Annotated in this window: 50 protein-coding genes (2 of these 50 only partly in view); 21 read left to right on the forward strand and 29 right to left on the reverse strand. The window is 52.6% G+C overall.

Annotated elements, in window-relative coordinates:
- The 7 genes from maiA to QWY82_RS08520 all read right to left on the reverse strand — a co-directional run.
- On the reverse strand, positions 1–333 hold the 5' portion of the coding sequence (gene maiA / locus QWY82_RS08490; RefSeq protein WP_290261342.1) for a maleylacetoacetate isomerase. The gene continues 306 nt to the left of window position 1, outside the view; only the first 333 of its 639 coding nucleotides appear in the window; its start codon is at positions 331–333; its stop codon lies off the left edge, out of view.
- Positions 334–351: 18 nt separating this feature from the next.
- A complete protein-coding gene (locus QWY82_RS08495; RefSeq protein WP_290261343.1) occupies positions 352–1,362 on the reverse strand; it encodes a fumarylacetoacetate hydrolase family protein in 1,011 nt (336 codons plus the stop codon).
- A gap of 170 nt (positions 1,363–1,532) precedes the next feature.
- Positions 1,533–2,825: a homogentisate 1,2-dioxygenase gene (gene hmgA / locus QWY82_RS08500; protein ID WP_290261345.1), complete on the reverse strand. Its 1,293-nt coding sequence runs from the start codon at positions 2,823–2,825 to the stop codon at positions 1,533–1,535.
- Between the two features lie 173 nt (positions 2,826–2,998).
- Entirely contained in the window at positions 2,999–3,970 is a 972-nt protein-coding gene (locus QWY82_RS08505; RefSeq protein WP_290261346.1) for a DMT family transporter, read from the reverse strand.
- A 334-nt stretch (positions 3,971–4,304) separates the two neighbouring features.
- Complete coding sequence (locus QWY82_RS08510; RefSeq protein ID WP_290261348.1) at positions 4,305–5,855, reverse strand: parallel beta-helix domain-containing protein; 1,551 nt, start codon at positions 5,853–5,855, stop codon at positions 4,305–4,307.
- A 2-nt stretch (positions 5,856–5,857) separates the two neighbouring features.
- A complete protein-coding gene (locus QWY82_RS08515) occupies positions 5,858–7,105 on the reverse strand; it encodes a cytochrome-c peroxidase (RefSeq protein ID WP_290261349.1) in 1,248 nt (415 codons plus the stop codon).
- On the reverse strand, positions 7,102–7,725 hold the full coding sequence (locus tag QWY82_RS08520; RefSeq protein ID WP_290261350.1) for a c-type cytochrome: 624 nt from the start codon (positions 7,723–7,725) through the stop codon (positions 7,102–7,104). Before QWY82_RS08520 ends, QWY82_RS08515 begins: the two co-directional genes overlap by 4 nt.
- A 384-nt stretch (positions 7,726–8,109) precedes the next feature.
- Between QWY82_RS08520 and QWY82_RS08525 the strand changes: the two genes are divergently transcribed.
- Complete coding sequence (locus tag QWY82_RS08525) at positions 8,110–8,928, forward strand: substrate-binding periplasmic protein (RefSeq protein WP_290261352.1); 819 nt, start codon at positions 8,110–8,112, stop codon at positions 8,926–8,928.
- Positions 8,929–9,141: 213 nt separating this feature from the next.
- Here QWY82_RS08525 and QWY82_RS08530 read toward each other — a convergent pair whose 3' ends face one another.
- From QWY82_RS08530 to metG, 9 genes are all read right to left on the reverse strand, one after another.
- The gene (locus QWY82_RS08530) at positions 9,142–11,700 is read right to left on the reverse strand and encodes a TonB-dependent receptor (RefSeq protein ID WP_290261354.1); all 2,559 of its coding nucleotides are present in this window, start codon (positions 11,698–11,700) and stop codon (positions 9,142–9,144) included.
- Positions 11,701–12,150: 450 nt separating this feature from the next.
- On the reverse strand, positions 12,151–12,846 hold the full coding sequence (locus tag QWY82_RS08535; RefSeq protein ID WP_290261355.1) for a TetR/AcrR family transcriptional regulator: 696 nt from the start codon (positions 12,844–12,846) through the stop codon (positions 12,151–12,153).
- A gap of 155 nt (positions 12,847–13,001) precedes the next feature.
- Positions 13,002–13,775, reverse strand: a complete 774-nt coding sequence (locus QWY82_RS08540; protein ID WP_290261357.1) for an electron transport complex subunit E — start codon at positions 13,773–13,775, stop codon at positions 13,002–13,004.
- A complete protein-coding gene (gene rsxG, locus QWY82_RS08545) occupies positions 13,772–14,437 on the reverse strand; it encodes an electron transport complex subunit RsxG (RefSeq protein WP_290261359.1) in 666 nt (221 codons plus the stop codon). The genes QWY82_RS08540 and rsxG overlap by 4 nt, the downstream gene beginning before the upstream one ends.
- Entirely contained in the window at positions 14,434–15,498 is a 1,065-nt protein-coding gene (gene rsxD, locus QWY82_RS08550) for an electron transport complex subunit RsxD (protein WP_290261362.1), read from the reverse strand. The genes rsxG and rsxD overlap by 4 nt, the downstream gene beginning before the upstream one ends.
- 8 nt (positions 15,499–15,506) lie before the next feature.
- Positions 15,507–17,846, reverse strand: coding sequence for an electron transport complex subunit RsxC (gene rsxC / locus QWY82_RS08555; RefSeq protein WP_290261363.1), 2,340 nt, complete (start codon positions 17,844–17,846; stop codon positions 15,507–15,509).
- The gene (gene rsxB, locus QWY82_RS08560) at positions 17,843–18,451 is read right to left on the reverse strand and encodes an electron transport complex subunit RsxB (RefSeq protein WP_290261365.1); all 609 of its coding nucleotides are present in this window, start codon (positions 18,449–18,451) and stop codon (positions 17,843–17,845) included. The genes rsxC and rsxB overlap by 4 nt, the downstream gene beginning before the upstream one ends.
- A 12-nt stretch (positions 18,452–18,463) precedes the next feature.
- Positions 18,464–19,039: an electron transport complex subunit RsxA gene (gene rsxA, locus QWY82_RS08565; RefSeq protein ID WP_290261367.1), complete on the reverse strand. Its 576-nt coding sequence runs from the start codon at positions 19,037–19,039 to the stop codon at positions 18,464–18,466.
- A gap of 291 nt (positions 19,040–19,330) precedes the next feature.
- Positions 19,331–21,346, reverse strand: coding sequence for a methionine--tRNA ligase (metG, locus tag QWY82_RS08570; protein WP_290261369.1), 2,016 nt, complete (start codon positions 21,344–21,346; stop codon positions 19,331–19,333).
- Positions 21,347–21,551: 205 nt separating this feature from the next.
- Here metG and apbC point away from each other — a divergent pair, with 205 nt between their 5' ends.
- Positions 21,552–22,649, forward strand: coding sequence for an iron-sulfur cluster carrier protein ApbC (apbC, locus tag QWY82_RS08575; protein WP_290261371.1), 1,098 nt, complete (start codon positions 21,552–21,554; stop codon positions 22,647–22,649).
- A 49-nt stretch (positions 22,650–22,698) separates the two neighbouring features.
- Positions 22,699–23,385: a potassium channel family protein gene (locus QWY82_RS08580; protein WP_290261373.1), complete on the forward strand. Its 687-nt coding sequence runs from the start codon at positions 22,699–22,701 to the stop codon at positions 23,383–23,385.
- Between the two features lie 17 nt (positions 23,386–23,402).
- On the opposite strand, the gene QWY82_RS08585 is transcribed toward QWY82_RS08580, so the two are convergent.
- Positions 23,403–23,780, reverse strand: coding sequence for a GFA family protein (locus QWY82_RS08585; protein WP_290261375.1), 378 nt, complete (start codon positions 23,778–23,780; stop codon positions 23,403–23,405).
- A gap of 248 nt (positions 23,781–24,028) precedes the next feature.
- On the opposite strand from QWY82_RS08585, the gene QWY82_RS08590 reads away from it, so the two are divergent.
- On the forward strand, positions 24,029–24,799 hold the full coding sequence (locus tag QWY82_RS08590) for a hypothetical protein (protein ID WP_290261377.1): 771 nt from the start codon (positions 24,029–24,031) through the stop codon (positions 24,797–24,799).
- Between the two features lie 305 nt (positions 24,800–25,104).
- Here the strand turns inward: QWY82_RS08590 and holA are convergent, their stop codons facing one another.
- From holA to leuS, 3 genes are all read right to left on the reverse strand, one after another.
- Positions 25,105–26,154 carry a DNA polymerase III subunit delta gene (holA, locus tag QWY82_RS08595; protein WP_290261379.1) on the reverse strand — a complete coding sequence of 350 codons (1,050 nt, stop codon included), beginning with the start codon at positions 26,152–26,154 and terminating at the stop codon, positions 25,105–25,107.
- An 8-nt stretch (positions 26,155–26,162) separates the two neighbouring features.
- Positions 26,163–26,699 carry an LPS-assembly lipoprotein LptE gene (locus tag QWY82_RS08600; protein ID WP_290261381.1) on the reverse strand — a complete coding sequence of 179 codons (537 nt, stop codon included), beginning with the start codon at positions 26,697–26,699 and terminating at the stop codon, positions 26,163–26,165.
- 100 nt (positions 26,700–26,799) lie between these two features.
- The gene (gene leuS, locus QWY82_RS08605; RefSeq protein ID WP_290261383.1) at positions 26,800–29,265 is read right to left on the reverse strand and encodes a leucine--tRNA ligase; all 2,466 of its coding nucleotides are present in this window, start codon (positions 29,263–29,265) and stop codon (positions 26,800–26,802) included.
- A 163-nt stretch (positions 29,266–29,428) separates the two neighbouring features.
- Between leuS and QWY82_RS08610 the strand changes: the two genes are divergently transcribed.
- From QWY82_RS08610 to QWY82_RS08635, 6 genes are all read left to right on the forward strand, one after another.
- Positions 29,429–29,896 (forward strand): zinc ribbon-containing protein, encoded by a 468-nt coding sequence (locus QWY82_RS08610; RefSeq protein WP_290261385.1) that lies wholly within the window; start codon positions 29,429–29,431, stop codon positions 29,894–29,896.
- A 3-nt stretch (positions 29,897–29,899) separates the two neighbouring features.
- Positions 29,900–30,841 (forward strand): GGDEF domain-containing protein, encoded by a 942-nt coding sequence (locus tag QWY82_RS08615; RefSeq protein WP_290261387.1) that lies wholly within the window; start codon positions 29,900–29,902, stop codon positions 30,839–30,841.
- Positions 30,842–31,110: 269 nt separating this feature from the next.
- Positions 31,111–31,491 (forward strand): hypothetical protein, encoded by a 381-nt coding sequence (locus QWY82_RS08620; RefSeq protein ID WP_290261389.1) that lies wholly within the window; start codon positions 31,111–31,113, stop codon positions 31,489–31,491.
- Between the two features lie 89 nt (positions 31,492–31,580).
- Positions 31,581–32,000 carry a hypothetical protein gene (locus tag QWY82_RS08625; RefSeq protein WP_290261391.1) on the forward strand — a complete coding sequence of 140 codons (420 nt, stop codon included), beginning with the start codon at positions 31,581–31,583 and terminating at the stop codon, positions 31,998–32,000.
- A 51-nt stretch (positions 32,001–32,051) separates the two neighbouring features.
- Positions 32,052–32,288: a CDGSH iron-sulfur domain-containing protein gene (locus tag QWY82_RS08630; protein ID WP_290261393.1), complete on the forward strand. Its 237-nt coding sequence runs from the start codon at positions 32,052–32,054 to the stop codon at positions 32,286–32,288.
- Between the two features lie 30 nt (positions 32,289–32,318).
- Positions 32,319–32,993, forward strand: coding sequence for a nitroreductase (locus tag QWY82_RS08635; RefSeq protein ID WP_290261395.1), 675 nt, complete (start codon positions 32,319–32,321; stop codon positions 32,991–32,993).
- A gap of 5 nt (positions 32,994–32,998) precedes the next feature.
- On the opposite strand, the gene lnt is transcribed toward QWY82_RS08635, so the two are convergent.
- The 5 genes from lnt to miaB form a co-directional block, all read right to left on the reverse strand.
- Positions 32,999–34,534, reverse strand: a complete 1,536-nt coding sequence (lnt, locus tag QWY82_RS08640; protein WP_290261397.1) for an apolipoprotein N-acyltransferase — start codon at positions 34,532–34,534, stop codon at positions 32,999–33,001.
- 4 nt (positions 34,535–34,538) lie between these two features.
- Positions 34,539–35,390 (reverse strand): CorC family transporter, encoded by an 852-nt coding sequence (locus QWY82_RS08645; RefSeq protein WP_290261399.1) that lies wholly within the window; start codon positions 35,388–35,390, stop codon positions 34,539–34,541.
- Positions 35,391–35,475: 85 nt separating this feature from the next.
- Positions 35,476–35,949, reverse strand: a complete 474-nt coding sequence (gene ybeY / locus QWY82_RS08650; RefSeq protein WP_380736336.1) for an rRNA maturation RNase YbeY — start codon at positions 35,947–35,949, stop codon at positions 35,476–35,478.
- Between the two features lie 11 nt (positions 35,950–35,960).
- On the reverse strand, positions 35,961–36,983 hold the full coding sequence (locus QWY82_RS08655) for a PhoH family protein (protein ID WP_290261403.1): 1,023 nt from the start codon (positions 36,981–36,983) through the stop codon (positions 35,961–35,963).
- 112 nt (positions 36,984–37,095) lie between these two features.
- Entirely contained in the window at positions 37,096–38,457 is a 1,362-nt protein-coding gene (gene miaB / locus QWY82_RS08660; protein WP_290261404.1) for a tRNA (N6-isopentenyl adenosine(37)-C2)-methylthiotransferase MiaB, read from the reverse strand.
- A 190-nt stretch (positions 38,458–38,647) separates the two neighbouring features.
- Here miaB and QWY82_RS08665 point away from each other — a divergent pair, with 190 nt between their 5' ends.
- The 5 genes from QWY82_RS08665 to nhaA all read left to right on the forward strand — a co-directional run bounded on the left by QWY82_RS08665 (position 38,648) and on the right by nhaA (position 44,034).
- Positions 38,648–38,986: a DUF1820 family protein gene (locus QWY82_RS08665; protein WP_290261405.1), complete on the forward strand. Its 339-nt coding sequence runs from the start codon at positions 38,648–38,650 to the stop codon at positions 38,984–38,986.
- A gap of 301 nt (positions 38,987–39,287) precedes the next feature.
- Complete coding sequence (locus QWY82_RS08670; RefSeq protein WP_290261406.1) at positions 39,288–39,899, forward strand: LysE family translocator; 612 nt, start codon at positions 39,288–39,290, stop codon at positions 39,897–39,899.
- Between the two features lie 6 nt (positions 39,900–39,905).
- The gene (locus tag QWY82_RS08675) at positions 39,906–40,625 is read left to right on the forward strand and encodes a mechanosensitive ion channel family protein (RefSeq protein WP_290263499.1); all 720 of its coding nucleotides are present in this window, start codon (positions 39,906–39,908) and stop codon (positions 40,623–40,625) included.
- A 70-nt stretch (positions 40,626–40,695) separates the two neighbouring features.
- Entirely contained in the window at positions 40,696–42,615 is a 1,920-nt protein-coding gene (locus tag QWY82_RS08680; protein WP_290261408.1) for a cation:proton antiporter, read from the forward strand.
- A gap of 138 nt (positions 42,616–42,753) precedes the next feature.
- Positions 42,754–44,034 carry a Na+/H+ antiporter NhaA gene (gene nhaA, locus QWY82_RS08685; RefSeq protein WP_290261410.1) on the forward strand — a complete coding sequence of 427 codons (1,281 nt, stop codon included), beginning with the start codon at positions 42,754–42,756 and terminating at the stop codon, positions 44,032–44,034.
- Positions 44,035–44,084: 50 nt separating this feature from the next.
- Here nhaA and QWY82_RS08690 read toward each other — a convergent pair whose 3' ends face one another.
- Together QWY82_RS08690 and QWY82_RS08695 are read right to left on the reverse strand one after the other, a co-directional pair.
- Positions 44,085–45,356 (reverse strand): aspartate aminotransferase type Ic, encoded by a 1,272-nt coding sequence (locus QWY82_RS08690; RefSeq protein ID WP_290261412.1) that lies wholly within the window; start codon positions 45,354–45,356, stop codon positions 44,085–44,087.
- Positions 45,357–45,599: 243 nt separating this feature from the next.
- Positions 45,600–46,238, reverse strand: coding sequence for a TetR/AcrR family transcriptional regulator (locus tag QWY82_RS08695; RefSeq protein WP_290261415.1), 639 nt, complete (start codon positions 46,236–46,238; stop codon positions 45,600–45,602).
- A 258-nt stretch (positions 46,239–46,496) separates the two neighbouring features.
- Between QWY82_RS08695 and QWY82_RS08700 the strand changes: the two genes are divergently transcribed.
- From QWY82_RS08700 to QWY82_RS08710, 3 genes are read left to right on the forward strand one after another with little or no spacing between them, the layout of a single operon-like run.
- Positions 46,497–47,585, forward strand: coding sequence for an efflux RND transporter periplasmic adaptor subunit (locus QWY82_RS08700; protein ID WP_290261417.1), 1,089 nt, complete (start codon positions 46,497–46,499; stop codon positions 47,583–47,585).
- A complete protein-coding gene (locus QWY82_RS08705) occupies positions 47,585–50,680 on the forward strand; it encodes an efflux RND transporter permease subunit (protein ID WP_290261419.1) in 3,096 nt (1,031 codons plus the stop codon). The genes QWY82_RS08700 and QWY82_RS08705 overlap by 1 nt, the downstream gene beginning before the upstream one ends.
- A 56-nt stretch (positions 50,681–50,736) precedes the next feature.
- Positions 50,737–51,042, forward strand: coding sequence for an Mpo1-like protein (locus QWY82_RS08710; protein ID WP_290261421.1), 306 nt, complete (start codon positions 50,737–50,739; stop codon positions 51,040–51,042).
- A gap of 37 nt (positions 51,043–51,079) precedes the next feature.
- On the opposite strand, the gene QWY82_RS08715 is transcribed toward QWY82_RS08710, so the two are convergent.
- Complete coding sequence (locus tag QWY82_RS08715) at positions 51,080–51,835, reverse strand: substrate-binding periplasmic protein (protein WP_290261423.1); 756 nt, start codon at positions 51,833–51,835, stop codon at positions 51,080–51,082.
- Between the two features lie 213 nt (positions 51,836–52,048).
- Between QWY82_RS08715 and QWY82_RS08720 the strand changes: the two genes are divergently transcribed.
- The 3 genes from QWY82_RS08720 to QWY82_RS08730 all read left to right on the forward strand — a co-directional run bounded on the left by QWY82_RS08720 (position 52,049) and on the right by QWY82_RS08730 (position 55,120).
- Positions 52,049–52,576, forward strand: coding sequence for a GNAT family N-acetyltransferase (locus QWY82_RS08720; RefSeq protein WP_290261425.1), 528 nt, complete (start codon positions 52,049–52,051; stop codon positions 52,574–52,576).
- Positions 52,577–52,620: 44 nt separating this feature from the next.
- Positions 52,621–53,274: a glutathione S-transferase family protein gene (locus QWY82_RS08725; RefSeq protein ID WP_290261426.1), complete on the forward strand. Its 654-nt coding sequence runs from the start codon at positions 52,621–52,623 to the stop codon at positions 53,272–53,274.
- Between the two features lie 67 nt (positions 53,275–53,341).
- On the forward strand, positions 53,342–55,120 hold the full coding sequence (locus QWY82_RS08730; RefSeq protein WP_353958703.1) for a M2 family metallopeptidase: 1,779 nt from the start codon (positions 53,342–53,344) through the stop codon (positions 55,118–55,120).
- 209 nt (positions 55,121–55,329) lie between these two features.
- Here the strand turns inward: QWY82_RS08730 and QWY82_RS08735 are convergent, their stop codons facing one another.
- Positions 55,330–57,671, reverse strand: the 3' portion of a protein-coding gene (locus QWY82_RS08735) for a TonB-dependent receptor (RefSeq protein ID WP_290261430.1). 724 nt of this gene lie beyond the right edge of the window; 2,342 of the gene's 3,066 nt are visible here — the last part of the coding sequence; its start codon lies beyond the right edge, outside the window — the gene reads right to left on this strand; the stop codon is at positions 55,330–55,332.

The following is a 57,671-nucleotide window of genomic DNA, read 5'->3' on the forward strand; positions in this document are numbered from 1 at the left end:
GCGCAAGTTGTTAAGCGGGTGAATATCGCAGGCTATGGAGAAAGCGAAGGCGCGAATTTGCGCCTGTTGCCAACTGTCGCCCGGTAGTAAGCTCGGTTTTGGGTGTTCTACCTCTAGCCACTCCATAATCGCCATGGATTGGCTAAGTACGCCTTGCTCAGTCTCTAATGCCGGTATCAAACCCTGTGGGTTTTTGTTCGTGTAGTCAGCCGATTTTTGCTCGCCTTTTAGCAGTGACACAAAGGCGAGGTCTACCGGCACACCTTTTAAGTTGAACGCGATGCGTGTGCGGTAGGCGGCTGAAGAGCGAAAATAACCGTACAGGGTTGGCATAGTAAGTCCTTTTAATCATTAAGCGTTTTTGACTAGGGTTTGCTCGATAGTGCCGAAAATAGATTGGCCTGCTTTATCGCGCATTTCAATTTTAACCTTGTCGCCAAACTTCATAAACGACGTGCTGGGTTTGCCATCGCGAATGGTTTCGATCATACGAATTTCGGCAATGCAGGAGTAGCCTACGCCACCTTCATCAATGGCGGTGCCGTGGCCAGTGCCTTGTTTGTTCGACACTGTGCCAGAGCCGATGATTGCGCCAGCGCCTATGTTGCGCGATTTGGTCACGTGGGCAATTAATTGACCAAAGTGAAAGGTCATATCGGTGCCGGCTTCGGGTTTGCCGAAGGCTTTATCATTCAGATATGACAGCAGTGGTAGCGATAATTTACTACCGTCCCAAGCATCCCCTAATTCATCGGGCGTAACTGCCACGGGGGAAAAGGCCGAAGCGGGTTTAGATTGGAAAAAACCAAAGCCCTTGGCCAGCTCGCCAGGAATTAAACCGCGTAGAGACACGTCGTTCACTAGCATCACTAAGCGGATATGTTTTTTCGCATCTTCCGCATTGGTCGACATAGGTACATCGTCGGTCACAATGGCGATTTCGGCTTCGAAGTCGACGCCCCATTCATCGCTCGGCAGTGGGATGTCGTCGCGTGGGCCGATGAAATCGTCTGAGCCGCCTTGGTACATCAGCGGATCTGTCCAGAAGGTTTCCGGCATTTCGGCGTTGCGCGCTTTGCGCACTAGTTCCACGTGGTTGACATAGGCGCTGCCGTCGGCCCATTGGTAGGCGCGCGGTAGTGGCGAGGCGCACTCGGCTTCTTTAAACGCGAAACTACCGGTCGCCTTACCCGCATTTAAATCTTTATACAGGGCTTCGAGTTTGGGCGCGCAGGCGTCCCAGTTATCCAGTGCCGCTTGCAAGGTGGGTGCTATGTGATTGGCGGCAACGGCTTTGGTTAAATCCTTATTAACAACGATAAGCGCGCCGTCGCGGCCTTTTTTCTGTGATGCAAGTTTCATACATTTTCCTTTAATCAGCGACGCAGAATTAGATCCGCGATCTTAGAATTTAAGCTTGTAGCTTGTAGGGGCAGGCCATCCTGCTTGTAGCTTGTAGCTTGTAGCTTGTAGCTTGTAGCTTGTAGCTTGTAGCTTGTAGCTTGTAGCTTGTAGGCGGGGGGCCGCCCCCTTCAAGCGTTAAAGTTTTTCTTCAACTTATCCCAGCATTTAACATAGTCGAGTTGGCGCGCCTCTGTGGTCATGGCGAAGCGCGTTGGGGTAATGGCGTAGCGAGATTCAAACATAAACGCCAGGGTATTGTCATAGCGCTGTGGCTTTAAGTCGGCCTGACTGGCTTTTTCAAATACTTCCGCCTCTGGGCCATGGGGGCTCATGCAATTGTGTAAGCTGGCGCCGCCGGGTTCGAAACCTTTTTCTTTGGCGTCGTAAACACCGTGAATCAAGCCCATGAACTCACTCATGATGTTGCGGTGATACCAAGGTGGGCGAAAGGTGTTGTCGGCCACCATCCAGCGCGGCGGGAAAATAACGAAGTCGCAATTGGCCACACCGGGCGTATCAGAAGGCGAGCTGATAACGGTGAAAATGGATGGATCTGGGTGATCGAAACTAACGGTGTTGATCACATTAAAGCGCGCCAGCTCGTATTTATAGGGCGCGGAGTTGCCGGTCCAGGCCACTACATCGAGCGGCGAGTGGCCGATATCGGCGCTGAAGAAATGGCCGCCGTATTTACACACCAGTTCAAACTCGCCTTCGCGGTCTTCATAGGCCGCCACCGGGTATTGAAAATCGCGATCGTTGGCATAGCCGTTGGCACCCACGGGGCCGCGTTCTGGCAGGGTGAAGGCGGCGCCGTAATTTTCGCACACATAGCCGCGCGCACTGGCCTCTAACAACACCACGCGAAACTTCATGCCGCGTGGAATCACCGCAATATCGCCGGGGCCAATATCGAGTAAGCCGCACTCGGTGTGCAGGCGCAGCTTGCCCTGTTGTGGCACAAACAATAACTCGCCGTCGGCGTTGTAAAAAAACCGATCCTGCATGGATTGGTTGATCAAATACAGGTGGATACCAATGCCGACTTGTACGCCGGCGTCGCCATTGGCGGCCAGTGTTACCAAACCATCGATAAAGTCTTGGGCTTGGGTCGGGATGGGCAGTGGCGACCAGCGCAGCATGTTCGGCACCGGCGTTTGCTCGGTAATGGGGCCAGTGCGGGTTAGCGTCGCGCCGGCATAGGCGGCGTAATCACCTTGCTGGGCCGAGGGCCGAATACGGTACAGCCAGGTGCGGCGGTTGTGCGCGCGCGGGGCGGTGAATGCAGTGCTGCTGAATTGCTCGGCATAGAGGCCATAGGCGACTTTTTGCGGGCTGAAACGGCCCAGGGGCAGGGCACCGGGCAGGGCTTCGGTTTCATGCTCGTTGTCGAAACCGGTTAAATAGCGCAAGGGTTCCATGGGTTTGGCTCTTGGTTAGGGCGAGGCGTCAATTTAGTTACAAGTGTAACCAATGTCAAATTTTTGTCAGGGCAACAGCTTCGGCCAGCGATGGGCGAAGCTGTTGCGAGCCGCAAGCCGGATGGCCGGACCCCGGATGGCCGAACCCCGGATGGCCGGACCCCGCGACAGGGCTAGCGGCGGGCGAGTTGTTGCGCCTTTACTTTGATTGCTGGGCTTGGCTGCTTCCTTTGGAGCACCCAAATACCCAGCACCACAAGCGCCATGCCCGTGGCGTGGTATGCCGTAAAGTGTTCATCTAACAGCCAAATGGCGAGCAGGCTTGTCACGACCGGGCCGGCGTTACCCATCAGGCTCACCTGCTCCGGCCCGATGCGGCGCACCGCCTCACTGCCCATAAAGGCGGGTAATACGGTGCAGAACAAAGCCAGGCCGGCAATGATCCACCAAACCGCGGTCGGCCATTGTCGAATGGTTGCGATCTCAACAGACGGGTGCACGGCTTGATGCAGGGTCATCACTAGGGTCGACGACAGCATCACTACGCAGGTAAAGGGTATAGAACCCATACGCTGAATGGGCCCACGACTCATGACCATGTAGCTGGCGAAAATCAGCGCCGCTAACAACACCAGGCCTGCGCCTAAAGTGACGTCTGCACCGAGGATTTGCCTATCCATCATGAACATTAAGCTGAGGCCCGCATAGGTCAGCACTACGCACTGCCACATGGTTTTTTTCACCGGTCGCTTAAACCATAGCCAGCCTAATAACACGGTGAAAATGGGGTAGGAAAATAACAGCATGCGCTCTAATTGCGCGGGAATATATTCCAAGCCTTTCATGTCGAGCCAGCCCGAAACATAAGAGCCAAGCACGCCTAGGCCGCTGGCGAACAACAAATCTTTTAGCGTAACCCGGTAGTAGCGCATGGACCAGAGGCCAATCACTAGAAAAGCCGGTGCCGAAAGCAGTAGCCGAAAAAACATTAAGCTGGTGGCGTCTAAACCGTAGGCGTAGGCCCATTTAATAAAAATAGGTTTGGCTGAAAATAGAGTAATCGAGCCAATAGCTAAGGCCACGGCGACAGCATCGGCTGGCGATTCTACGGTGCTGAGTTGCGAGTTGGGTGGTTCGTCGTCCATTGTAAAGTCCTTCCTTTTGGGTAAAAGGCGACAAAGGCGACAGAGAAATAAACACAGTTAACACATCCGCCGCCGTTGCAGCCGGTGTGTTAATAGAAACTTTAGCTCAACACACCCGCCATCAACACCACGCGCCATTTGGCGGCAATGAGATGTGTGCAGACGAGATGTGGGGCGGCGAGCGGGTACATAAAAAATCCCTTGATTAAGTGCTCGACAGTAATCGGTGCTGAAATTAAAGGCAAGAAAAAAATGGGCTATTGGCAGTTGGCCAATGGGTTGATTGGTGATGAAATTAAAAAAGGGCGCTTATGCGCCCTGATGTATTTAAAAACTACTGATCTTGATTCAGCGCTGGGTCGTTGAATCGCCCGCTGTTGTCGACGCCGAGCATGTACTTGGCAACCGCTAAACGCATCTCTGGGTCAAGATAATCTTGCGCAGGCATCTCCGGGTAGTCTTCACGCTTTTTGGTTGGCTTGGCGATATATTCGGCCAAGCCTTCTGGGTTATCCATGTACAGCGCTTGGATGATTTGAACGGGTGGGCCAATCATGCGGATATTGTAAGCGTGGCAGCCGGTGCAGACGCCGAAGTAAGCCATCTTGCCTTTTTCATCTTCCGTGAACGGGTGTGGCTCGGCGGGTTCGGGTAATAAATAACTCACGGTGGCCGCGGTGGTGTCAAAACCACAGGTGCCATAATCTTTTAAGCCGACGTTAATGTATTTGGTGCGGTCTAAAATACAGCTGTCTTTACTTTCACCCACGTTCAAAATATCCACATTACCCTTGGTGAAGGTGGCAACTTTGAGCGCTGTAATTTCATCGATGGGCTCGTAGCCATTGTTGAACATGAGGTTGTCGAGAATAGCCACTTTGTCTGAATGGGGCTCTGAATCTGGGTCGATGGTGATGTTGGCGAAGCTGTAATGGTCGGTTATCACTATGCCAATATTTTTATTGTTGGTGATGATATTGCCTTCGATGGTCACCTCGTCGGCCGCCATCACGATAATACCGGTACCGGCCGGAACGCCGGCGACAATGGAGCCTGGCGCGCCGAAGTTTTTGTGGTTGTTATCGTTGATGAAGTTGTTGCGAATAATCACGTCATAGGTGGTTTTTATGGGTAGGCCTGGGGTAATAAAGGCCAGAATGCCACCGGTGTTGTTGTATACCTTGTTGTTTTCGACCACCGAGTGACGGCTATTTTCGATTTCAATACCGGCAACGTTTTCAAACACTTCGTTGTTGTTGACGTGAATGTTGTCGCACATACCCACGTAAATGGCCGCGTCTTCAATGCCGCTCAATACGTTGCGTTCGATCAAACCATTTTTACCCAGCTGCGGGAAAATACCGTACACACCTGTGTCGATAACATGGTTGTTGCGAATTAAAAAGTTGTTGCCCGCCTGGCCCATAATCGCGTTTCCCTTGTAGTGGGTAATGCGGAAGTTTTCTACGGTGATGTTGTTGCCAGAGTAGAGCACCGCATCGTTGAGCTTGTGTTCGCCTTCGAGCACGGGCCAGTTACCGTCTTTGATCACGCCTTTTAACCAGATATCGTCTTTGTCGATATACACGGTTTCTTTATAAGTGCCCGGATGAACGCGAATGACGTCGCCTGGTTGCGCGTCTTTAACCGCAGCCTGAATAGATTGGCCGTCGGTCACGTCAATAAATTTACCGCTGCTGCCAGTAGCGCCCACGGAGGCGTCGAGCTTGGCGCCGGCTTGTAGTTTGGTGCCATCATTTTTTGCGTAGCGATCGTTGTCACCGACAATTGTAGCGGCATTATTCGACGACAAGCTGCTGCCCAGCCATGCGCCGCCGGCCACGAGACCGACCGCGATAATGGCCGTAATAATTTTATTGCTCATTTTTATTCTCCTTGTAAAGCTTGGGTAATGTCTTGTCTCAGCGCCGGTGGAAGTTGCCCAACGGGGGCTAACCCCGATGGCACCGACGCAGGAATGTTAGGGGTAAAGGTTTCGTCGGTCAGTGTGTCCATAAAGGTCACGAGTAAATCCAATTCAGCGTCGGTTAATTTGGGTTCCCAAATATGCCAGTGCAGTACCATGTTTTTGTTTTGCTCTTCGGTGAGCGCATGGCCCCGGCCGAGGGTGTAGAACTCGGTGGCTTCGCGCAGGGTTTCGAAACTGCCCGAGTGCATGTAGGGCGCAGTTTTCGTTATGTTGCGCAAGCTCGGCACTTTAAAACCGCCAAGCCAGGTGGGGTTGTTAAAAATAGCTTCGGCTCCGCGGTCAAACTCTCGGCCCTCGGGTTCTGCAACACCAATAACCGCCACTTGCTGATGGGTAAATAGCGGCGGTGTATGGCATTCGGCACAGCGGGCGACGAAGGACCTAAAAACGTTTAAGCCGGCTTTTTCGTCTTCCGTTAAGGCCGCGTGATAACCGTGTGCATAGCGATCGTAGCGGCTATTCAGCGAGATTAACGAGGTTTCAAACGCGGCAATGGCGAGATAAATTTTATCCAGATCTATGTTGTCGCCCTGTTCGGGAAAGGCCTGTTTAAAGAGTCGCTGATACTCGGCGTTATTATTTAAATCGTTGAGCAACTGCGCGGGGTTGTTGCCCATCTCCACCGGTGAATAGAGCGGGCCTTGCATCTGCTCTTCCAAACTTTGCGCCCGTGCATCCCAAAAAAACCGGGTTAGAAACGCCATGTTCCACAGGCTGGGCGCGGCGCGTTGGGCCTCCTTACCGCCAATGCCTTGCGAGCGCGGCAAGCCGTCGGCAAATCCCAGTTGTGGATGATGACAGCTGGCGCACGACAGGGTGTGATCGCCGGATAAAATCGGGTCGAAAAATAAAATGCGCCCCAAATCGATTTGCGCCGGGCTAAAGCCGTCCCGTCGCGCCGGCAGGGCGGTTTTTAAACCGCCCACACCACGGTTGTACAAGGAGTTGTATTGGTCGTACAGGCTGTGCAGTTTGCAGCCGTTGTTCTGATCCAGGCTAAAACCGGGTGGGCAATCTTGTGCCAAGGTTACAGCTTGGCTCGAGGCGTTCGCACTCGAGCTCGCCGCGGCGAGCAAGGGCAGGCTGAGAAGTGCGGCGATTGCACCAAGCTTGGCTGGTCGAGTTAGGCGTCGGGTTATTATCATTTCAGCGTATTTAGGTAGCTCAGTAGGTCGATGAGTTCTTGCTCGGTGACGGTATTGACCATCATGCGCATTTGGCGGCCATATTTATCGGCTTGTTCAGCACCTCGTTGGCCGGCTTTGAAGGCGGCAAATTGTCGCAGCAAGTAGGCATCGCCAACCCCGGCCAAGGCCGGCGCATTAAACGCTTCATTGCCTTCGGCTTTACCGCCGTGGCAGGCGCCACACTTCATGTTGTACTGCTTATAGCCGGCGTCGGTATTGCCGCTGAGTGTCGCAGCCGGTGCCGTGCGCGGCAGCGCTGCGATATAGCTTGAAACCGCCTCGACGGCAGCTTGGTCGGGCAGAACGGCGGCCATGGCGCGCATTTGTTGGCCGTAAGTGTCGGCGCTGTCGGTGCCCCGCAAGCCATCTTTGAAATGCCTTAGCTGACGCGCCAAGTAGCTAGCCGATTGCCCTGCCAATGCCGGCGCATGCATCGCTGGCATGCCTTCGGCTTGCTGGCCGTGGCAAGCGGCGCAGGTGTTGTAAAGCGCTTTGCCGTCCTGGCTGTGCGCTAAGCCAGCGATACCGGCGAGGAGGGTCATTGCGACAGTTTTGATGAACATTGCTTTTATAAACATAGTGCTGCTCTTAGTGTGCCTAATGGTCTTATGAGTCTAGAACTGCTTTAGTTTTTTTCGACCTATGGTTTATTTGGTACGCTGGTGCCACATAATTTATCGAATTATACGTAAATGACAAAAAATAAACAGCCTACACCTAAGGGGTTGGCGCATTTTTCATTCTATTGGCATTAAATTGCTGCTGGGCTGGGTGAAATTAGACCCCATTGGCGTTAGCGGGGACCTGATTCGATGGCTTGATAGCTCGTTAACTGTCTTGGGTTTGAGTTGGAGTTTGAAGCTTATGAAGCTTAGTGCTTGGGTGAGGCGTTAAGCTGCCTGCTAGACTTCACCTGTCGCGCTCGTCAACGATGGCGTGGGTAATCGCTATTGGAGTTTGTTATGCCTTGGCTAGTGTTGCTGTTGATTTGGGTGGTGACTGCCGAAGCTGCCAGTGAAAACCGCCCCCGATTAATATTGGCAAGCGATGTTTATTGCCCCTATACCTGCGACCCTAGCAGCGGCCAAGAGGGTTATATGGTGGCCTTGACCCGTGGCCTGCTGAGCGAACAAAACATTGCCATTGAGTACGTTTTGACGCCTTGGTCGCGCGCCTTGCAGCAAATGCACACAGGTCAAATTGACGGCATTGTAGGTATCAGCCAGGCGCGAGCGGGCGATTGGTTGTTGTCGCCGCCGCTCGGCTACGACGGCATAACTTTCTTCAGCCTAGAGCCGGTTTTGCCCCAGAGGTTGCAAGCCTCCAATCTCACTTGGCTCGATGGGTTGCGCTTGGGTCATGTGGCAGTGCGCAACCCAGGGCAGGGCACTTTTGACCGTTATTTGGAGGCGCGGGGTTTGAGTGAAACGCCTAATATAATGGCCTTATCTGGATTTAATCCCGTGACCTCGCTGTTGCGAATGTTGCACGCTGGGCGCATTGATGTGTTGGCTGACAACGCTGAAGTGGTGCGCTATACGCACCGTATTATTGGTCTTGAGGGTAAGTTATTTAGCCTGGGTAGCCTGCAAACGCGGGCGCTACATTTGGCCTTAGCGCCAACGCCGGAAAACCGCCTGCTCATGGAGACCTTTAACACTCAACTCGCCCTTTGGCGCAGCGACGGCAGGTTAAGTGCCTTGCTGGCGGAGTATGGCCTGGCCGATTGGCAGGCGCCTGAGGCATTGGTGGACGAAAAAAAGGGCCGCGAGCGGCCCTGAAAATGTAACGACGCTAAATCTTAAGTTGGTAGGTTGACCGCCTGCGGGCGACTGAATCCGCACCGCTTGAAGTTGTTACCCGACCCTGTGTAGGCATCCGCGAGCGGTGTTTATAGCGTCAGCCAGCGAATGTCCGTTACGACTCAGCCACCGCGCCATGGCAGCGCGGTGGCTGTTGTTACCTGTATCACAATACAGCTTTTACCCAGTCCATCAGAGGTTGTAGCGTAGATCGATGCCGTAGGTGCGCGGTGCCGAGATATCCAGATAGCCGGTACCAAAGACATCCAAGGTGCGGCCGCCAAGACTATTGGTAACTTTATTGTTCAATAGGTTGTGGCCCCAAAGCGCTACTTCATAATGACCGTCGTTACTGGTCCAGCCGAGGCGAGAGTTCAGCAGTTTAGAGTCCTCGCCAAAGTAAGGAATTGGCGTGTCGACACCACCAATGTTGACTGAGGTGATAGCTGCGGGATCGGACTCGGCATTGTTTTCCGCATACACATAGTCCGCATGCCAATTGACCGAGCCAAAACTGACCTCTGGCGCCCAGTCGAAGGTGAGGGTGTAGGCAGTATCGGTCGTGGCCGTTTCTTTGTCCGACTGAAGCTCGCCAAGTGCATTGTAGAAGGGCTCCCAGCTAGACTCCTGGTCGCGAATCGTGGTCACCAGACCGAGGCGAACGGTATCGGTGGGCAGCCAATCAAAAGTGATTTCAAAACCGTTGAATTGCTGATCGCCGTTGATCACCCGTGGTAAGGCGTTTACTTGCCCAGGGGGTTTGGACTCTACGCTGCGCTGGCGGCCGTCTATTTCCATGTCAAAGTAGCTAAACTGCACCCGCGCCTTGCCGTCGAAGAGGTCGCCTTTAATGCCCAGCTCGATGTTAGTCACCTCCTCCGGTTCGATCGGTGTGTCGGCAGTGCTTTGATCTAGGCTGTCAAAACCACCGGATTTATAGCCCGTGGCGTAAGACAGGAAGGTCATCACATCGTCATTGATGTTGTACTGACCTACTAAGCGGCCGGTGACTTTGCTCCAGGTTTCAGACGCTTCAATAATCTGATCACCCACCACGTAGCCATCGCCGGTGCGGAAAACGACCGGTTCAATCGGGGTGGTGCCGGGTAGGGTGGCGCGATTGAAATCGACGCCGGGCACTTGCCAGCTGAAATCTTTTTTATCGTTGCTGTAGCGCAAGCCGGCTAAAACTCGGAAGTCGTCGGTAACGGAGAATTCACCGTCGGCAAAAATGCCGTAGTTAACAAATTTACCCTCGTTGAGCACCGACTCCTGCCATTGCTGGCCCGCGCGCGACAAACCGAACAGCATACTGGTGCCGAGCGACTGGGCCACCGCGTCGTAATAGGGGTCGTCCTGGGGTAGCGGGCCGACGCCGAGTAGCGTGGTAAAGGTGGCCCAATCATTTGGGTCCCACAGGTGGTCTATGGCATCCAGTGCCGCCAAAGACTGATCGGCTTGCGCCGCGGCGATGGCATCAGCTTCCGCTTGGGTCATCAGGCCGGCCTGAACTGCGGGTGCAGTTTGTTGGTTGACGGCGGCGACCGTACCCTGATAAATCATGCCTTGCAGCATGGGGTTGCTCGTTAGATCTTGTGTGACGAGGGTGGTCACGGAATCGCCCAGCGCGGTAACGCGGGTGGTTTGGTTCACATTTTCAACCGAGTAGTTTACCCCCACCACGCCGCTGAATTTGTCGCCGATAAAGTTCAGCTGCAGCTCTTCGTACAAGATGTCGTTATCGAACATGTTGTTGGTGTCTAAGTAGGCTGTGGCGACCGCGGTGCCATCCTCCTCTTCGCGGTTGGTGGTTTCGAAGGCGCGGTAGCTGTTAATCCACTTCAGGCTGAATTGGTCGTTGAACTCGTGTGTTAATTTGCTGCTAACGGCATACATGTCGCGGGTTTCTTCGCCATTGATAACGTCGTTGGCGACCTTGCGAGAGAAGGGATCAGTATTGAGCGCTAGGTCGCTAAAGCCAATGGCTGTGCGCGGTGAGTTGTCTACCTTATCCCAGTCGTAAGACAGCTGCAGGCTGGTGGCCTCGCTGATATTCCAGAGTAGGGAGAGACGCGCGTTTAAGTTGTCTTGCTCGCCGCTGTCGCGGCCGGCCACGTTGTCGACATAGCCATCGCGTTGATTCGATAGGATGTTTGCGCGCACCAAAACGGTGTCGGACAAGGGTGCGTTAAACATGGCCTCGGTACGCACTAGGCCGTAGTTACCAAGTTTAGCGCTGACAAAGGCTTCGAGTTCCTCGCCCGGCTTATTGGGCACCATAACCACGGCGCCCGCTGCCGCGTTGCGGCCAAACAAGGTACCCTGCGGGCCCTTCAAAACGTCTATCTGCGCCATATCTGAAAAGGCGATGGTGGTGGCAGCTGATGGCAAGTAGGCATCGTCGTAAAACGCCGCCACCGAGGGGTCGCCACCGGCGCTAATACTTGGGCTGGTCACGCCGCGAATACTCAGCGTTGATTGAGTCACACCGCCACCCACGTCAAACCCGGGAATGTAGGCATCTATGTCGCTAAGGGTCAGTGCGCCGGTATTTTCCATGTCTTTATTGGAAAAGGTGTTCACGGCGATTGGCACGTCCATGGCGTTCTGCTCGCGCTTTTGCGCGGTAACAACTATCTCTTCGAAGAGTAGTGATTCTGCCATGCCGGTCAGGGGAATGGCGGCTAAAGGGCTGAGCAAGGCGATGGCTAAAGACAACCTAGCCTTGGGAAAGCGGGCGCGTGATTGCATGATGTCTCCGGATGTTATTTTTATTGAGAACAATGAGATTAATGGCTTCGCTGTAATTAGACAAGTGTTCAGTTAGGGGTTTGAGCTAATTAAATTTGTCGGCACAAAGAGACTGGCTGGTCGCGTTGCAAGCGTATTTGTGCGCCCTCAATCTGGGACTTTGTTGGCGCTGCTTCCCTACGATGGCCATGACAATGACGTGTGATGAATGGCTGCGGGGCTGGCTGGTTGCTCTATTCAGTGGGGTAGATGATGGCTGAGCGGGCATAAAAGTTAACGCGCAATGAGAGGCAACCCATACCAGCTTATCGCTTGCTATAGTGTTGGTTTTATCGGTAATGGTCGACGCGGTCGGGCCTTGTGCGAAATGCGGTTGTACGGATGGCGTAAGGTGGGGTGCCAATTGAAACGGTTCGGCAGGTGGCGATTGCTCGTCACCTGCCAGGCCGATTAACGCTTAACCGCGAGTGCCAAGAGTTGGGTAATCATACGGCGAATAGCTTTTTGCGCTTGTTCAAGGCTCAAAATACCTTGGTCGAGCAGCAATAAGTACTCCACGTAGAGGATGACGCCGTGCACGATATGGGCATCGGTTTCTGCATCTTTAGAACCTAGTGCCTTAAAGAAATTCATCAGGCTGTTGGTAATATTCGCCTGTGGGATGCAAGCGGTTAGGGCTAAGGCTGGATTTCTCAGCGCCTCGGTTTTAAAGGAGTGTTCAACAACGCGCTTATCCCGGTCTTCAATTTGGGATTTGACGTGGCTAACCACGGCGTTAGTGAGTGCCGTACTGAGTACTTCGAAAATTTGCGGATCGGCGAGGTTGGCGCCCTTTAATTTTTCCAGCACGGCAAAACCGGTTTCCTCTAGCTGCTCTGTTTGCTTGAGTGCATCTTGAGCAAACAAGTTAAAAGCATCGGAAACGAGTTCTTGGATATCTTTAAAGTAATAAGTGGTAGCGGCTAAAGGTACATTTGCTTCTTTGGCAATGGCGCGGTGTCTTACGCCGCGAATGCCATCCCTCACCACGATGCGCAGTGTGGCTTCTAAAATGGCGCGTCTGCGTTCTCGGCTATCTGCGCGTTGGGCTTTGCGCCCCTGAAATTCAATTGTCTCTGCTCGAGACGCACTAACTACTGCTGTCATTCCCTTACCCTCAGTGTGGTTATTACGACGGGATGACCTATAAGTCATTCCCTAATTGAAAATCTACTTTGGATTTTCAAATTTTTATAATGCCATTGCATTGTAACCGTAAAAACCTGATTGAAAAGTGTTCGATGTAAGAAAATGCGAAACAGTCAGCTAATTGTTCCTGTGGTGCGTACTCTTTTACTGCCTTTGGCAGTTTTTATTCTATTTTTGTCACGTGAATCTTTAATTTTGCTATCAATAATATTTTTTATAGCAACCAAAAAACCGACCACTAAAAAAGCCCCTGGTGGCAGTATGGCAACTAAAAAACCGGAATAATTGTTCAGTAACGTAATTTTCCAGTGCGTTGCCATCGGCCCAAAAAGTAAATCCATATTTGAAAAAAGTGTGCCCTGGCCGAGCAATTCCCGCACAGCGCCAATGGTTATTAGCACCAGCGCAAAGCCTAAACCCATCATGAAGCCATCGTAAATTGCCGGCGCTAATTTGTTCTTTGACGCGAACGCATCGGCGCGGCCGAGAATGACGCAGTTGGTAACGATGAGCGGAATAAAAATGCCGAGTATTTCAAAAAGTTCGTAGGTGAATGCTTTCATCAGCATTTCGGTACAGGTGGTAAAAGAGGCGATGATCATTACAAATACAGGTAGCCGCACGGCATCGGAAACATGGTTGCGAATGAGTGAAACAGACGTGTTTGAGCCAACTAAAACCAACATAGTTGCCAAGCCTAAACCCAAGGCGTTTACCACTGAGCCGGAAACCGCGAGCAGTGGGCAAAGGCCGAGTAGTTGAACCAGTGCCGGGTTGTTAGTCCACAAACCATTCTTCGCAATGGCGGTATAAACCCCAGCGTTTTCAGGGTTATTTTCTACGCCTGGGTTTTCTGCATCGGGTGCGATGGCGTCTGTGGTGTTCATGGTTGCACCTGTGGTTCTTCCGGCTGACGTTCGGTTGAGTTGATATCGAACAGGCTGTTGTGATTTTCCTGTGCGAAGGCCAAGGTCTTTTTAATTTGTTTTACTGCGGCGCGCGGTGTAATGGTCGCACCGGTAAACTGATCGAATTCGCCACCATCTTTTTTAACCTGCCATTTTTCCGGCATAGGACGCGACAGGCTTTTTTGGTTGAAGGATAAAATCCAATTGGATTTTTTCAATTCCACTTTGTCGCCGAGGCCGGGTGTTTCGGTGTGTTTTATTACGCGCACGCCGGCGATACTGTGATCTTTATTGATGCCGACAATCATTTTTATCTTGCCGCTATAACCATCGGGTGCCACGGTTGGAATGATGACGGCATTAATCTGCTCGTTCATGCGCGCGCGGTAAATGGTCGCGTTTGCGTCAGTGTGTAATTGTTTTTGCCACTGCACCTTAATGGCTAGGGTGTCGTTAAGGAGGTCGTTGTCATGAGTTGTTGCCGGCAAAATTTCAAGTAGCGCTTTTTGTGCGGCAGCTTGTTCGGCTTTGGCAATGGGCTCTAATGTGAGCTGGTTGACCGTTGCCAATGCCGCCGCCGTTAAAATGGCGAAGCCACCTAGCAGTAAACCGTTAAAGCCAATCGATGATAATAATTTCACTCTTGCTTCTCCGTTGCCTTGCGCGCTTGCGCGTGCCCATAGGTGCGCGGAATGGTGTAGTAATCGATAAAGGGCGCAGCGAAGTTCATCAGCAGCACTGCAAAGGCGATAGCATCGGGGTAATTACCCCAAGTGCGAATGCAAAACACTAATAGCCCAACCCCGGCGCCGAAAATGAAGCGACCTTTATTTGATGTGGTCGAGGTGACGGGATCGGTGACGATAAAAAATGCGCCCAGCATGGTGCCGCCAGACAATAGATGCATGAGCGGAGATCCGGCCGAGTTAGAGCTGCCGCCGTCGTAAAAAAGGGCGGCCAGTAACGCCAGTGCGGCTAACATGCCCACCGGGGCGTGCCAGGTAAATAGGCGCTGTTGCAGTAAGAAAATACCGCCTACTAAAAAGCCAAGGTTGACCCACTCGAAGCCGGCACCGGCCCAATGGGCGTGTGCAAAAGTTGGTTTTTGTTGGTACAAATCTTCCAACAGCAGGCCGCTATTCTGGCGGAAGGCGTCCAGTGGTGTAGCGCCGGTGTAGGCATCGGCAGAAAGTGTTTGAAACTCAAAAACATGTTTCAGTGCGGTTAAAAAATCAGGCACTGATTGAGCATCTGAGGTTAACGCCTCGGGTATGGCCCATTGGGTCATGGCGACGGGAAATGAAATCAACAGCACCACGTAACCCACCATGGCAGGGTTGAAGGGGTTGTAACCTAAGCCGCCGTAAAGTTGTTTGGCAATGACAATGGCAAAGCCAATACCGACAAACACCAACCACCAAGGCGCGTAGGGTGGCAAGGCTAAACCGAGGAGTATGGCTGTCACCAAGGCGCTGCCGTCGGTTAAATAAAAACCTATGGGTTTGCGGCGCAACTTTAGTACCAGCGCCTCGAAACCCAGGGCAAATAGGCTCGCTAGGCAAATGTTGATCAGCGTACCTGGGCCGAAAAACCAGGTCAGTGCCGCGAGCCCAGGCAGGCAGGCCAGCAATACGGTTAGCATCACGGTTTGGGTGCGGTTGCTACCTTGGGCGTGGGGTGAAGTTATGCGCAGGAAAGCCATAATTTGTCTCAGGCGTTTTCGAGTTTAGATTGCGTTTCGGCCAATTTGGCTTCGAGTTTTACCGCTGCGGTTTTCAGTGCGTCCACATGGGGGCTGGCCTCGGCCTCGGCGCTGGCGAGTTTTTCTTGCGCTTTCATTAAGCGCGCTTGCAGGGACTCAATTTGTTGGCGCAACTTATCGTCCTCGCTCATGGCCGCGAGTGCTTCGGCCTTGGCTTTAGCGCGCTCGATAGCCATGCTTGCGGCATCCTGTTCGGCGGGAGGCGTTGCTATTTTAGGTGACGCCGTTTTTTCTGCTGATGGCTCAGTTTCCGCTGATGGCTCTGTTTCAGCTAACGCCGCTGCCAGCGCCTGCTCGGTTTCGGCAACTTTTTGCGCTAGCTTGTCTACACCCAATTGCAGTGCCTCGACAGTGCTGGCGTTGTCCGCCTTGGCCTGTGCCAGTTTTTCTTGCGCTTTGGTTAAACGGGTTTGCAGGGAGGCTAAATTGGCTGTTAATTTTTCATCGGGTGCCAAACTCATTTTTGCCTGGGCGCGGGCGATGGCCGCTGCGACCGGGTCTTCTGGCGCGGCGCTGCCGGCTGCTGGTTGCTTTTCAAAGTCGTTTAACTTTTGTTGCGCTTCCTGCAGCTTTAATTCGGCGCCTTTAATGGCGGCGCGAAATTTTTCTGCCTGTTCGTCGGATAGGGCGCCGGCCAATTTTTGTTGCGTGAGCTCGAGGCGGCTTTGTGCAGAGCTCAGTTGGCGCTCGAGCTTTTCGCGCTGTTCTTGGGGCGACTGCTGCAGTGCCTGTTGAGCTTTTTTGGCGTTGGCTATGGCGGCCGCTACCGGGTCTGCTGCCGAGGCGGTACTCGCTGGCTTTTGTTCGCCCTGCGCGGCGGCTTTTTGTGCCGCCATTTTTTCTTTTGCCAAGGCTGCCGCTTTGGCGCGCTCAGCCCGCTTGGCTTCTTTTTCTTGCTCTGCCCGAGCGATGCGCTCTTGGCGGAAGGCGAAGCGCTCGCGCGAGCGATCAGATTTAATTTTATCGAGCCGGGCCTCGCGAATATCGCCCTTGGCGGCGCGGTAGTATTGCACCAGCGGAATAGACGAGGGGCAGACGTAGGAACAGGCACCGCATTCGATGCAATCGAATAAATTATAGGCCTCGAGCTTGTCGTGCTCCTCGGCCCTGGCATACCAATAAAGTTGTTGTGGCAGCAGCGAAGCAGGGCAGGCCTCGGCGCAAAGGCCGCAGCGAATACAGGCTTGCGCCGGCGCTGGTGCGGGCAATTCTTTTTTACTCGGGGCTAAAATGCAGTTGGTGGTTTTGACCACCGGTACCTCGGCTGTTTCGAGGGTGAAGCCCATCATTGGGCCGCCCATAATTAAACGAGAAACCTTGGCGGCATCAAAGCCGTGTAGCGCTAAAACGTGGCCGATGGGTGTGCCAAGACGCACGTCAATATTACGCTGTATTTCCAGCGCTTCGCCAACCACCGTGGTGGTGCGCGAAATTAACGGCTCGCCTAAGGCGACAGCGCGCCAAGCGGTCACGGCGGTGCCGACGTTTTGTACCACTATGCCGATGTCGGCGGGAATCTTTCCGCTCGGCACTTCTTTACCCGTGACAATTTGAATCAGCTGCTTTTCGCCGCCCGAGGGGTATTTGGTGGGAAATACCACGATGCTAATGCGGCTGCCGTGGGCGGCGCTTTGCAGGGCGGCTATCGCCTCGGGTTTGTTGTCTTCAATGCCAATGAGAATATTTTTTGGCTCACCTAACAGGTGTGCCATGAGTTGCGCACCGGCAATCACTTCTGCGGGTCTGTCGCGCATCAGTCGATCGTCGGCGGTGATGTAGGGTTCGCACTCGGTGCCGTTTAGGATCAGCGTGTGGATGGGCTGATTGGCTTTCGGCGCCATTTTTATCGCGGTGGGGAAACCTGCGCCGCCCATGCCCGCGATACCGGCGCGGCGAATTTTTTCTACTAGGGCGGTGAGCGCTTCGGCCTTGTAGTCGTCGCACGGGGCGAGCGCCACCCATTGGTCTAGCCCGTCGGTTTCAATCACGATACAGGGGCCGTGCATGCCCGATGGGTGCGGCAGTGGCCGATCTTCGATGGCGATGACTTTACCCGAGCTGGATGCATGCACCGCGGCTGAAAATGGCCCTATGGGTTCGGCGATCATTTGCCCGGTGAGCACTCGGTCACCCACGGCCACACAGGGCTCGGCGGGCGCACCTAAGTGTTGATTCAACGGCAACACGAGGGTCGGCGGCAGGGGAATTGCACCCAAAGGTAAGGCCATGGATTGTTGTTTCTGTTCGGCCGGGTGAATCCCACCGTGAATGGGCCAGATTTGGGTCATGCGGCTTGCTCTGAACGGTCTGTGGCGATGATGTTTGAGGTTGAATCTGCTTCGGGCGTTTGCCACTTCCAGCTGCCTAGTGTGGTCTGCACTGGAATCATGTCGATGCAGTCCACCGGGCAGGGCTCGACGCAAAGATCGCAGCCGGTGCATTCGTCGGCGATCACTGTGTGCATTTGCTTGGCAGCGCCCAAAATGGCATCCATGGGGCAGGCCTGGATGCATTTGGTGCAGCCGATGCACTCGTCTTCGCGGATAAAGGCGACCCGCGCCACGTCTAGCTCGACTCCGTGCTCTTCATCGAGGCTGGGTGCCTCAACATCTAATAGCGTTGCAATGGCGTTGATCGTGCTCTGGCCACCGGGCGGGCATTTGTTGATCGGCTCGCCGTTGGCAATGCCTTGGGCATAGGGCTTACAGCCAGGGTGGCCGCACTGGCCGCACTGGGTTTGCGGCAGCAGCGCATCAATTTGCTCGACGATGGGATCGCCTTCCACCTTAAAACGCACGGCGGCAAAGCCGAGAATGGCACCAAAAATCAACGACAGGCTACCGAGGGCAATTAATGCCGAGGCGATGGGATAGTTCGTGATTAATTCCAGCATAGCGACGAGCTCTTATACCAAACCACTAAAGCCCATGAAGGCGAGAGACATCAGGCCGGCGGTAATCATACCGATGGCGGCTCCTTTAAAGGGCGTGGGCACATCGGCCACGGCTAGGCGCTCGCGCATGGCGGAAAACAAGACTAACACCAAGGAAAAGCCGAGTGCGGCACCAAAGCCATACAGGGCGGATTCGACAAAATTATGGGCGTGGGCGGTGTTTTGCAGGGCCACACCCAACACCGCGCAGTTAGTGGTAATCAGCGGCAGGAAAACCCCGAGCACGCGGTAGAGCAAAGGGCTGGATTTTTCGATAAACATCTTGGCGAACTGCACCACCACGGCGATCACCAAGATAAAGGCGATGGTGCGCAGGTATTCGAGCCCCAGTGGCATCAGCACCCAGCTATTAACCATGTAACTGGCGATGGAGGCCAAGGTTAAAACGAAGGTGGTGGCACCACCCATACCGATGGCCGTTTCTAGCTTATTGGACACGCCCATAAACGGGCAAAGGCCCAGAAACTGAACCAGCACGAAGTTGTTCACTAAAATAGTGCTGAGCATAATGACGGCAAATTCGGTCATCTTGGCAGTTCCATTCCTGTCTATCTAAGGGCGGCGATGAAGACGCCCATTATCAGTGAGGTCGATATGACCAGCAATATAACCAGAGGGTTATGCTTATACCTGTTGTGAATATGCTTAAAGCCGCAAGCCGCAAGCCGCAAGCCGCAAGCCGCAAGCCGGATGGCCGGCCCCCGCAAGCCCGGCCCCCGCAAGCCCAGCCCCCGCAAGTCGCCTATGGTTTTGCTTGTAGCTTGTAGCTTGTAGCTTGTAGCTTGTAGCTTGTAGGGGGCGGCCCCCGCCTTGTAGCTTTTACATCACCCTCTGCCCCGGCTTAGCGCCGGCGTGGGGTTCTAGCAAGTAGATTTCTTTCTTGCCGGGGCCGGCGGCTAGTACCATGCCTTCGCTCATGCCGAACTTCATCTTGCGCGGTGCCAAGTTGGCCACCATCACCGTGAGTTTGCCCACCAAGTCTTCGGGCTTATAAGCGCTCTTGATGCCGGAAAACACATTGCGGGTTTCACCGCCTATGTCGAGGGTGAGTTGCAGTAATTTATCGGCGCCTTCCACGTGTTGAGCGTCTTTAATTAACGCGATGCGCAAATCCACCTTGGCGAAATCATCGAAATTAATTTCCGGCGCTAAGGGCTCGTCCACCAGCGGGCCGCTGGCGGTAACGGCGGGAGCAGCTTCAGGTTGTTTGTTGGCTTCAATCATGGCGTCTACGGCTTTTGGGTCTATGCGGGTCAATAGGGGTTTAAATTCGTTGATGGCTGAACCTGCGCGGTAGCTTAGCGGCGCGTCCCAATTCAAGGTTTCGCCCAAGAAGGTCTCGGCCTCGGCGGTTAATACCGGCAGCACGGGTTTTAAGTAGGTCAGCAAGGCGCGGAACATGTTGATGCCGAGCGAGCAGATGGCCAGTACTTCGGCTTCTGTACCTTCTTGCTTGGCCAGCGACCAAGGCGCTTTGGCGGCAATGTATTCGTTGGCGATATCGGCCAGCGCCATAATGTCGCGCATGGCTTTGCTGAATTCGCGCGCCTCGTACAGCGCCGCGATGTTTTCGCCGGCGTCGACGAACTTGGCCCACAATTCCGGCTCGGGGTTGGCAGCTAAAACACCACCGGACTTCTGCACAAACTTGGCAGTGCGGCTGGCGATGTTAACCACCTTGCCCACCAAATCTGAATTCACTCGGCCGACGAAGTCGTCCATGTTCAGGTCTAAGTCGTCGACACCGGCGGTGAGCTTGGCCGCGAAGTAGTAGCGCAAGTACTCGGGGTTTAAATGTTCTAGGTAGCTGCTGGCATTGATAAAGGTGCCGCGCGACTTGGACATCTTCTTGCCGTTCACCGTTAAAAAGCCGTGTACGCACACCTTGGTGGGGGTGCGGAATTGCGCCGACGATAGCATGGCGGGCCAGAACAGGGCGTGGAAATTAACGATGTCTTTGCCGATGAAGTGATACAGCTCGGCGGTGGAGTCTGGCTTCCAGTAGGCATCCCAATCTTGGCCGGTGCGGTCGCACAGGTTTTTGTGGCTGGCCATGTAGCCGATGGGCGCATCTAGCCAAACATAAAAAAACTTGTTGGTTTCACCGGGTATTTCGAAGCCGAAATAGGGCGCGTCGCGGGATATATCCCACTCTTGCAGGCCTGAATCCAACCACTCGGCCAGCTTGTTGGCTACCTCGGTTTGCAGATGGCCGGCGCGGGTCCAGTCCTTTAGAAAATCTTGGAAGGCGGGCAGGCGGAAGAAAAAGTGTTCGGAATCTTTAGCGATGGGGGTGGCGCCCGAAATCACCGAGCGCGGGTTAATTAAATCCGCCGGTGAATAAGTGGCACCACAGGCCTCGCAGTTGTCGCCGTACTGGTCTTCGGTTTTACATTTCGGGCAGCTGCCCTTGATGTAACGATCGGCCAAAAACAGCTGTTTTTCTGGGTCAAAAGCTTGGGTGATGGAGCGGCTGGCGATGTGGCCATTGGCTTTTAAACGCTCATAAATCAAGCCCGACAACACCTTGTTTTCGTCCGAGTGGGTGGAGTGGTAGTTGTGGTGATTAATGAGGAAGCCTTTGAAATCCGCCATATGCTCGGCTTTCATGTTTTCAATATGGGCTTCGGGGCTAATACCTAACTCCTCGGCTTTGAGCATGATGGCCGTGCCGTGGGCGTCGTCGGCACACACGTAGGTGCACTCGTGGCCGCGGGTTTGTTGGAAGCGCACCCAAATGTCGGTTTGGATGTGCTCAAGCAAGTGACCTAGGTGTAAAGACCCGTTGGCATAGGGCAGGGCGCTGGTCACCAAAATTTGACGGCGTTGGCTCATTCACAATCTCTCAAAGCAGGTTCTTGGCTGCGGGTTTAAGGCGCAGGCTGAAAAGCCGCGAACTATAGCATTTTTGTAGGCCTTTAGCAGGTTTAAGGTTTTTTACCGCGAGGCAAAAATCACGCGGGAAATCCGTTACCATAGCGACCTAACGCAAGGTTGATGGCGCCCGCTTGGTTGGGCGCGCAAATTTCGAGGTATGACAATGTCCAGCGCCAGTTCTAGCCCAGATGTAGCCGCGATCCACAAAGCGCTCAGTTTCGTCAAAGACCCCTGCACGGGGCAAAATCTAGAGGCTTTAGGGGCTATTGCTGGAGTCGAAGTTACCGGTGCCGACGTTAAAGTGCATGTGATTCTGGGCTATCCAGCGTTGAGCTTGAAGGCACAGATTGAAGAACTGGTGTGTGTGGCGGTTTCTACCGTAGATGACGTCGCCACGGTGACCACAGATGTGGGTTGGTTGATTAAACCTAAGCCCACGGCCAATCAAAAAGAGCCGCTACCCGGTGTGGCTAATATCGTCGCCGTTGCCTCGGGTAAGGGCGGCGTGGGTAAATCCACCACCACCGTCAACCTCGCGCTGGCCTTGGTGGCTGAGGGCGCCACGGTGGGCATTTTGGATGCCGATATCTACGGTCCCAGTCAGCCGCAAATGTTGGGTGTGGGCAATGTGCGGCCGCAAATTCGCGGCCAAAAACATATGGAGCCCATTACTGCGCACGGTGTACAAGTTAACTCCATGGGCTTTTTGGTGACCGAACAAACCCCGATGATTTGGCGCGGCCCCATGGTCAGCGGCGCGCTTCAACAGTTGTTAGGCTTAACCATTTGGCAGGATTTAGATTATCTGCTAATCGATATGCCGCCGGGCACTGGCGACATTCAATTAACCCTGGCGCAATCGGTGCCGGTGACTGGCTCGGTGATTGTGACCACACCGCAAGATATCGCCTTGCTCGACGCCAAAAAAGGCATAGAGATGTTTCGCAAAGTGAATGTACCGGTGCTCGGTGTGGTGGAAAATATGGCGACCCATATTTGTTCGAACTGCGGCCACGAAGAGCATATTTTTGGCGAGGGTGGCGGCGAGCGCATCGCGCGCGATTATCAAACCACGCTACTGGGATCGCTGCCGCTGGACTTATCCATTCGCGAGCAGGTGGATGTGGGCGTGCCCAGTGTTGTGGCCGACCCGGAGTCCGATATTAGTCAAACTTACCGGCGCATTGCGCGACAGATGGCGGCTAATCTTTGGGTGGCGCAGGGCGCGGTGGTTCCGGTTATTGAAGTTGACGAAGATTAATAGTGTATATGTCGGCAAGTAAGTGGCGCACAAAAATAAGGTGGCATAGATGAGTTTGGTAGCCCATAAAGAGACAGGTGAATATCGTTTCCCGCTGTTACTGTTAAGTTTGTTTGGTACTTTGCTAATTCCACCCTACTTCGAAGGCCACGAGCTTTTCGCCTTGATTTGGAAACTTATTTTCACCACTGTGCTGATTTCTGCTGTTTACGTAATTGTGGAACAAAAGCGTATCTGGTTGTTTGCCATGATCCTCATGCTGCCGACCTTGGCAACCTTGTGGGTGGATCACTTTAGCGGTCATAATCGAATCGCTTTTTATGTCGACAATTTAACTACCATCGCCTTTCTGGGTTTTATTAGTTACCACTTACTGCGCATTATTTTGCTCAGCAAAAACGTGAACGCCAATATTATCTATGCTTCTATGTGCCTTTACCTATTGATCGGCTTGATCTGGGCGGCGATATTTTCCAACATCAATCTGTTTTATGATGGCGCGTTTTTATTCAATAGTGCTTCATCGCTAAAGGTCGAAGAGCAAATGATGGGCGTGTTTACCTATTATAGTTTCGTAACCCTTTCTACCCTGGGTTATGGCGATATCGTTCCCACCCACAAAGTGGCACAAAGCTGGGCGGCGGTGGAGGCGATGATCGGGCAGTTTTACATTGCCATTATTATGGCGCGTTTAGTGAGCTTGCACGCCACGGCTCATCCGAGAAATAAACCTTAATGTGTGTTGGTCTGTATTTAGCCTAAGTGCTTCAAACTCTCGGCGTGTTGTTCCCAGTTTTGCCCGTCGAAGGCCTCTATCGTTACGCTCGGCGGTGTTGTTTCTAGGCAGCGTAGGTTTATGCTGAATCCGTTTGGGTTTGAGCGCGGTGTGTAAAAGGCTTTTACTCCGCAGTGCTTGCAGAAGGTGTGCTTCGCAACGGCGGTGTTGAAGGTATAGGTTGTAATATCATCCTTGCCTTGCAATAAGCTAAATCGTTCGGCTGGCACGATAACGTGTATGAACCCCAACTTGTTGCACATAGAGCAATTACAATCTTGTGCTTGAATGCTGTCGGGTAATAGGGCTTCAGCTCTAACGGCGCCACAGTGGCAGCTAGCGATATATTTTTTCATGGTGAATTAAGACCGTTTCTTGGTTTGGCAAATTTATCGCATGTCACTTTGCGTGTCACCTAGATGCCACTTTTATCGCGATAGCTGGGGTTCGGCTTCGCGTTAACGTGATTTAACGTCGATCCGGCGCAATTGAACTGGGTTTGGTCGCGTAATCCTAGGTATTGGCTCTGTTTGACGCTAATTTTGTCCGATTTTCTGCATCATAAAAATTGAATCATCATAAAACATAGAATAAGGAGAGTGATGTGAAAAGCCTGCCTCGTATCCAAACTGCGGTTGTGGCCCTAGGGCTAGTTGTATCCCTGCTATTTTCGGCTTCGTCTTTCGCCGATGCATCAGCGGTGCAAAAGCTGTTGTCCAGCCCAGATCGCTCCGAAGCGGATCGCGCAAGGGATCAACGCGATAAGACCGCCGAGCTTATCGCTTTTTTTAATGTGTCGAAGGGCGATAAGGTGGTCGATGTGTTCGCCGGCGGTGGTTACTGGAGCGAAGTGTTTGCCGCAGCAGTGGGGCAGTCAGGCCAAGTGCTGGTACATAACAACGAAGCCTATAAAAAGTTTGTCGGCCCCAATGTGCATTTGCGTTTTCAGGATAAGCCCTTACCTCAGATCGCCTTATACGATCGCGAAGTCACGGATCTCGGTTTGGCGGAAGCCAGTCAAAATGTGATCTATATGGGCATGTCTTTTCACGATTTGTATTTTGTTGATGCCGAGTCTTGGCCTGCCATCGATAGCGATGCCTTTATCGCCCAGTTGCACGCAGCCTTGGTGGATGGTGGTCGGTTAATTATTGTCGACCACGCCGCAAAAGCCGGCACCGGTGCGGCAGCAGCGCAAGATTTGCACCGCATTGAAAAGGACTTTGTCATTCAAACCCTAGAGGCGCGAGGTTTTCGTTTGGCCGAGCAGAGCGCGTTGTTAGCCAATGCCACCGACTCACTCGAGGCGAGCGTATTTGATAAAAGTGTCCGAGGCCAAACTAATCGATTTATTTTGGTTTTTGTGAAGGGTTAAATAGGAAAAGGAGTTTACAGTTTACAGCTAACAGGAAGAGCGCAAAGGTTAAGTTTAGTGACTTGCCTTCAGTGTAAATTGTTAACTAGTTGTTCTTAAAGCGTGCTGGATGAAATCAAACGGTTCGTTGTCGATTGTGTGGACGAATAAATTGCAAGACGTGAGGGTCGGTAAACAGGAAAAGAGTTTACAGTTGACAGCCTACAGGGAAGGCAAGAGCAAGAACGCAAATGTTGCGCGCGGAGAGATTGCTTTTCCTGTCAGCTGTAAACTGTTGACTCGCTTTCCTAAAACGCTTTGCGCTTTTAAAGACTTAAACTCATGCGGGTGTTGGCCGGTGATAGGCTGCGCACACCGGATAGATGTAAAATTAAATCCAATAGTTCGTCCCAGGGTTCGGCGTCGCGCATGCCTTTAACGGCGCGATCGACGCCGTTGGCCTTGCGCAATAAGGCGTCTAATTCTGGGGCTCTTAATCTTCCTAGCGCCGCTTTCACTAAGCCCTTTCGATTTTCCCAAACCCCTGCTTGTTTCGCCGCCCAATCAAAATTACTGCCGCTTTGGGTGTCGTAGGCCACTTGAATGAGGGTGCGAATTTCTCTGGCCAGTGCCCATAAAATGGCCAAGGGTTCAGTGCCTTCACCTTTTAAACCTTGAAGGTTGCGCACGGCGCCATGGGTGTCGCCCATCAGCGCTTTATCCACCAAGCCAAATACATCGTAGCGGGCACTGTTGGCTACCACGTTAGCCAGCAGTTGTGCACTGACTTGGCCATCGGGTGCGATGAGCTTTAACTTTTCAATTTCTTGTGCAGCGGCGAGGAGGTTGCCCTCAACCCGTGTGGCAAGCATTTCAATGGCGGCGCGATCGGCATTGAGGCCGGCTTGGCGCAAGCGTTGATCTAGCCACTGCGGCAATTGTGCGGCACCAACAGGCCAAATTTGCACGAAGGCGCCGGCCGTTTCCAAAGCGCCAAACCATTTTGCCTTTTGACCGTTGCGATCGAGCTTTGGTAACACGACTAATAGCAAATTATCTTCCGGCGGGCGCTGGGCGTATTCCTGCAGCGCCTTGCCGCCCTCAATGCCGGGTTTGCCGTTGGTGATGTGCAGTTCGATAATTTTCTTTTCGGCAAACAGGCTCATGCTGGCGGCGGCATTGCTGAGTTGATGCCATTCGAAGTTGTTGTCGGCGTGGTAGCGCTCGCGCTCGGTAAAGCCGTTGCTACGGGCTTGAGCGCGAATAGTGTCGCAAGCTTCCTGAACTAGCAGGTGCTCGTCGCCGCTGATCACGTAAACCGGCAGTAGCTGCTTTTTTAGCGCGGCGCTGAGTTGTTCGGGGCGTAATTTAGCCATGCGGGTAATTAGTTCGCGGTGCTGGTTTGGCTGTTATGTTGCGAATCATCTTGTTGCGCGTTTTGTTTGGCTAAAAAACTCATGCGTCGGATCAATTGGCTAGCCAATTCACGGGTCATTTCGTCTTTGACTAATTGGCTTTCATTGGCCGCACCGAGAACTTGGGTAGCATCGAAGTTAACAGAGCGCACAACTTGGACATTATCCGCCGCACCTAGAACTGTGCCGTCGGTGCGGCGCAGTTCGAAGTTGGCCGACGAGGTGTATTCGTACTCGGCCGCCAAGGCGTCGCTACCTAAAGCGGCCGTGCGTTGCTTGGTGTCTTCGTTCGAAATGGCCAAAATATATTGGGCGTCGCTCGCGTTCGCGGCCAAGGCAATGTTGTTGGCACTGAGCTGTTTGTCGATGGCCGAGCGCAGCGACTGGCTAGCACCTGTGACATAGATGCTGTTGAGGTCAGCGGGTAAATCGAGTGCACCACGCAGATGCCAACCGCAACTGGATAACACTAACATGGCGGCGAGTATTGCTATGAATCGTGTCATATATTGTTATCTTCTCGAAGTATGCATTGCTTGGTTTCTTGGGCGAGAGTCAAGTGCGCTCTCGCCCCAACCGCGTTCAGGGCTTTAATGGCGTTTAGAGCTATTTAACCGCGAAGGTGACCAGTTTGCCTGGAATCACTTTACACATTTTAATCTCTACGCCCTCTAAAAACTTTTGTACGTTTTCATTGGCCTTGGCCATGGCGATGATGCTGTCGCTATCGGCATCGGCGGCAACTATCAGCTTGGCGCGCACCTTGCCGTTGATTTGCACCACCAATTCCAGTTCGCTTTTTACTAGCGCGCTTTCATCAACGCTAGGCCAGCCGGCATCGAGTAGGTTGTCGCCATTGCCCAGCGCTTGCCACAAAGTGTGCGAAATGTGCGGCACGATGGGTGCCAGCAGTTGCACGGCGGCGACTAAGGCTTCGCGCTCAACGCTTAAGTCTTGATCGGCCTTGCGCGCAAACCGGCTCACTTCATTCAATAATTCCATCACCGCGGCAATGGCGGTGTTGAAGGTTTGCCGGCGGCCGAAATCATCGCTCACTTTGGCGATGGTTTCGTGGGTTTTGCGACGCAAATCTTTTTGTGGGCCGGTTAAGTTCGCAGCGTCCAGCGCGGGTGCAACACCGGCTTCTAAATGGCTGTGTACTGCCTTCCACAATTTGCGCAGGAAGCGGTGGCCGCCTTCAACGCCGGCGTCGTTCCACTCGAGCGATTGCTCTGGCGGTGCGGCGAACATGGTAAATAAACGCACGGTATCGGCGCCGTATAAATCGATCAACTCTTGTGGATCGACGGTGTTGCCCTTGGACTTGGACATTTTGGTGCCGTCTTTTAGCACCATGCCCTGGCACAGCAATCGCTTAAAGGGTTCGTCGCCACTCACTAAACCTTCGTCGCGCATTAATTTGTGGAAAAAGCGCGCGTACAACAAATGCAAAATCGCGTGTTCGATACCGCCCACGTATTGATCCACCGGTAGCCAATAATCTGCTGCAGCCTTGTCGATCATGCCGCCTTCGAAGTTGGCGCAGGTGTAGCGCGCGTAGTACCAGCTCGACTCCATAAAGGTGTCGAAGGTGTCGGTTTCGTGTTCCGCTTCTTGGCCATTAATCTCGGTTTTGCGCCATTCGGCATCTTGTTTGATGGGCGAGTGCACGCCGTCCATGGTGACGTCTTCCGGCAACAAAACGGGCAGGCGCGAGGCCGGCACGGGAATTTCTTGGCCGTCTTTTAAATACAAAACAGGGATGGGCGAACCCCAGTAGCGCTGGCGGCTAACGCCCCAATCGCGCAGGCGGAAGTTGGTGGTGATTTTGCCTTTGCCTTCGGCGCTGAGCTTGGCGGCGATGGCGTCGAAGGCGGCTTGGAAATCCAGCCCATCGAAATCGCCCGAATTGATTAGCTTGCCTTTTTCGGTGATGGCGGCCTTGCTGATATCGCCTTCGCCGGCAATCACCTGGCTGATAGGCAGGGAATATTTTTGCGCGAATTCGAAGTCGCGCTGATCGTGCGCCGGCACGGCCATCACCGCACCCGAGCCGTAATCCATCAGCACATAGTTGGCCACCCACACAGGTACAGGCTCGCCCGTTAGCGGGTGCAGGGCTTTAATACCGGTGTCGAAACCTTTCTTTTCCATGGTGGCCATGTCGGCTTCGGATACCGATTGCACCTTGCACTCGGCGATAAAGGCGGCGAGGCCTGTGTTGGTTTCGGCAATCTTTTTGCTAATCGGGTGCTCGGCGGCGAGGCTCACATAGGTAACGCCCATTAAGGTATCGGGGCGAGTGGTGTAGACGTCGAAGCTTTGGTAATCGCCCACCGCATGTTCCAAGGCGAAGGTCATATCGACGCCCTGACTGCGGCCAATCCAGTTGCGCTGCATGGTGCGCACTTGCTCGGGCCACTCGTCCAGCTGATCTAAATCGTTGAGTAATTGCTCGGCGTAGCGGGTGATTTTGATAAACCACTGAGGGATTTCTTTGCGCTCGACTTTGCTATCGCAGCGCCAGCAGCAGCCGTCGATCACTTGTTCGTTGGCCAATACCGTCATGTCATTCGGGCACCAGTTAACCGAGGAGACTTTTTTATAGGCCAAGCCCTTTTCGATTAAGCGGGTGAAGAACCATTGCTCCCAGCGGTAGTAGTCGGGCTTGCAGGTGGTCACCTCGCGGCTCCAGTCGAAGCCGAAACCCAAGCGCTGCAACTGGCCGCGCATGTAATCGGTGTTGGAGTAGGTCCAGGCCGCCGGTGCGGTGTTGTGTTTGATGGCGGCATTTTCCGCCGGCAGACCGAAGGCATCCCAACCCATGGGGTGCAGCACGTTCTTGCCTTGCATACGCTGATAGCGCGCAATCACATCGCTGATGGTGTAGTTGCGCACGTGGCCCATGTGTAGCTTGCCGCTTGGGTAGGGAAACATCGACAGGCAGTAGAACTTTTCGCGCTTAGCATCCTCTTTAACGTTGAAGCTTTTGCGCTCGTCCCAAAAGGCTTGGGCGGCAGTTTCTATCTGGTCTGGATGATAGTGTTCGGATAGCGGCAGGTTAGTTGTCACGATGAGCCTATACTTACTAATGGTGGGTGCAGCAATGGGCTGCGCAAAGCGGGCAATTATAGAGCTAAGCCCACCAGAATGGTACGTCGGCGGCCAGATCTTCGGGAATAAGCCCTTGATTTGTGGCCGAGTTTTGTACAGGTAGAGGTTGGAGGTGCAAACAATGGTAGAGCAAACACACGATAGCCCTGTGGGCGCAACTGCGGATGCCAAATTGGCCGAGACGCTGAGCGACGCGGTAGAGGCGGAGTTGGGTAGTTTTATCAAGCTGGAGCTGGCGGCCGAGCAAATGCTCGAGGACGAAACCTTATTGGTTAAAGCCTACATCAAAGATGATGCCGCCAAGGCGCAGAGCTATTTGATGGAGCTGGGCTCGGAAATTAAGCTGCTGGAATCTCGCACTGCCCAGTGGCTACTGGATGCGGCCGACCCCACCGCCATTGATTGGTATCGGCTGGCGCATTTAATGGGCCATGGCGACCAGGTGTTAATGGCCGGCGAAGTGGCTGAGAATGAGTCCTTGCGCTGCCTAGACTGCGGCGCCGGCACCAAAGTCACCGGCCTAGTCACGCTGCAACCCTGCCAGAATTGCCAGTGCGACGTATTTCAGCGCCAACCGAGGAATCATTAACGCATGACACAGTTGAACGATGTACCGGTGGCGCAGTTGATGTCGCGCCGGGTTATCTGTGTTGCCCCCGAGGAGTCCATTGCTGTTGCCTTGAATACCCTGAGGGCGCATAAGCTGTCTTGCTTGGTGGTGCAGACGCCGGCTGGATTGGAAGGCATTTTGACCGAGCGCGACTTGGTTGTGCATTTCGATAACCTCGTGAGTGCCGAGCAGCTTAACGTAAGAAACCTCGGCTGTGTGCGTCAATTGATGTCCGCGCCGGCGATCACCGTACAAGAGGATGACGGGTTACAAACGGTGCTCGACGTGAGTGTCCGGCAGGGCATTCGCCATTTACCGGTGGTCAATACCTCTGGCGAGTTGGTCGGCGTGGTAACCCAAACGGATTTGGTGCGCGCCTATTCACATATTCTTGAGCGCCAGCTGGACTTGGTGAGCGACAACAAGCGTTTAATGGCTTTGAGTTTGATTGATCCGCTTATGTCCATCGGCAATCGCCGCGCCATGGAAGGTGACCTAAAGCATGTACAGGCTAAGGCGCAGCGCACGCAATCACCCTATGGGTTGGTGCTGCTGGATGTGGATTGGTTTAAGCGCTACAACGACCACTATGGTCATCAGCTCGGTGACCAGGCCTTGCGCGCGGTAGCCAAGGCCATTGGCGACAGCTTGCGTCAGGGCGATAGGTTGTACCGCTATGGAGGCGAAGAGCTGATTTTAGTCTTGCCCGACACCGATCAGGCCGGCGCTTTGCAGGCCGCGGAACGGGCGCGCGAAGCCGTAAGTCAATTACAGCTCGAGCACCAAGATAGCCCGCTTGGGCATTTAACGGTCAGCGCGGGTTTGGCGTCCGGAGATGGCGATTGGCAGGCGCTGGTGGCGGGCGCGGATTCGGCTCTGTACGAGGCGAAAGAAAACGGCCGCAATCAAACGCGGGCGGTATAACATCAGCTGCTCCGGCGTTCGCCCGAGACTGTGTTGTACTTAATGCCCCGCCAGTGGTTAAAAATTAAGCCCTTGTGCCTTCAAGTAACATCTTCTTGTCACATTTCGAAACGAAAATACCTCGTCTTTTGGAATAAGAGGAAAAGCCCTTGGCTCCTATTTGCTCTATGGTAGACTGCGCGAACATTCAGGGGTGGCCAATTTGGTGCACTTTTGCTTGTTATAAAAACATTAAAAATTATAACTATAAGTAAGTATCCCAGGGTCCTATGTTTAGTAAAAACAGTGAGTTCACCCCCGTGATGTTAGAGAATCGCCTGGGGCAACCGGTTGAAGCAGAGATTTTGCTGCACGGCGATGCCAGCACCGATTTGGTCGTTATTCGCTCAAAAGATAGCGTCGCCGCGCGCCGCTTGAGTAAGAATATCGAGTATTTTGCGCGTCAATTGCTAGTCCTGTGCGAGAGCAACAGCGAGCGATTGCACTTAGTGGAATGGCGCGAATTCGAAGACCGCGAGTGTTTATGGCGTTGGCGGTTTAACTGGGTAGGCTCTTGTCCGTTAGAAGCGAAGGCCATCGCTATCAGTAAGGCCGGTCACCATAAATATATCAACGGATTATTAAGTAGCCTAACCGCTGCTGCCGCCTAAACGGAATGTTGGCGAGGATGCTCTTAGTGCAGGGTAGCGCATGAGTGTTTTTAGATGTGAGTCCAAACGTTTAATCGCGGAGTTTTACCATGAAGCCAAACCTGCTACCCAGCCTATCCAATGTCGAATTAATCGATAAAGACGGCAAGGCGGTACAATTACACATTCGACTCTACCAGCACAACGGCCGCTACGCCTTATTCATGGCCGATGTACCCACAGCGCCGACCCTAGCTCGCAACGCCGCTACCTTTATTGGCCAGTTGGTTGCTCGGTTGGAATTGCCGCAAGAGGCCACCAGCTTTTATCGTCACATTTATATGCCCCATCAGGGCAGTGTATTTGGCTGCTTTCAACTCGGCTGGCAGGCCGGTCAAAAAATCAGTCATTACACCTTTTCCATGATGACGCCCAACATTGAAGATTTGGCTATTCGCCGGTTTTTGAATGAAGGCAAGGTGGTACCGGTTTCCTACGCTAAACTTCGCAATTTGGCGCCCGCGGTTTAAGCTGTTTTAACAGTCTCTTTATTGAGCCGTTTAAAATAGGAGGAAACCGTTATGACACAAGCACATAGAGCCTCTGATGTACCTTTCGTTATCGACGTCGTGGCTGGCCAGAGTTATTTTTGGTGCAGCTGTGGGCGCAGCAAAAGCCAACCCTTTTGCGATGGTAGCCACAAGGGATCTGGCTTTTCGCCCCTGCCCTTTGTCGCGCAAAAGTCGGAGAAGCTGTTTTTCTGCGGCTGCAAGTCGACCTCGCAAGCCCCTTTTTGCGACGGCTCTCACAACCGTTAATCTTCATTTTCTTAAAAAGTTATCAAGTCTATGAGCATTTCTCTCGATCAGTACCGTCAATGGCTGGCCGAGCGCCACTCGGTGCGCGCCTTTACCCCGGAGCTTGTCGAGCATGGCTTGATTAAGGCTATCTTTACCGCGGCGCAGCAGGCGCCGTCTAATTGTAACTCGCAACCTTGGCGGGTTTGGCTAGTGCGAGGCGAGGCCTGTGAGCGTTTGCGTCAGCAGTTGGTAACGGCGGTCAGTCAGGGTGAGATATATCCGCAGGATTTTACCTCCGTGGAAAATTTTTCCGGCTTGTATCGCGAGCGCCAAATAGACTGCGCGCGCGCCTTGTACGACGCCATGGGGATAGAGCGCACGGATAAGCCGGCGCGCTTGGACGCCATGTTGCGCAACTACGCGTTCTTCGATGCGCCGCAGGTGCTGTTTATCGGCATGAACAAGGCGTTTGGCTACAACAATGCGCTCGATGTGGGGATTTATGTGCAGTCTTTAGTGTTGGCGATGCATGCCGCCGGTTTGGGTGCCTGTGTGCAAGGAGCGCTGGCCCATCACGCGCCCTTAGTGCGCCAATTCGTCAATATGCCGGACGATGTTGGCTTGTTGACCGGTATTTCCTTCGGTTATCCCGCCCCAACACCAGCCAATAGCGCGCGCACCACGAGAGCGAACTTTGATGAAGTGGTGACAGTGATTGAATAACCCTTTTACTCGGCGGCAGGCGCTTTTTTGCGTCGGCTGATTAAGCCCAAGCCAAGCAAAAGTAAGCCGCAAATGATGAGTATCGGGGCGCTGCCACTCGACATAAAGGGCGTGTTACCGGTGCGCGGTTGAACCTCACCCTCGAGCGTTGCCTGAACAAACTGTTTGCTGCTCGCCGTAATCTTTCCGCGCTCATCGATAATGGCTGAAATGCCGTTGTTGGTCGCGCGTATGACATAGCGGCCGGTTTCCAGAGCTCGCATTTGCGCCATTTGTAAATGTTGAATGGGCGCTAAAGACTCGCCGAACCAGGCGTCGTTACTCACCGTTAAAATGGCTTGGGCCTGGCGGGCGCCGCTGGCAATTAAATCTGGGTAGACAATTTCATAGCACACGGCGGGCCAGATGGGGGTGCCGCTTAGCATTAACGGCGCTTGCTCGCTCGGACCCTTGTGCAGCACGGACATAGGTAAATTAAAAAATTGGATTAAGCCGCGCAGTTGCGCTTCAAGTGGCACGTATTCGCCAAAGGGTACCAAGCGTTGCTTGTGATACAGGCCACTGCCTTGCCCGACAACGACCAAGCTATTGAAGTAGCGCGAGACAAAAAAGTGCCGGCCGTTTTTATTCTCGCTATTGATTTGATCGGTGATAACCCCGGTGACGAGGGCGGTTTGCGTGGCCTGTGCTTGCTCGGCCATGGTCGCAATAAAAGGCTGGGCTTCACTTAACACAGTGGGTAGCGCGGCCTCGGGCCAAATTAACCAGTCGGCGCGCCATAGGGATTCACTTTGCGCGACGAGTCGTTGATAGGTTGGCTCTAGCCAATCTCTATCCCATTTGTGTTCTTGCGGAATGTTGGGTTGCACCATGGCCACGGTTTTCATCGGGCCGGCGGCCTGCGTCCATTGCTTTTGCGCCAGCAGGCCACCGATAGCGATGATACCGATTAACAGGCTGGCCGCGACTAGGCGTTGTTTTAGTGTGGTTTGAATCAACGCGAGTAGACTCACGGCGCAACAGGCCAGTAAAAAACCCAAGCCGAAAATACCCAGCACCGGCGCCCAGCCGGCGAGCGGAGTTTCCAAATGCCCATAGCCAATATGGAGCCAGGGAAAACCGGTAAAAATCCAGCTGCGGTAAGCTTCATTTAAGGCCCAGAGGGCGGGGAAACCGCGCAGAAATAATTGCGGTGAAGGCCTGCCGAAGCGCTGCCAGCACCAGAAGGGCAGGGCAAACATAAAGCCGAGAAATACCACGAATAGCGTTGTCAGTAGCACACCTAAAAAGACTGAGGCGTTACCGTAGGTGTGAATGCTCACAAAGACCCAGCTGACGCCGACGCCGTAAAGACCGATGCCATAGGCAAAACTGGTGCGAAAAAAGCCCAGCGTTGGTTTGTAGTAAAGGATGGCGGCGAAACTTAGCAAGCCTAAAAACGCAACCGGCCAGTAATTAAACGGCGCCAGGCCCAGCGGTTGGCAGGCGCCGGCCAGCAAGGCTGCGGCAAACAGGGGTGTTTGGCGCAGGGCCTTGTTCATGGCGTTAGGTTTCCAGTGGGGTGCTGACGCGCAGTAAATGTAACTTGCGGCTATCTGAGTAGAGTACGGTAAAGGTGTAGCCGTCGATGGTGACCGACTCATTGCGCTTGGCTAGATGACCAAAGGCGTTGAGTACGACACCGCCAATGGTGTCAAAGTCGTCTTCGGGAAAACCGCAGGAAAAGAATTCGTTAAAGTCGTCCACCGGGGTTAGGGCTTTGACGATAAACACATTGTTCTCTAATTTTCGAATATCCGAATCGGTATCTTCTTCATCGGTCTCATCTTCGATTTCGCCAACGATTTCTTCCAAAATATCTTCGATAGTCACCAGCCCAGAAATGCCGCCGTACTCATCCAACACCATGGCCATGTGATAGCGGTTCTCGCGGAATTCGCGCAGCAAGATGTTGAGGCGCTTACTCTCTGGGATGACGTTAGCGGGGCGAATCATCTGCTCTAGGCTGAAATTTTCTTTGCCTTTGAGCACTAGCGGTAATAAATCTTTGGCCAGTAGGATGCCGCGCACGTTGTCGGTGGATTCTTCGATCACGGGAAAGCGCGAGTGACCGGATTCAATAATGCGCGGGAGAAATTGCTCCGGTGTTTCTTCGATGCGAACCACCACCATTTTGGAGCGTGGTACCAGAATGTCGTGCACCCGTTGATCCGATACTTCAAGCGCGCCTTCGATAATGTGCAGGGCTTCTTGGTCGAACAGGTTGCGGTCGGCGGCTTCCTTGATAATGGTCAGCAATTCGGCGCGGGAGGTGGGTTCGGTAGAAAATGAGCTCATCAGTTTACGCAGCCAAGATCTATCTTGCTGCTTCTGACTACTCGGTGGTTCGTCGCTCATGGCGCCTTAAATATCCTGTGGTAATGAATGGTTTCGAAACCTTGGCCGGCATGCAACCAAGACATCAAAAGAGGGGTCATTTTACTTAAACTTCGCGATCTGCATAGGGGGCAGAGTAGCCTAATTCGGTAATTATCCGCGTTTCGAGTGCTTCCATGGCCTCGGCTTCGTCGTCGTCGATGTGATCGTAACCGAGCAGATGCAGGGTGCCGTGCAGCACCATATGGGCCCAGTGGGCCTCGAGAGCCTTATTTTGCTCGGCCGCTTCGCGTGCCACCACGGGCGCGCAAATCACTAAATCGCCAAGTAGGGGTAGCTCTAGCTCGGGCGGTAGCTCGGCCGGGAAGGACAGAACATTGGTGGCGTAGTTCTTACCGCGGTACTCATGGTTCAGGCTTTGGCCCTGGGCCTCGTCCACGATCATGATGCTAACTTCGGCTGTCGCCTGATGAGCGCCAATAGCAGCCGCAACCCAGCGCTCGAACTGGGCTTGGCTTGGGATATTAGGTGCTTTACTGGCGGTGTCGACATCGACGGTAATCGCCGTCGGCTCATCCATGGGGGCTGTGGTCACAGGCGATTATCCGAATGTTTTGACTCGAAGTCCTCGTAGGCCTCAACAATGCGTTGCACCAGTGGATGGCGCACTACGTCCTTAGACAAGAAGTAGGTGAAGCTAATGCCGGCCACCTTATCGAGCACTTCCATCACGTGCTTTAAGCCCGATTGCTGGCCCCTGGGCAGATCTATCTGCGACGGGTCGCCGGTAATGATGGCGGTGGAGCCGAAACCGATGCGGGTCAGGAACATTTTCATCTGCTCGCGCGTGGTATTTTGGCTCTCGTCCAAAATCACGAAGGAGTTGTTCAGGGTGCGCCCGCGCATATAGGCCAGGGGTGCCACTTCGATGACATTGCGCTCGATGAGCTTGCCCACCGTGTCGTGACCGAGCATCTCGTACAGCGCGTCGTACAGTGGGCGCAGGTAGGGGTCGACCTTTTGCGATAAGTCGCCGGGTAAAAAGCCCAGCTTTTCGCCGGCTTCTACCGCCGGACGCACCAGCAGTATGCGCTCGACTTCGTCTTTCAGCAGGGCTTCCACGGCGCAAGCCACGGCGAGGTAGGTTTTGCCGGTACCGGCTGGACCCACGCCAAAGTTGATATCGTGGGTTTGCACGGCTTTGACGTAGCGCTGCTGGTTGGCTCCGCGTGCGCGCACCGTGCATTTGGCGGTGCGAATTAAGGTAATAGGCTCGGCCGAGTGGTTAACCTCTTCCATGTTGGCTTCAAGGTCTGATTGCTGTAGCGCCAAGTGCACCTCGTCTGCTGTTAATGCCTGATTGTTGTTCAAGCCTGCGTACAGGCTTTGCAGTATGTGTCGCGCTGCTCGGGCTGGTCGAACCGCGCCCACGAGCGCGAAATCCGCACCTCGGTTGTGGATGCTGATGTTAAGCCGTTGCTCTATCTGTTTTAGGTGCGCGTTCATCGGGCCGCATAATTGGGCCAGTCGCACGGGATCTTGGGGTTCGAGTGAAAAGGTGTCTTGGGGTTTGACGTCAAGCGGGGCTTGAGCGTGGGTATCGGCAGTATTCAAATGTCAGTGTCTTCCTTTGCGGTCGGTGTCATTCCAGATTACCCCATGGGGGGCATGGGTGGAATGACCCGAAACAGCTAATTTTTTATATTAACGGCGTTGCTTATATCGATTAATCATCGAGCTCTGAACTGATTAAGGTGCCACGCAACGAATTAGACAAGGCCTCTTCAATCAGGATATCGGCGAATTTGCCGATTAGCTCTGACTGATCTGAGCGGAAATTGACCACGCGATTGTTTTCGGTCCGGCCCGATAGCTGGCCAGGGTCTTTCTTCGATACACCGGTGACCAACACCCGCTCGGTGTTGCCCACCATGGCGCGGGCAATCATTTGTGCCTGCTGATTAATTTGATGCTGCAGCCGGTGCAGGCGCTCTTTCTTGAGCGCTTCTGGGGTATCGTCTGGCAGATCGGAGGCCGGTGTGCCTGGGCGACGGCTGTACACAAAGCTGAACGACAGGTCGAAGTTCATGTCGGTGATCAGCTTCATGGTGGCTTCGAAATCGGCCTCGGTTTCGCCCGGGAAACCGACAATGAAGTCGGACGAGAAGCAGATGTCGGGGCGAATTTTCTTCAACCGACGCAGTTTAGATTTGTATTCCAAGGCGGTGTGGCCGCGCTTCATGGCCGCTAAAATGCGGTCTGAGCCGCTCTGTACCGGCAGGTGTAAATGGCTAACCAGCTCGGGCACCTTGCCGTATACCTCAATCAAACTATCGGAAAACTCCACCGGGTGGGAGGTGGTGAAGCGAATCCGGTCTATGCCATCGATGGCGGCCACGTAGGTAATGAGTTCGGCTAAGTCTGCAACCTGACCGTCGGCTGTGTCGCCGCGATAGGCATTGACGTTTTGGCCCAGCAAGTTCACTTCGCGCACGCCTTGGGCGGCTAGGTGAGCAACTTCGGTGAGGACGTCGGCCAGGGGCCGTGAAACCTCTTCGCCGCGGGTATAGGGCACCACGCAAAAGGTACAGTATTTTGAGCAGCCTTCCATAATCGATACGAAAGCCGTGGCGCCATCGGCCTCCGGCTGCGGCAATCGGTCGAACTTCTCGATTTCAGGGAAGCTGATATCCACCACCACGGCGCCTGAGTCGCGCTTGGTTTCGATCATCTCGGGCAGTCGATGCAAGGTTTGCGGGCCGAAAATAAGGTCGACAAAGGGCGCTCGCTTGCTAATAGCCTCGCCTTCTTGGCTGGCCACGCAGCCGCCGACGCCAATCACGATATCGGGGCGCGTGTCTTTGTAGTTTTTCCAGCGACCGAGCTGGTGAAAGAGCTTTTCTTGGGCATTTTCCCGAATTGAGCAGGTATTGATCAGTAATACGTCGGCTTCTTCGGGGTTGTCTGTGGTCTCCATTTTATGGGAATCGCCCAGCAGGTCGCGCATGCGAGCTGAATCGTATTCATTCATCTGGCAGCCGTGCGTCTTGATATAGAGCTTTTTAACGGCTTTCTCAGTGGTGGACATAGACAACACCTGTATAAAACTTGAACAATCGAAAAATGGCCGCGCATTATAGCGGGGCAGCAGGCCCTTGCCCAGTTGGCATTGCTGGGATTTGTGGTATCCTTGCGCGCCTTTCAGGTGACAGGGTCCTAGCGTCCGTATTTAGGGTGTATCTTAGGTTTGTCGCCGTCTCTATTTTAGTGTGTTTGTCATGTCGTTAAGTCCTACCTATAAAGTCATCTTCTACAACCAAAATCAGGTGTATGAGGTTTACGCGCGCGCCATCTACCAAAGTGAAATGTACGGTTTCATCGAAGTCGAAGAATTTGTGTTCGGTGAAAAATCCGCCATTGTGGTAGATCCGGGTGAAGAGAAGCTAAAAACTGAATTTGCCAAAGTGAAACGTTCGTATATCCCTATGCACAGCATCATTCGTATCGACGAAGTGGAAAAGGAAGGCTCCGCCAAGGTGGTAGAGATAAAAACGGGCGATAAAGTGACTCAATTTCCCTTCTCGGGCAACTTTCCCAAGCCGGCGAGCGATCAATAAACCCCGTCTCTGGCGGCTTTGAATTGGCAGTTGATTGGCACATTTGTAAGTAAAAGCAATGGTTTAGCTGGTTTTTGTGACGCCTGCCTTGAGTCTCGTGCGGGTCGGATGCAGAGCAGTTTTGTACATTTGTATGCTTTTGTCTCGCGCAGCGGTTTCCTCGCGCTGCCAGCCCGGCGCTTCCTTGCGCCAATCGAGCTTGCCGCTAGGCGAAAATAATACCGATTAATTGCCCTTCCTACTTTACAGCTGGGAAAGCCTTGGCCCACAATGCCGGTTCCTTAGCTACCCACTAGGTCCAATGGACACCGGTCTTTTAGCGTTATTCGTTCCTATATTTTTTCTGGTTTCTATCTCCCCTGGCATGTGCATGACGTTGGCCTTGACCCTTGGTATGGCCATAGGCGTAAGGCGCAGTCTGTGGATGATGGCGGGCGAGCTCACGGGCGTTGCCCTTGTGGCCATTGCCGCGGTGCTTGGCGTTGCCGCCCTCATGCTGAATTACCCAAGTCTTTTCACGGTGCTGCGCTATGTGGGCGGTGCTTATCTCTTGTGGTTGGGCTGGAAACTGTGGCGCGCACCGCCGCCGGATTTGAGCCAGCCGGGCGCTGCCCCGCAAACTCGTCTAGCGCTCGTGTTGCAGGGCTTCACCACCGCGGTGAGCAACCCGAAAGGTTGGGCTTTCATGGTCACGCTCCTGCCACCCTTTTTACGCGATGATCTACCCTTGTGGTCTCAACTCGGGGCATTGCTGGTCATTATCGTCACGATCGAGTTTTGCTCCTTGTTGCTTTATGCCAATGGTGGTAAGCATCTGAGCCGCTTTTTGGCTAAAGCCGGTGGTGCCCAATGGCTTAACCGTATTGCTGGCAGTTTAATGGTGCTGGTCGGCGTATGGCTGGCGGTAGGGTAGGTCGTGATGTTTGAAGGAATAGACCCAAGTATGTTTTTAACCTTAGTGATGCTGTCGCTCTACACCGCTGCATTTTTAGTGTTTCGTTATTTATTTGAGCGCGGTCTGCGCAAGCTGGCGATAAAGCAAAATGTGGGTGAGTTGGGCGTTGCATTTGCCCTGCGCTCGCTCAATACCGTTCTGTTTGTCGCCTATGGTTTACTGGTGCTGGGTGTCTTTGGTTTAGATTTTAGCGACGTTGAGGTACTGTTGAGTTCCGTTTTCGCCGTGGTTGGCGTGGCCTTTTTTGCCCAATGGTCGATTCTGAGCAATATCACGGCGAGCTCCATTATCTTCTTTAGTTTTCCCTACCGCGTTGGCGATTGGGTGCAGGTGGTCGAAAAGGATATCGATGTGGTTGGCCTGATCGAAGATATCAGTTTGTTTCATGTGCTGATCCGCAACGCCCGCGGCGAACTTATTACCTATCCGAATAATTTGATCCTGCAAAAGCCTGTGTTGCGTTTTAACGAAAAGCCACAGGATCAATTGCCGAGTACGATGTCGGAAGAATTAGTGCCCTTTAATGTGGGGCAAAAAGTGCGGGTGGAAACCCTTGATCAGGTGACCGAAGGCTCGATTACCCATAAAAATCTTCAGCGCATAGTGTTAAGTGACGACGACGGCAAGTTGTGTGTATTGCCCACACAGAGATTGCAGCGGTCGATCATCACCTTGCTGTCGTAGCGGTAGTTTTAGTTTTTCAGCGTTACTAAAAAATGTGCGTTGCAATAGAATTTTAACGAGGAAAGCGTAAATGAATATTGACCCGATGGTGTTACTTGTAGGTGTGGGTCTATTGTCGATTACCTGCCAGTACTTGGCCTTTAAAGTCAAAATCCCAGCCATTCTGCCGCTGTTAGTAACGGGTATTTTGCTCGGCCCAACCTTTGGTGTACTAGATCCAGACGCACTCTTCGGTAGTTTGCTTTTCCCGCTGGTTTCGCTCTCTGTTGCTATTATTTTATTTGAAGGCGCTTTGACGCTGAAGTTTGAAGACCTCGCTGGTCACGGCTCCATGGTACGCAATTTATGCACCGTTGGTGCCGCTGTTACTTGGGCGGTTGCAACCCCAGTTGCGCATTATGCGCTGGGGATGTCGTGGCAAATGGCTTTTTTATTTGGCGCCATCGTAACCGTGACCGGGCCTACGGTTATTGTGCCCATGTTGCGCTCTGTGCGCCCAACCGCAAAGGTCTCTAACATTTTACGCTGGGAAGGTATTGTTATCGATCCCATCGGTGCCTTGCTCGCGGTTTTGGTTTACGAATATATTATTGCGGTACAGGATGCTTGGACCCATACCTTACTCACCTTCGGCTTGGTATTGGCAGTTGGTTTTGGCTTGGGTGCGTTAATGGGTTATGGCATGGGCCTCGTGTTGCGTAAAAATTGGATGCCCCATTATTTACAAAACACGGCGGTTTTAACCTTGATGCTCGGCGCCTTTGCCGGCTCAAACATGTTGGCCCATGAATCTGGCCTGTTAACGGTTACCGTGATGGGGATGTGGTTGGCCAATATGAAGGATGTTGAGGTTGACGACATATTGGAATTCAAAGAAACCTTAAGCGTTCTGCTTATTTCGGCTCTCTTTATTTTGCTCGCTGCACGCTTAGATTTCGGCTCGATTATTCAGGTGGGCTGGGGCGCCATATTGGTGCTGATTGCAATTATCTTTATCGCGCGGCCGATTTCCGTTTTGGTTTCTTCGATTGGCACGGGTTTAAATTGGCGCGAATTAGGTTTGCTCAGCTGGATAGCGCCGCGCGGTATTGTGGCGGCCGCGGTATCTGCACTTTTTGCCTTAAAACTTGAAGAGCTCGGCTATGCCGAAGCGGACTTGTTAGTGCCTATGGTGTTTTTAGTCATTATTGCAACGGTGGTTTTGCAGAGTTTAACCTCGGTGCATGTTGCCACTTTCCTAGGTGTGCGTGCGCCAGCGCCAAACGGCTTTTTAATCTTCGGCGGCAGTAAATTTTCGCGTATGTTGGCGCTTGAATTGATGAATAAAAATATTCCGGTGCGCATTGCCGATACCAACTGGGATTCTATTCGCCAGGCCCGCATGGATAATATTCCTACCTATTACGGCAACCCTATTTCCGAGCATGCCCGCCGCACCATGGATTTATCCGCCATGGGGCAGGTGTTGGTGATGTCGCCCTACCGGCAGCTCAACCCACTGGTGACCTATCATTTCGAGCACGCCATGGGCAAAGGCTCGGTGTTGGGCTTGAGTGCCAATGAGCAAGAAAGTCGAGCCAGTCATCAGGTGTCTGAGTCCTATGCGAAAAAGTTGGGGCTGTTTTCCGAATCCGCAACTTACGGGCGCTTGGCCAGTTTAGTGGCTAAGGGCGCGACCATGAAAACCACAAAGCTATCTGAGGCTTTTACCCTTGAAAAATATCATGAGACCTATGGTGTAAGAGCGCTGCCCCTCTGTGCGATAGACCCCAACGGCCAGATTTTTATCTATACCATCTCCCATGAATTCAAAACCAAAGCCGATTGGCAGATTGTGAGTTTAGTGACGCCTGAAACGGCCGAGGAGAAGGCTGCACGGGAAGCGAAAGAGGAGGCGGCGAAATTACAGAAGGAGGCCGATGAGCGGGCGCTGAAAGAAGCTAAACAGCGGGAAGTTGAAGGTGATATGCCACCGGCCACTGAGTCGTAAATGCGTGGTGTGCTACAGCATTGCTGCGAAGGGCGGCGCCACTTAACATTTGAACGAATAATATCTTAAGCTAGTCTGATGTTTTGGTGCGAATCCACGCGTTAAATATCTATTAAGTCACGTAATTTTGGAGTAGTCATGTCAGTTAGTAGCGCATTTCAACGGTTTATTGCGAAGGAAACCTCGGCGGGGATCGTCCTGATCGCCGTGACTCTTGCCGCACTGCTGATGAAAAATTCGTGGATGAGTGGGTTCTATGACAGTTTTCTGCACACGCCTGTGGTTATACAGTTTGGCGCACTAGAAATAGCTAAGCCCTTACTGCTGTGGATTAACGATGGCTTGATGGCGATATTTTTCCTGCTGATTGGTTTGGAAGTGAAACGGGAGCTCGTTGAGGGCAATTTGAACTCCGTGTCGCAGATGACCTTGCCAGGTATTGCGGCTATCGGTGGCATGCTTATTCCGGCGTTAGTTTATTGCTTCTTTAATTGGGGCGATGAAACCGCTATGCGTGGCTGGGCCATTCCAACGGCTACGGATATTGCATTTGCTTTGGGAATATTGAGCCTGTTAGGCAATCGGGTGCCGTTATCGTTAAAAGTCTTTCTGATGGCGCTGGCTATCATTGATGACTTGGGTGCGATTGTTATTATTGCACTGTTTTATACCGTGGAACTTTCGACCTTATCCATTTGGGTGGCCAGTATTGCGGTGGCGACGCTTTTTGCGATGAATCGCTTGGGTGTTTTTAGGCGCGGGGCTTATGTCATTGTTGGTGTAGTGCTTTGGGTTAGCGTACTGAAGTCGGGAGTTCACGCCACTCTGGCTGGTGTTGCATTGGCCTTTATGATTCCACTCAAGTCGATTAACGATAGGGGCGAAGTATTTTCACCGTCCAAGAAAATGGAGCACGACCTGCACTATTGGGTCAGCTTTTTCATCTTGCCGTTATTCGCTTTTTGTAACGCCGGCATAGATTTACGCACTATCTCGCTGAGCCAGTTAGCCGCTGGAGCACCTATGGGTATTATTTTTGGTCTGTTTGTTGGTAAGCAGTTCGGCGTGTTCGGTTTGAGTTGGCTGGCTATTAAGCTAAAGATTGCAAGTATGCCTAAAGGTGCAACTTGGGCATCCCTTTACGGTGTGGCCTTGTTGACGGGCGTCGGTTTTACCATGAGTCTGTTTGTGGATTCCTTGGCCTTTGAAGATGAAGCTTTATACAAGGGTGCCGATCGACTCGCAGTTTTAATTGGCTCTTTGCTGTCGGGCGTGGCGGGCTATTTAATGTTGTATTTTGGCACCAAGCCGCAAGAGGACGACGATGTGATCTATCTACCTTCCAGCGTCGGTTCCACCATGGAATCGCTAACGCAATCGGCTGCCTGGTTTAAGGATCAGCCGCCGAAATTGAAGTGACATAAAAAAAGAGGCCGAAAGGCCTCTTTTTTTATGTCGCGGTTAATCGATTAGGCGAGCTGTTGGCGCACCGCCACTAATTTTACACAGGTAACGAAGACTTCCATGGCGCCAATAACTTCCTGCACTGTTGGCACAGACGGTGCGATGCGAATATTGCAATCTTGCGGGTCTTTACCGTAGGGAAAGGTGGCGCCAGCTGGGGTAAGTTTGACACCGGCCTCAGCCGCCAAGCGAACCACTTCTTTAGCGCAGTTGGGTCGCGTATCAAAGGCGACAAAATAGCCACCGGCTGGTTTTTCCCAAGTACCTAAATCGGTGCCGGTAAAGGCCTCGTCTAAGGCTTTTAGTACGGCGTCGAAACGCGGTTGCAAAATGCTGGCATGTTTTTTCATGTGTTGGTTGAGGGCATCGATATCAGGCAGCAAGCGCATGTGGCGCAGTTGATTGACTTTATCGGGGCCGATGCTTTGAGCATTGAGGAACTTTCGGAAACCTTTTAAGTTGGCTTCGCTCATGGCCACGAAGGCGACACCGGCGCCGGCATGGGTAATCTTTGAGGTGGAGGCAAATTGCAGCACAGAGTCTTCCGTGCCGTGGGCGCGGCAAAATTCCATGATGTTCGCGAGAGGCAAGGCAGCGCCCAAATCATGCACGGCGTAGGCGTTGTCCCAGAAAACGCGGAAGCCACTACCGGCAATTTTTCCCAGTTTGGCAATGCGCTCAACCACGTCGTCGCTATAAATGACGCCGGTTGGGTTTGAATATTTAGGCACACACCAGATGCCCTTAATGCTGCTATCGGCTTGCACCAAGGCTTCAACTTGGTCCATGTCGGGGCCGTTTGCGTTCATAGCGACAGGGATCATGTCGATGTTCAGCTGTTCGCAGAGGGTGAAATGGCGGTCGTAACCCGGTACTGGGCAGATAAACTTCATGCGTCCGGCCTTAGACCAGGCACCTTCCGCGCTGGTAAAGCCGAATTCAACGGCGGTCAGTAAGCACTGAAACATTAAGGTCAGGCTGGAGTTGCCCTGAGCCAGCACTTCTGCCGGTTTCACACCAAAGATGTGCGCGCCTAGCTCGCGCGCTTCGGGCAGGCCGTCTAAGCCGCCGTAGTTACGGGTGTCGGTGCCGTCGAGACTCTTGTAGTTTCCTTTCAGAATGCCGTCGAGTTCGTCGGATAAGCTCAGTTGTTCGCTGGAGGGCTTGCCGCGTGTGAGGTCTAGGCTCAGCTTCTGGGCAACAATCGCGTCGTACTCGGCGCTGAGTTGTTGTTCCCACTGGCGTAATTGGTCATTGCTTGCGTTGTTTAAGTTCACTTTAGGCCTCGGTTTGTAATACGGCTACAAAAAACGGGCGGGATTATAAACGGCTTTCGCGCAACTTTTAATCGATTTTATTACTTGGGGCGCAATAATTTGATGGGGAGACCCGTCGCTTGTGGTTGGCGCCTGACTGTGGCTAGAAATCCAGTATTTGCGCAAGGTCTGTTGTTTTTACGACTCGCTAGGGGTTGAATCAATGCTTGTCGGCGCGAGAATTTGCAAGCGGTCTTAATACCGCTAACTTGATTGCGGCTTTGGCGGGTAGAAATGTAAAAACATATCGACGGATTTCTCTAGGTATTGATCGATCGCGTCCAGACAATCTTGATTGGGAAGCCCCAGCAACGCCTTAAAATGCGCACTGCCTTTCAATATACAGAGTAATTGATCCGCAGCTATGGCGATGTTATCGCACTGAATATTGCCGAGTCGGTTTTGTTTGGTCAGATAATTTTGCAAGGAAGACTCTACTTGTGCCGGCCCGGCGGAGAAAAACATGTCTGAAATTTCTGGGTGTAACTCGGCGTTTGTAGCGCAGAGTCGACACAGCTGAATCGCTTCGCGGCTCAGGATCAACTCCTGGAAATGATGAGCAAAGGCCATTAAAACGGTTTTGACCGGTAGCGTGTCGACAAAGATATCTTCATTCAGGGCACTCGCTATACAGCGATTTTCGATACAGAACTTGAACAAGTCATCTTTGGTACCAAAGTGGCTGTACACCGTTTGTTTAGAGACGCCTGCAGTCTCGGCTACCTGGTCCATACTGGTGCTGAGGAAGCCTTGTTCGGTGAATAGATGGCTAGCAGCGTCGATAATCTGCTGGCGCTTCTCTTCGCTGCGGCCGCGGGTTTTGTTTTTTGTCGTGTCGTTCATCGCGCTAGTCTAACTGAAAAAATAGTCTAAAAACAAACTAGACGGCTCAGTCTATTTTGTCTATTCTAGACTCGACCGTCTAGTTTAGCTTTAAGCCGGTTTGCCCGTGAGGCGAAATAGACAAATCACCCCTATCAACGATTGAGGTTTTCCGTGTTCCAGGTCAACGATTCAAACGGCTTAATGTCCGGATGGCTAAGGTTTCTGCGCCGTTACTGGGTGTTTGCGCCAGTGTTAATATTGGCCCTCGCGCTTTGGATGTCCTCACTATTGCGTCAGCCCAATGCGGCGGAAGTAGAAAAACATCGGCTGCACGCCGCGGGCCAAGTGCTGCAAGAGCAGGCCAGTTATAACATCGAGCGACGCTTTGCCGGCCGCGTTGCCGCCAGCCAAGACGCGGACGTGGGCTTCGAGTTGGCGGGGCGGGTCTCGCAGTTGTTGGTCAACGATGGCGACAGGGTGCAGGCCGGCCAAGTGCTGGCCAAGCTGGATACAGAATTGCTGGTGGCCGAGCGGGCACAACTGTTAGCGCAACTCGACGACACCAAAGCGAGGCAGTTATTAAACAGCGCTAACATCAAGCGCCATCAATCCTTACAGGCCAGTGGCTTTGCTTCGCAGCAGCGTTTAGACGAGCTGGAAACCGAACAAAAAACCTTAACCGCGAGCTTAGATGCCTTGCGCGCCAACCTCGATAGCGTCGACAGCCGTTTGCGCAAGGCCAACCTGAAGGCGCCCTACAGCGGCGTTGTGGCGCGTCGATTTGTCGATCAAGGCATGGTGGTCAACGCCGGCAGCCCAGTGCTGCGCTTGCAGGAGTCTGGCGCCATGGAAGCGGCTATTGGTGTACCTGTGACCTTTGCCTTGAATTTGTCTGCCGGGCAGTTAGTGCCTTTGTCCCTGCGCGGCAAAACGCTCGAGGCGCGTATTATCACCGTGGGCTCAGATGTGAGCCCAGTCACCAACACCGTTAATGTTCGCTTGTTGCTGCCGCAAAATACTTTGGCTTTCAATGGCGATTTAATCCAGTTGATAATGACCGAACCCGTGCAGAAAACTGGATTTTGGATTGCTGCCGATGCCATAACTGATGGTGTCAGAGGTCGTTGGACTGTGTATGTTTTGGTAAAAGATACCGATGATATGTATCGTGTCGAGGCAAGGGATATTCAGATTGAGCACACCCTTGGCGATCGTATGTTTGCTTCAGGCGCCTTGAGCGACGGCGAGTTAATTGTTGCCAATGGCGTGCACCGCGTAGTGCCCGGGCAGCAAGTTCACCTTTCGCTCATGCCTGCGGCTGATGATGGGAGCGCCACCTCGGTGGTGTCGGAGGGGCAGCCATAATGGTGCGGGCATTTGTTGAAAACCCGCGCTTAGTCATCTTAGTTATCGCGGTGTTACTGGTTGGCGGCTTGGCGGCGGTAAATTCGTTGCCGCTGTCAGAAGACCCTTACATCACGGGGCGACACGCGACCATTCTCACGCCTTTCCCTGGTGCCAGTGCCGAGCGCGTCGAAGTCTTGGTGACGGAAAAAATTGAAAATAAAGTCCGCGAATTAGCTGAACTGGAGCTGGTGACATCCGTTTCTAAAGCGGGCCTGTCGACGCTTGTGATCGAATTGAAAGGCAGTATTCCGCCTGAAGACGTACCCGGCCTTTGGTCGCGCACCCGGGCGCTGATCGACGAAGTGCAAACGCAAATGCCCGAGGGCGTGTTGCCAACGCGCATGTTAGATAATCGCTCCCATGCATTCACGCGCATTTTAGCCTTGCAGTGGCAGGGTAAAGGCGAGCCCGACATGGCGATTCTGGCGCGCTACGCGCAAGAGCTAGAAAGCCGACTGCGAGGTTTGGCCGGCTCCTGGCGGGTCGAAAAATTCGGCGCGGCAGAGGAAGAGATTCAGGTGGCTATCGATAGTCACCGCGTTGCAAGTTTGGGGCTAACGGCGGCTGATATCGGTCGCGCCATCAGTCGCGCCGATAGTAAAGTGGCGGCGGGTGAGCTAAGTTCCGGCAACTTGTCTGTAGCTGTTGAAGTGCGAGGCGAGATCGACAGCGTTGAGCGTGTGCGCCAAGTGCCGCTGCAGTCACCCGCTTATGGCAGCCTTGTAGTTGGCGATATTGCGCACGTTTATCGGGCTGAGAAGACACCCCAAGATAGCCTCGCCATTGTGCACGGCGAGCGCGCGGTGGTGGTGTCGGTGTCCATGTTGGCGGATCAGCGCATCGATCGCTGGAGTGAAAAAGTGGATCAGCGCCTGCAAGACTTTGAGGCCATATTGCCGGCCAATGTGCAGTTGCAAACCTTGTTTGATCAGCGCGGTTATACCGAGACCCGGCTAAGCGATTTGATGGGTAATGTGGTTCTGGGTTTTTGCTTGATTTTGTTGGTGCTGTTTTTTACCTTGGGTTGGCGCTCTGCCATCATCGTCGCTTTGGCGCTGCCTTTAACGGCGATGTTTACCCTCGCCGTGATGAAGTTTTACGGCTTGCCGATTCATCAAATGTCTGTCACTGGCCTGATCGTTGCGCTCGGTATTATGGTCGACAATGCCATTGTGATGGTGGATTCCATTGCTCGCGAACGTCAGGCCGGGCACGCCCGCACTGAGGCGGTTTTGCGTTCAGTGCGCCACCTTTGGTTGCCGCTGTTGGGTTCGACCCTGACCACAATTTTGGCTTTTATGCCGATCGTGTTAATGCCCGGGCCCGCGGGAGAGTTTGTTGGCGGCATTGCGTTGTCGGTAATTTTTTCTTTAATTGGCTCCTGGATAATCTCCCACACCTTAATTGCCGGTTTAGCCGGGCGCTGGTTGCCGCAAGAGCAAAAAAGTTTGCGTTGGTTTGAGTGCGGTATTTCCGGCACCAAGTTCAGCGCAAAAGCTGAGCAAATGATTTCCGCCGCTATGCGTAGACCTTTGGCAACCTTGGTCGCTGTGGCTAGTTTACCGCTCTTGGGTTTTGTTGCGGCCGGGCATTTGACCGAGCAGTTTTTCCCAGCGTCCGATCGCGATATGTTTCACATCGAGGTCTATCTACCCGAGCAAGCGACCATCAATGCGACACGCCACGTGGTTGCTAACATTTCTGACTATTTGGCTGCCGAAGTGCCGGAAATTGAAGAGGCGCATTGGTTTATCGGCAGTGCCGCTCCGGCCTTTTACTACAACTTGATGTTTGGTCGCGATGGTTCTGCTAACTATGCACAAGCGATGGTGAAAACGGCGCACTTTTCGGTCGCTAATAAGCTTATTCCGAACTTGCAGAAACAATTAGATAAGCACTTTCCGAGCGCACAGATTTTAGTGCGTAAACTTGAGCAGGGGCCGCCTTTTGAGGCGCCGGTGGAAGTGCGTTTATTTGGCCCGAGTCTCGATGTGCTTAAAGCCAAAGGCGATGAGGTGCGAGCGGCCATGGTTGCCGTGCCAGCGGTGACACATTCGCGCGCATCCTTAGCGGCAGCAGTGCCAAAACTTTGGTTGGCCGTGGATGAGGATGTGGCCAAGCGCGCACAATTGCAGTTGGTGGACCTGTCACAGCAAATGCAAAATTCTCTCGATGGCATGGTGGGCGGGTCGCTTATCGAAGGCACAACAGAAGTGCCTGTAAGGGTGCGATTACAGGCCAGCCAACGGGTTGATTTGGATGTGTTGCAGCAGTTTCAATTTGTCGCCGCAGTGGATGCCGATGATCGCGCTGTGCCTTTGACGTCTATCGCGGGGCTCGATTTAGAGCCAGCTCAAGCGACCATTACCCGGCGCGATGGCGAGCGAGTTAATACCTTGCAAGCGTTTATTCGCGACGGTGTGCTACCGGCCGCGGTACTAACCCAGTTGCAAGCGCAGCTCGATGCGCAAGGCTTTCACTTGCCGCCTGGTTATCGATTAGCCTTTGGTGGCGAGAGTGCCGAACGGGATGAGGCTGTGCATGACTTGATGGGGTCGGTAGGCCTTATTTTAACCTTGCTGGTGTTGGTGGTGGTGCTAAGCTTCAACTCGTTTCGGCTCAGTGCCATTATCTTTGCGGTGGCCTTTCAGTCGATTGGATTGGGGCTGCTTTGTGTTTACCTATTTAACTACCCCTTTGGTTTCACTGTCATCATCGGCTTGCTCGGTTTAATGGGGCTGGCGATCAATGCCGCTATTGTTATTTTGGCTGAGCTTAAGTCGGATGCTAATTCGGTGCGTGGCGATGAGGCCGATATTGTTGCTGGTGTTATGCGCTGTGGTAGACACATTGTATCCACAACAATTACCACCGTTGGCGGCTTTTTACCCTTAATTTTAGCCGGTGGTGGCTTCTGGCCTCCCTTTGCTATCGCGATTGCGGGCGGCACCGTGTTGACTACGCTATTATCTTTTTTGTTTGTGCCCGCGGCGTTTGTGCTGTTTGCGCGCACCCGCGCCTTCGATCAGGCCGCAGACCAAGCCTTGGCTTAGGCTTAATCGCCAGTCAATTATAGAATGCGCTAATACGGCAACTAAGAGGAAAAATAATGACTAAACAATTTGAAAGTTTCGCGCAATTTTACCCCTTCTACTTGGCGGAGCACGCCAACGTCACTTGTCGGCGCTTACATTTTATCGGCTCAACCTTGGCGCTTATTTTGGCTGCGCTAGCCCTATATTCCAGTAACTACTTGTGGTTTTTGGTTGCTGTTATTCAGGGTTACGCCTGGGCTTGGGTTGGCCACTTTTTCTTCGAAAAGAATAAACCAGCGACTTTCCAGCACCCGCTGTATAGTTTTATCGGCGATTGGGTGATGTATAAGGATATGGCGACAGGGAAAATTGCGTTTTAGATTTTATCGTGCTCTTGCCCGGCTTGTCCGGGCTTTTTTATTGATGTTTTTTATGGTGATCAATCAATTTTATAAAAGTACCGTCAATTCTCATCGCTTCAATATAGGCAGAAATTTCTTCCTCCCTGCTTATCAGTTTTGATTTTTTTGACAGGCCTATCACGTTTGAATCCTCGTCCCATGGCACAAAAAAATCGAGCAGCGCGATAGGTTCCTTCGATGTGTCGTGCTTGTTTTTTTCGCTTTGTAGAATATGCAAGGCAACCGTTTCATTTAACGCAAGAGCGTCTATCTGATTGGCCCTTAACTTTCGGATGCCGGCTTCCGGTGTGGATGAAGTTTCGATAAGCAAATCACTATTGCGAAAAAATTTTGGGTATAGAAAGCCTTTAATCAGACCCACTCTTAAGGGGAGTATATCCTTCTCTTCTTTTAGGCTGCCTAGCATTTTTGTTTGCACAATAAAGCGGGACGGTTCGGGGCTGGAATAGGGAAACATCGCTAGGTAATTCATTCTTTCTGGCGTTCGCAGCAAGCTCACTACAAAATCAACCAGCCCAGCTTCCGCCATGCGCATACAACGTATAAAAGGCGTGTTAGGCGTATAGTTGAGCGTGAACTGCATTTTTTCTGCAATTATTTCTAAGGCATCTACCATCGCACCCGTCGGTTTACCTTCGATAAAATAGGTAAATGGCGGGTAGTTGTCCATACATAAAGTAGCCTCTTGCTGTGCCTGTGCTGGGGTATGCTGGATAAAGATGCACAGCAGCAATGGTAGTACGACCTTCATAGAGTAGTCTCTGTCCTATAACGCATATTGTGGGCGACAAACGATGGTCTTCACTGCTCTAGGTATTAGCCCATTCACAATTACAGCTTGTGCTTGTCAATAGCATTCACAAGCTATTAGGTTAGCAAATAAATTTCGCGCTGTGGCCAAACTATGAAGATTGAGGGGCATGGGCGCGATATCGTCTAACTAGGTAGACTGCTGGTAGCTGAGATGGCCGACTTAATAAAGACCTATTATCTTGAAATGCTGGCGCCCAAACCTGCCCTCAAAGTTCCGTTTGGTCGCGTCGATATCAAACTTGAAGCCTTGCAGCATGCCGATGCTAGTATCAATCAGCAGATGTATTTGGCGGTTGGAGGGGCATGGGGTTGGCGAGATAAAGCCGGTTGGCCACTTGCACGCTGGCAGGCCTATGTAGACGGCTTTGGCGATGCTGATACCTTGCCTGATACGCCAATAGAGCGAATCGAAACAACGGTGTTATGGTGGCGGAACGAGCCTGCAGGCTATTTTGAGTTGAGCTTCAAGGGCTCGGACGTGGAAATACGCTATTTTGGCTTGTTACCCCATGCCATAGGTCAGAAGTTAGGCGGTGCCTTGCTGAGCGCCGCGATTGAGCAGGCTTGGCAAATGGGAGCTCGACGGCTTTGGGTTCATACCTGCGACTTAGATCATGCTGCCGCGTTACCCAATTATCAGCGCTGTGGCTTCCAGCTTTACAAAACTATTACGGAGTGATTTGTTTCACTTCTATAAAAACTACTCACTAAGAGGGGAGAGAGATGGCAGAGCTCACATTAGTCATCGGCAATAAGAATTACTCGAGCTGGTCGTTAAGGGCTTGGCTGTATCTGAAAATTAACGATATTAGTTTCGATGAGATTCGGCTGCCGTTGGATACCCTACAGTTTCAACAGGAGATTTATACCTATTCACCCTCTGGCAAGGTTCCAGCCTTAAGTCACGGCAAGGTGCGCGTGTGGGATAGTTTTGCCATTATTGCTTATATCTATCGAACTTTTCCCGATAGCGCCAACTGGCCAAAAGATCCCGTGGTGCAAGGTTTGGCTATTTCGGCGGTAATGGAGATGCACGCGGGCTTTATGGCGCTGCGTCAGCACTATCCGATGAATTGTCGCAAAGCGTCCTTTAAGGCACCTCTGCGCGGTAACGTGGAGCGCGATTTGACTCGGCTCGAGTCGCTGTGGAGTATGTTGCTCGATGCTAGCGGAGGCCCTTGGTTGGGTGGTGAGCTCGGCATTGTCGACGCTTACTTTGCCCCTGTGGCAATGCGTATTCATACTTACCAGTTGCCGGTCAGCGAGCGCCTGCAAAATTATGTGCAGCAGGTGCTGGCACTGCCGGCAATGCAGGAGTGGATAGCCAGTGCCCAGCAAGAAACTGAAGTTGTTAATGCCGATGAATGGCAAGATTAAGGAAAAGATGATGATTAAAATAAATAAAAAGGCGTGTTTGGCTGTATCGATTGCGGCGGCATTGATGATGGGTTGTCAGTCAGATGAAAAAGCTCAGGCCAAAACATCGGTTGCTCCCGTTTATGACCAAGCTAGTGCCGAGGAAATGCTCGCACAGGCTGAAAAAGATCTAGCCAGTACAGCGGAATTTGCCTCCCATGCCAGTTGGTTGGCCTCAACCTATATCAATACCGATAGCCAATTTGTCGAAGCCAAGGCGTCGAAAGACTATACCTTGAACGTGGTGAAATATGCCAAGCAGGTGAAGCATTGGGATGGCGTAACGCTACAACCAGACACCCGACGCAAACTCGATGCTTTGCGCTTGGGCTTGAGTTTCCCGTCACCGGATGATGAAACCCTAGCCGGTGAACTAGCGGATATAGGTTCGAAAATGCAGGGCATGTATGGCGAAGGAAAATATTGCCGGCCCTCGGGCGAATGTTTGGATTTGATTGAAATGAGCAATATTTTGGCGGAAGGTAAAGACCCCGCTTTGATGAAAGAGGTTTGGGCCGGATGGCGCAGCGTATCACCGCCTATGCGGCCACTGTATGAGCGCCAAGTGGAGATTGCAAACGCGGGCGCCAAAGATTTAGGTTTTGAAAATCTATCGGTACTGTGGCGCTCCAATTACGATGCCGAGCCCGATGCTTTTGCCGCCGATGTGGATGATCAGTGGAATAAGGTAAAGCCATTGTATGATGCATTGCACTGCCATGTGCGCGCGCAATTGAATGCTTCCTACGGCGACGATGTGGTGCCGAAAGCCGGAAAAATACCAGCGCATATGCTCGGCAACATGTGGGCCCAAACCTGGGGTAATGTGTACGAAAAAGTTAAGCCTGCCAACAGCGAAAAAAGTTATGACTTAACTAAGTTGATCGAGCAAAGCGGCATGAATGAGCTGGGCATGGTGCGTACCGCTGAGGCCTTCTTCTCATCCCTCGGCTTTGCGCCGTTGCCGGAAACTTTTTGGCAGCGTTCACAGTTCACCAAACCACGTGATCGGGAAGTGGTTTGTCATGCAAGTGCTTGGAATTTAGACAGCAAAGATGATCTGCGCATCAAAATGTGTATTCAGAAAAATGGCGAAGACTTCCAAACCGTTCATCACGAGCTGGGCCACAATTATTATCAGCGCGCTTACAATCAACAGCCCTTTTTGTTTCAGGGTAGTGCCAATGACGGTTTCCACGAGGCACTTGGCGACACTGTCGCTTTATCTATTACGCCTTCTTACTTGGTTAGCCTAGGTCTGCTTGAAAAGGAGCCACCAGTGTCAGAAGACCTTGGCTACTTGATGCAAATGGCGTTGGATAAAATTGCTTTCTTGCCCTTCGGTTTGATGGTGGACAAGTGGCGTTGGCAGGTATTTAACGGCGAAATTAAGCCCGAAGATTACAACAAAGGCTGGTGGCAGTTGCGCGAGCAATACCAAGGTATAGCCGCGCCTGTAGCGCGCTCTGAAAATGATTTTGATCCGGGTGCTAAGTACCATATTCCCGGCAATACGCCTTACACGCGTTACTTTTTAGCGTTCATCCAACAATTCCAGTTTCATCGTGCACTGTGCGAAACCGCGGGCTTCGAGGGCCCTTTACATCGCTGCTCTATCTACAACAACAAAGCCGCAGGCGAAAAGCTTCAAGCAATGATGGCGATGGGTAGCAGCCAGCCTTGGCAAGTAGCCATGGAAACATTAACCGGCCAGCCTAATCTGGATGCAAGTGCGATAGTGGATTATTTCGCACCGCTGAAAGTGTGGTTAGATGAGCAGAATAAAGATCGGCAATGTGGTTGGTAATAATAGCGCCACCTAAATCGGTAAGTTTAGGTCACGAATTATCATAGTAACCATCGTAGCCAAAAAAGAGCACTTTGCGCGTTAGCCTGCTGGCTAGCATCAATTCTAAGCGCTGTGTCAGGATTGCCTGCTCGAATATTAAACTCAAAAAAAAGCGGCCTCAGAAGAGACCGCTAAATCTTACTACGATTGAGGAAGGGTCCGTAGATTTACAGTGTCCAGTTAAACGACAGCCGCATGCTACGTGGTGACTGATAGGCAGAGGCCTGACCGTAGTTGTCATACTGGCCACCAGAACTATCCTCCAATTGCTCAAACAGGTCAGATTTGGCTGAACTGTCAAACAGGTTGAAGACGTCCAATCGGATTGTTATTCCTCCGGGGATACTGCCGCCCAGATTGGGTGTAAATGTTGCACTGGCGTCAACTGTACTTACCCAGTTACTTTCCATTGATTTACCTCGTGGTGACGCCTCGCCATTACAGAACCAGTAATCGTCCTGATAACGGCTTTCGTATACCTGCCGCAGTGCCGCAAGATCGCCGGTAAAGTCACCATTGCCGTCAAAAGCGTTATCGCTGTCGCCGAAGGTGCCATTAGGCAGATTGCCCTGACAGCCAAACTTGCGTGGTGATCTGATTCTTGCGCGAGCACCTACCTGCATCCAGTCGTTTACCTTGTAGAAACCGGCGAGCTTGAACTGGTGCTCAAACTCGGTAGGCAAAGGACCATAGGCGTTCATCATAACGGATACTAAGTCAAAGTCTTGCGTCAAGCCCGCATCATCCTGACCATTGTCTGACTTCACTACCCCTTCTGTATTGCCTTTATTGGAGGTGTAGACATACGAGCCATCAATTCCCCATATTTCTGTGCCTTTGCTTAGGGATAATTCGAGTGAACGATAAACCCGATCGGGTTCTTCGTAGCCCAACATTTCCTTGGTCAGGTCCATCCATACTAATGAGCCGTCATCGGTCAGTAGGTCGGTTGCCACCCGCATATCTGTGCCTGGGTTGGTCAGCACGTAGTCGATACCGTGTTGAGAGGGATCCATGATCCAGTAAACGTCATCGAGATCGTAGCCGTTCTCTAGGGCCCAGGCGACCGTAGCATGGTTAATGCCCACGTCATCAATCTGAACCGCAAGTTTACGGTAGGTTCCGCGAATACCTGCGACCCACTCATTTTCAAAAACGTGTTCATAGCTCAGCGATATTTCATCGGTATAGAGCGGATCAACCGATTGGTCTTTAATGGTAGATACATCAGGTACTGTGCCATCGCTTGAGAGTGTGTAGAGTAAGGGGTCGTTGTAATCGACGCCGCTTGGTGTGTCGTCACTGTTGCGGTTGTCATAACCGTCGTGACGTAGATATTCTTCAACAAAGTACTCTGCACCTGACATCCGGATATTGGTGTTCGCCGCAATTGGCATATAGTACCGACCAAAAAATGCGGTAATCCGGCTGTCACCATCGCCGAACAGGTCGTAGGTCAGACCCAATCGCGGTGCAATTTGGTTGTCAGCCTTGATGAAGGTTTCACCCTCCGCGTTCATGTTGTTGAAGGTTTCGTTGCGCAGTCCCAGATTCACCGTAAGTTGGCTGGTAACTTGCCAGCTGTCCTGAATGTAATAGGCCGACTGCTCCACTTCGAAGTTTCCACCTTGATCAATAACGAGGTGGCGGACATATTCCTCGCCCTGAGCAAGTTGGCCACTGAAACAGCCCGCGGCGCTTGTGCAAGTGTGGTAGCGCCAATATTCGCCCCCAGAAAGCGTGCTAAGCTCTTCCGCCAGCAGGTTCTCCTGATCGTAGCCAAAGCGGATATGGTGCTCGCCAGCAAACTCAAAATAGATGTCGGCATCGATCCGGAAGGCCTCGCGCTTGTCGTAGCCTGTCGCCGCGTAGGTATTGGTCCAGTTTCCAATGGCTACTGATGAGTTAGGGTTGTCGATCCGTTGATAAATGACCGGATTGACGTCGTTTGCAGATTGCGCGCTGCGGAAAAACTCGTTTTCACCGTACATCATTGAAAGGGAAAAGGCGTCGCTGAACACCCCAGTGTATTTAACTATCTGGTTGGTTCCGCCGGCTTCCGTGACTGAGTCGCCGATATACGAGCCAATTTCGCTACCGTTCACATCCTCTCGGTCTGCGCCAGCATCGTTAAAATTGTAGTCCGAGAACTCAATATCACGCCGGTCGGAAAAACCAGTGTACTCAATTCGGTGTCCATCAAAGGGAATGAAATCCAGCTTGACTGCCCAAAAGGGATCGTTGTCGCGGGTCTGCGTGTATCGGCCTGAGGTGTAATCCTCTTCTTCGTTTTCGCGGATATTGTACAGGCCGTAGGCAAACAGCCGGTCTTCGATGACTGCCCCTGACAACTCGATGATGTAGTCGGTACTGTCGGTAGTATCGAGGCTGTTCCAGGTGGTTTCTATATCTTTAGCTGTGGATCGGAGACTGTCCGGCTCATAGTAAGCCGTTACCGAGGCGTGGAAATCATTCGAGCCAGATTTAGATACACTGTTTATAAAGCCTC

Source organism: Simiduia curdlanivorans (assembly GCF_030409605.1).
Lineage (GTDB): Bacteria > Pseudomonadota > Gammaproteobacteria > Pseudomonadales > Cellvibrionaceae > Simiduia > Simiduia curdlanivorans.

Coding starts and splice junctions, on each gene's coding strand:
- QWY82_RS08630 (WP_290261393.1), top strand. CDS start 32,052: ATGACACAAGCACATAGAGCCTCTGATGTACCTTTCGTTATCGACGTC.
- metG (WP_290261369.1), bottom strand. CDS start 21,346: ATGAGCCAACGCCGTCAAATTTTGGTGACCAGCGCCCTGCCCTATGCC.
- QWY82_RS08720 (WP_290261425.1), top strand. CDS start 52,049: ATGGCCGACTTAATAAAGACCTATTATCTTGAAATGCTGGCGCCCAAA.
- QWY82_RS08535 (WP_290261355.1), bottom strand. CDS start 12,846: ATGACAGCAGTAGTTAGTGCGTCTCGAGCAGAGACAATTGAATTTCAG.
- QWY82_RS08585 (WP_290261375.1), bottom strand. CDS start 23,780: ATGAAAAAATATATCGCTAGCTGCCACTGTGGCGCCGTTAGAGCTGAA.
- QWY82_RS08670 (WP_290261406.1), top strand. CDS start 39,288: ATGGACACCGGTCTTTTAGCGTTATTCGTTCCTATATTTTTTCTGGTT.
- QWY82_RS08610 (WP_290261385.1), top strand. CDS start 29,429: ATGGTAGAGCAAACACACGATAGCCCTGTGGGCGCAACTGCGGATGCC.
- QWY82_RS08620 (WP_290261389.1), top strand. CDS start 31,111: ATGTTTAGTAAAAACAGTGAGTTCACCCCCGTGATGTTAGAGAATCGC.
- QWY82_RS08675 (WP_290263499.1), top strand. CDS start 39,906: ATGTTTGAAGGAATAGACCCAAGTATGTTTTTAACCTTAGTGATGCTG.
- QWY82_RS08730 (WP_353958703.1), top strand. CDS start 53,342: ATGGGTTGTCAGTCAGATGAAAAAGCTCAGGCCAAAACATCGGTTGCT.
- QWY82_RS08615 (WP_290261387.1), top strand. CDS start 29,900: ATGACACAGTTGAACGATGTACCGGTGGCGCAGTTGATGTCGCGCCGG.
- holA (WP_290261379.1), bottom strand. CDS start 26,154: ATGGCTAAATTACGCCCCGAACAACTCAGCGCCGCGCTAAAAAAGCAG.
- rsxD (WP_290261362.1), bottom strand. CDS start 15,498: ATGGCTTTCCTGCGCATAACTTCACCCCACGCCCAAGGTAGCAACCGC.
- QWY82_RS08715 (WP_290261423.1), bottom strand. CDS start 51,835: ATGAAGGTCGTACTACCATTGCTGCTGTGCATCTTTATCCAGCATACC.
- QWY82_RS08495 (WP_290261343.1), bottom strand. CDS start 1,362: ATGAAACTTGCATCACAGAAAAAAGGCCGCGACGGCGCGCTTATCGTT.
- lnt (WP_290261397.1), bottom strand. CDS start 34,534: ATGAACAAGGCCCTGCGCCAAACACCCCTGTTTGCCGCAGCCTTGCTG.
- QWY82_RS08540 (WP_290261357.1), bottom strand. CDS start 13,775: ATGAACACCACAGACGCCATCGCACCCGATGCAGAAAACCCAGGCGTA.
- QWY82_RS08695 (WP_290261415.1), bottom strand. CDS start 46,238: ATGAACGACACGACAAAAAACAAAACCCGCGGCCGCAGCGAAGAGAAG.
- rsxB (WP_290261365.1), bottom strand. CDS start 18,451: ATGCTGGAATTAATCACGAACTATCCCATCGCCTCGGCATTAATTGCC.
- QWY82_RS08725 (WP_290261426.1), top strand. CDS start 52,621: ATGGCAGAGCTCACATTAGTCATCGGCAATAAGAATTACTCGAGCTGG.
- QWY82_RS08710 (WP_290261421.1), top strand. CDS start 50,737: ATGACTAAACAATTTGAAAGTTTCGCGCAATTTTACCCCTTCTACTTG.
- QWY82_RS08625 (WP_290261391.1), top strand. CDS start 31,581: ATGAAGCCAAACCTGCTACCCAGCCTATCCAATGTCGAATTAATCGAT.
- QWY82_RS08705 (WP_290261419.1), top strand. CDS start 47,585: ATGGTGCGGGCATTTGTTGAAAACCCGCGCTTAGTCATCTTAGTTATC.
- QWY82_RS08680 (WP_290261408.1), top strand. CDS start 40,696: ATGAATATTGACCCGATGGTGTTACTTGTAGGTGTGGGTCTATTGTCG.
- QWY82_RS08520 (WP_290261350.1), bottom strand. CDS start 7,725: ATGTTTATAAAAGCAATGTTCATCAAAACTGTCGCAATGACCCTCCTC.
- QWY82_RS08510 (WP_290261348.1), bottom strand. CDS start 5,855: ATGAGCAATAAAATTATTACGGCCATTATCGCGGTCGGTCTCGTGGCC.
- QWY82_RS08515 (WP_290261349.1), bottom strand. CDS start 7,105: ATGATAATAACCCGACGCCTAACTCGACCAGCCAAGCTTGGTGCAATC.
- ybeY (WP_380736336.1), bottom strand. CDS start 35,949: ATGGATGAGCCGACGGCGATTACCGTCGATGTCGACACCGCCAGTAAA.
- QWY82_RS08600 (WP_290261381.1), bottom strand. CDS start 26,699: ATGACACGATTCATAGCAATACTCGCCGCCATGTTAGTGTTATCCAGT.
- rsxC (WP_290261363.1), bottom strand. CDS start 17,846: ATGACCCAAATCTGGCCCATTCACGGTGGGATTCACCCGGCCGAACAG.
- QWY82_RS08665 (WP_290261405.1), top strand. CDS start 38,648: ATGTCGTTAAGTCCTACCTATAAAGTCATCTTCTACAACCAAAATCAG.
- rsxA (WP_290261367.1), bottom strand. CDS start 19,039: ATGACCGAATTTGCCGTCATTATGCTCAGCACTATTTTAGTGAACAAC.
- apbC (WP_290261371.1), top strand. CDS start 21,552: ATGTCCAGCGCCAGTTCTAGCCCAGATGTAGCCGCGATCCACAAAGCG.
- QWY82_RS08530 (WP_290261354.1), bottom strand. CDS start 11,700: ATGCAATCACGCGCCCGCTTTCCCAAGGCTAGGTTGTCTTTAGCCATC.
- hmgA (WP_290261345.1), bottom strand. CDS start 2,825: ATGGAACCCTTGCGCTATTTAACCGGTTTCGACAACGAGCATGAAACC.
- QWY82_RS08635 (WP_290261395.1), top strand. CDS start 32,319: ATGAGCATTTCTCTCGATCAGTACCGTCAATGGCTGGCCGAGCGCCAC.
- nhaA (WP_290261410.1), top strand. CDS start 42,754: ATGTCAGTTAGTAGCGCATTTCAACGGTTTATTGCGAAGGAAACCTCG.
- QWY82_RS08645 (WP_290261399.1), bottom strand. CDS start 35,390: ATGAGCGACGAACCACCGAGTAGTCAGAAGCAGCAAGATAGATCTTGG.
- miaB (WP_290261404.1), bottom strand. CDS start 38,457: ATGTCCACCACTGAGAAAGCCGTTAAAAAGCTCTATATCAAGACGCAC.
- QWY82_RS08700 (WP_290261417.1), top strand. CDS start 46,497: ATGTCCTCACTATTGCGTCAGCCCAATGCGGCGGAAGTAGAAAAACAT.
- QWY82_RS08525 (WP_290261352.1), top strand. CDS start 8,110: ATGCCTTGGCTAGTGTTGCTGTTGATTTGGGTGGTGACTGCCGAAGCT.
- QWY82_RS08505 (WP_290261346.1), bottom strand. CDS start 3,970: ATGGACGACGAACCACCCAACTCGCAACTCAGCACCGTAGAATCGCCA.
- QWY82_RS08580 (WP_290261373.1), top strand. CDS start 22,699: ATGAGTTTGGTAGCCCATAAAGAGACAGGTGAATATCGTTTCCCGCTG.